At 71.8% G+C, this 54,115-nt stretch carries 71 protein-coding genes and 1 pseudogene (1 of these 72 only partly in view); 25 read left to right on the top strand and 47 right to left on the bottom strand.

Annotated elements, in window-relative coordinates:
* Window positions 1-2,752 carry the 3' portion of a cobaltochelatase subunit CobN gene (gene cobN, locus ACFXAM_RS04320; RefSeq protein WP_380287469.1) on the top strand. 863 nt of this gene lie to the left of the window's left edge, so only the last 2,752 of its 3,615 coding nucleotides appear in the window; the start codon falls outside the window, past its left edge; its stop codon occupies window positions 2,750-2,752.
* Between the two features lie 76 nt (window positions 2,753-2,828).
* Window positions 2,829-4,445, top strand: a complete 1,617-nt coding sequence (gene lnt / locus ACFXAM_RS04315; RefSeq protein WP_380287468.1) for an apolipoprotein N-acyltransferase — start codon at window positions 2,829-2,831, stop codon at window positions 4,443-4,445.
* On the opposite strand, the gene ACFXAM_RS04310 is transcribed toward lnt, so the two are convergent.
* The 4 genes from ACFXAM_RS04310 to gdhA form a co-directional block, all read right to left on the bottom strand.
* Window positions 4,412-5,188 (bottom strand): VOC family protein, encoded by a 777-nt coding sequence (locus ACFXAM_RS04310; protein ID WP_380287467.1) that lies wholly within the window; start codon window positions 5,186-5,188, stop codon window positions 4,412-4,414. The genes lnt and ACFXAM_RS04310 overlap by 34 nt on opposite strands.
* 11 nt (window positions 5,189-5,199) lie before the next feature.
* Window positions 5,200-6,108 carry an NADP-dependent oxidoreductase gene (locus ACFXAM_RS04305; protein WP_380287466.1) on the bottom strand — a complete coding sequence of 303 codons (909 nt, stop codon included), beginning with the start codon at window positions 6,106-6,108 and terminating at the stop codon, window positions 5,200-5,202.
* Window positions 6,109-6,179: 71 nt separating this feature from the next.
* On the bottom strand, window positions 6,180-7,049 hold the full coding sequence (locus ACFXAM_RS04300) for a GyrI-like domain-containing protein (protein WP_380287465.1): 870 nt from the start codon (window positions 7,047-7,049) through the stop codon (window positions 6,180-6,182).
* Between the two features lie 178 nt (window positions 7,050-7,227).
* Complete coding sequence (gdhA, locus tag ACFXAM_RS04295) at window positions 7,228-8,607, bottom strand: NADP-specific glutamate dehydrogenase (protein WP_380287464.1); 1,380 nt, start codon at window positions 8,605-8,607, stop codon at window positions 7,228-7,230.
* Window positions 8,608-8,938: 331 nt separating this feature from the next.
* Here gdhA and ribA point away from each other — a divergent pair.
* Together ribA and ACFXAM_RS04285 are read left to right on the top strand one after the other, a co-directional pair.
* A pseudogene (ribA, locus tag ACFXAM_RS04290) lies at window positions 8,939-9,325 on the top strand (GTP cyclohydrolase II RibA); the annotation flags it as partial.
* A gap of 64 nt (window positions 9,326-9,389) precedes the next feature.
* Entirely contained in the window at window positions 9,390-10,985 is a 1,596-nt protein-coding gene (locus ACFXAM_RS04285; RefSeq protein WP_380287463.1) for a recombinase family protein, read from the top strand.
* Window positions 10,986-11,059: 74 nt separating this feature from the next.
* On the opposite strand, the gene ACFXAM_RS04280 is transcribed toward ACFXAM_RS04285, so the two are convergent.
* The 42 genes from ACFXAM_RS04280 to ACFXAM_RS04075 all read right to left on the bottom strand — a co-directional run bounded on the left by ACFXAM_RS04280 (window position 11,060) and on the right by ACFXAM_RS04075 (window position 42,407).
* The gene (locus tag ACFXAM_RS04280; RefSeq protein ID WP_375956709.1) at window positions 11,060-11,254 is read right to left on the bottom strand and encodes a hypothetical protein; all 195 of its coding nucleotides are present in this window, start codon (window positions 11,252-11,254) and stop codon (window positions 11,060-11,062) included.
* Window positions 11,251-11,862, bottom strand: coding sequence for a hypothetical protein (locus ACFXAM_RS04275; RefSeq protein ID WP_380287462.1), 612 nt, complete (start codon window positions 11,860-11,862; stop codon window positions 11,251-11,253). The genes ACFXAM_RS04280 and ACFXAM_RS04275 overlap by 4 nt, the downstream gene beginning before the upstream one ends.
* Window positions 11,846-12,016 (bottom strand): hypothetical protein, encoded by a 171-nt coding sequence (locus ACFXAM_RS04270; protein ID WP_375956703.1) that lies wholly within the window; start codon window positions 12,014-12,016, stop codon window positions 11,846-11,848. Before ACFXAM_RS04270 ends, ACFXAM_RS04275 begins: the two co-directional genes overlap by 17 nt.
* On the bottom strand, window positions 12,013-12,321 hold the full coding sequence (locus tag ACFXAM_RS04265; protein ID WP_375956701.1) for a hypothetical protein: 309 nt from the start codon (window positions 12,319-12,321) through the stop codon (window positions 12,013-12,015). The genes ACFXAM_RS04270 and ACFXAM_RS04265 overlap by 4 nt, the downstream gene beginning before the upstream one ends.
* 20 nt (window positions 12,322-12,341) lie before the next feature.
* Complete coding sequence (locus tag ACFXAM_RS04260; RefSeq protein WP_375956698.1) at window positions 12,342-12,518, bottom strand: hypothetical protein; 177 nt, start codon at window positions 12,516-12,518, stop codon at window positions 12,342-12,344.
* Window positions 12,519-12,576: 58 nt separating this feature from the next.
* Window positions 12,577-13,632, bottom strand: coding sequence for a hypothetical protein (locus ACFXAM_RS04255; protein ID WP_380287461.1), 1,056 nt, complete (start codon window positions 13,630-13,632; stop codon window positions 12,577-12,579).
* Window positions 13,633-14,405: 773 nt separating this feature from the next.
* Window positions 14,406-14,852 carry an endonuclease domain-containing protein gene (locus ACFXAM_RS04250; RefSeq protein WP_375956693.1) on the bottom strand — a complete coding sequence of 149 codons (447 nt, stop codon included), beginning with the start codon at window positions 14,850-14,852 and terminating at the stop codon, window positions 14,406-14,408.
* Complete coding sequence (locus ACFXAM_RS04245; protein ID WP_375956690.1) at window positions 14,842-16,701, bottom strand: DNA polymerase; 1,860 nt, start codon at window positions 16,699-16,701, stop codon at window positions 14,842-14,844. The genes ACFXAM_RS04250 and ACFXAM_RS04245 overlap by 11 nt, the downstream gene beginning before the upstream one ends.
* Window positions 16,702-16,712: 11 nt before the next feature.
* Window positions 16,713-18,266 (bottom strand): phage/plasmid primase, P4 family, encoded by a 1,554-nt coding sequence (locus ACFXAM_RS04240; protein ID WP_380287460.1) that lies wholly within the window; start codon window positions 18,264-18,266, stop codon window positions 16,713-16,715.
* Window positions 18,248-19,165, bottom strand: coding sequence for a toprim domain-containing protein (locus ACFXAM_RS04235; RefSeq protein ID WP_380287459.1), 918 nt, complete (start codon window positions 19,163-19,165; stop codon window positions 18,248-18,250). Before ACFXAM_RS04235 ends, ACFXAM_RS04240 begins: the two co-directional genes overlap by 19 nt.
* Before the next feature lie 13 nt (window positions 19,166-19,178).
* Entirely contained in the window at window positions 19,179-19,583 is a 405-nt protein-coding gene (locus ACFXAM_RS04230; protein WP_380287458.1) for a hypothetical protein, read from the bottom strand.
* Complete coding sequence (locus ACFXAM_RS04225; RefSeq protein ID WP_380287457.1) at window positions 19,583-19,762, bottom strand: hypothetical protein; 180 nt, start codon at window positions 19,760-19,762, stop codon at window positions 19,583-19,585. The genes ACFXAM_RS04230 and ACFXAM_RS04225 overlap by 1 nt, the downstream gene beginning before the upstream one ends.
* The gene (locus ACFXAM_RS04220) at window positions 19,759-19,935 is read right to left on the bottom strand and encodes a hypothetical protein (RefSeq protein WP_380287456.1); all 177 of its coding nucleotides are present in this window, start codon (window positions 19,933-19,935) and stop codon (window positions 19,759-19,761) included. The genes ACFXAM_RS04225 and ACFXAM_RS04220 overlap by 4 nt, the downstream gene beginning before the upstream one ends.
* Before the next feature lie 3 nt (window positions 19,936-19,938).
* Window positions 19,939-20,235 carry a hypothetical protein gene (locus ACFXAM_RS04215; RefSeq protein WP_375956673.1) on the bottom strand — a complete coding sequence of 99 codons (297 nt, stop codon included), beginning with the start codon at window positions 20,233-20,235 and terminating at the stop codon, window positions 19,939-19,941.
* 82 nt (window positions 20,236-20,317) lie between these two features.
* Entirely contained in the window at window positions 20,318-21,073 is a 756-nt protein-coding gene (locus ACFXAM_RS04210; RefSeq protein ID WP_375956670.1) for a hypothetical protein, read from the bottom strand.
* Window positions 21,074-21,152: 79 nt separating this feature from the next.
* Window positions 21,153-21,950: a hypothetical protein gene (locus ACFXAM_RS04205; RefSeq protein ID WP_375956667.1), complete on the bottom strand. Its 798-nt coding sequence runs from the start codon at window positions 21,948-21,950 to the stop codon at window positions 21,153-21,155.
* 75 nt (window positions 21,951-22,025) lie between these two features.
* Window positions 22,026-22,223: a hypothetical protein gene (locus tag ACFXAM_RS04200; protein WP_380287455.1), complete on the bottom strand. Its 198-nt coding sequence runs from the start codon at window positions 22,221-22,223 to the stop codon at window positions 22,026-22,028.
* Window positions 22,220-22,774 carry a hypothetical protein gene (locus ACFXAM_RS04195; protein WP_380287454.1) on the bottom strand — a complete coding sequence of 185 codons (555 nt, stop codon included), beginning with the start codon at window positions 22,772-22,774 and terminating at the stop codon, window positions 22,220-22,222. Before ACFXAM_RS04195 ends, ACFXAM_RS04200 begins: the two co-directional genes overlap by 4 nt.
* A gap of 128 nt (window positions 22,775-22,902) precedes the next feature.
* Entirely contained in the window at window positions 22,903-23,601 is a 699-nt protein-coding gene (locus ACFXAM_RS04190) for a hypothetical protein (RefSeq protein ID WP_375956658.1), read from the bottom strand.
* A gap of 127 nt (window positions 23,602-23,728) precedes the next feature.
* Window positions 23,729-24,040 (bottom strand): hypothetical protein, encoded by a 312-nt coding sequence (locus tag ACFXAM_RS04185; protein ID WP_380287453.1) that lies wholly within the window; start codon window positions 24,038-24,040, stop codon window positions 23,729-23,731.
* Window positions 24,041-24,042: 2 nt separating this feature from the next.
* Entirely contained in the window at window positions 24,043-24,279 is a 237-nt protein-coding gene (locus tag ACFXAM_RS04180) for a hypothetical protein (protein WP_375956652.1), read from the bottom strand.
* Entirely contained in the window at window positions 24,279-26,120 is a 1,842-nt protein-coding gene (locus ACFXAM_RS04175; protein WP_380287452.1) for a LysM peptidoglycan-binding domain-containing protein, read from the bottom strand. The genes ACFXAM_RS04180 and ACFXAM_RS04175 overlap by 1 nt, the downstream gene beginning before the upstream one ends.
* A gap of 87 nt (window positions 26,121-26,207) precedes the next feature.
* A complete protein-coding gene (locus ACFXAM_RS04170) occupies window positions 26,208-26,729 on the bottom strand; it encodes a hypothetical protein (protein ID WP_380287451.1) in 522 nt (173 codons plus the stop codon).
* Window positions 26,726-27,901, bottom strand: a complete 1,176-nt coding sequence (locus ACFXAM_RS04165; protein WP_375956644.1) for a hypothetical protein — start codon at window positions 27,899-27,901, stop codon at window positions 26,726-26,728. The genes ACFXAM_RS04170 and ACFXAM_RS04165 overlap by 4 nt, the downstream gene beginning before the upstream one ends.
* A complete protein-coding gene (locus ACFXAM_RS04160) occupies window positions 27,901-29,052 on the bottom strand; it encodes a hypothetical protein (RefSeq protein ID WP_375956641.1) in 1,152 nt (383 codons plus the stop codon). The genes ACFXAM_RS04165 and ACFXAM_RS04160 overlap by 1 nt, the downstream gene beginning before the upstream one ends.
* A 14-nt stretch (window positions 29,053-29,066) precedes the next feature.
* The gene (locus ACFXAM_RS04155) at window positions 29,067-30,275 is read right to left on the bottom strand and encodes a phage distal tail protein (protein ID WP_380287450.1); all 1,209 of its coding nucleotides are present in this window, start codon (window positions 30,273-30,275) and stop codon (window positions 29,067-29,069) included.
* A gap of 4 nt (window positions 30,276-30,279) precedes the next feature.
* On the bottom strand, window positions 30,280-32,490 hold the full coding sequence (locus tag ACFXAM_RS04150) for a hypothetical protein (RefSeq protein WP_380287449.1): 2,211 nt from the start codon (window positions 32,488-32,490) through the stop codon (window positions 30,280-30,282).
* An 11-nt stretch (window positions 32,491-32,501) separates the two neighbouring features.
* Complete coding sequence (locus ACFXAM_RS04145) at window positions 32,502-33,041, bottom strand: hypothetical protein (RefSeq protein ID WP_380287448.1); 540 nt, start codon at window positions 33,039-33,041, stop codon at window positions 32,502-32,504.
* Window positions 33,002-33,343: a hypothetical protein gene (locus ACFXAM_RS04140; protein WP_380287447.1), complete on the bottom strand. Its 342-nt coding sequence runs from the start codon at window positions 33,341-33,343 to the stop codon at window positions 33,002-33,004. The genes ACFXAM_RS04145 and ACFXAM_RS04140 overlap by 40 nt, the downstream gene beginning before the upstream one ends.
* 453 nt (window positions 33,344-33,796) lie before the next feature.
* Window positions 33,797-34,393: a hypothetical protein gene (locus ACFXAM_RS04135; protein ID WP_380287446.1), complete on the bottom strand. Its 597-nt coding sequence runs from the start codon at window positions 34,391-34,393 to the stop codon at window positions 33,797-33,799.
* A gap of 24 nt (window positions 34,394-34,417) precedes the next feature.
* Window positions 34,418-34,846: a hypothetical protein gene (locus ACFXAM_RS04130; protein ID WP_380287445.1), complete on the bottom strand. Its 429-nt coding sequence runs from the start codon at window positions 34,844-34,846 to the stop codon at window positions 34,418-34,420.
* A complete protein-coding gene (locus tag ACFXAM_RS04125; RefSeq protein ID WP_380287444.1) occupies window positions 34,843-35,130 on the bottom strand; it encodes a DUF5403 family protein in 288 nt (95 codons plus the stop codon). The genes ACFXAM_RS04130 and ACFXAM_RS04125 overlap by 4 nt, the downstream gene beginning before the upstream one ends.
* Window positions 35,123-35,494: a hypothetical protein gene (locus ACFXAM_RS04120; RefSeq protein WP_380287443.1), complete on the bottom strand. Its 372-nt coding sequence runs from the start codon at window positions 35,492-35,494 to the stop codon at window positions 35,123-35,125. The genes ACFXAM_RS04125 and ACFXAM_RS04120 overlap by 8 nt, the downstream gene beginning before the upstream one ends.
* The gene (locus tag ACFXAM_RS04115; protein WP_380287442.1) at window positions 35,491-35,928 is read right to left on the bottom strand and encodes a hypothetical protein; all 438 of its coding nucleotides are present in this window, start codon (window positions 35,926-35,928) and stop codon (window positions 35,491-35,493) included. Before ACFXAM_RS04115 ends, ACFXAM_RS04120 begins: the two co-directional genes overlap by 4 nt.
* Window positions 35,925-36,899, bottom strand: coding sequence for a P22 phage major capsid protein family protein (locus tag ACFXAM_RS04110; protein ID WP_380287497.1), 975 nt, complete (start codon window positions 36,897-36,899; stop codon window positions 35,925-35,927). The genes ACFXAM_RS04115 and ACFXAM_RS04110 overlap by 4 nt, the downstream gene beginning before the upstream one ends.
* A gap of 128 nt (window positions 36,900-37,027) precedes the next feature.
* Entirely contained in the window at window positions 37,028-37,531 is a 504-nt protein-coding gene (locus tag ACFXAM_RS04105) for a hypothetical protein (protein WP_375956614.1), read from the bottom strand.
* Between the two features lie 8 nt (window positions 37,532-37,539).
* Window positions 37,540-38,406: a hypothetical protein gene (locus ACFXAM_RS04100; RefSeq protein WP_380287441.1), complete on the bottom strand. Its 867-nt coding sequence runs from the start codon at window positions 38,404-38,406 to the stop codon at window positions 37,540-37,542.
* On the bottom strand, window positions 38,366-39,829 hold the full coding sequence (locus ACFXAM_RS04095; protein ID WP_380287440.1) for a phage portal protein: 1,464 nt from the start codon (window positions 39,827-39,829) through the stop codon (window positions 38,366-38,368). Before ACFXAM_RS04095 ends, ACFXAM_RS04100 begins: the two co-directional genes overlap by 41 nt.
* A complete protein-coding gene (locus ACFXAM_RS04090) occupies window positions 39,829-41,490 on the bottom strand; it encodes a terminase (protein ID WP_380287439.1) in 1,662 nt (553 codons plus the stop codon). Before ACFXAM_RS04090 ends, ACFXAM_RS04095 begins: the two co-directional genes overlap by 1 nt.
* A gap of 3 nt (window positions 41,491-41,493) precedes the next feature.
* The gene (locus ACFXAM_RS04085) at window positions 41,494-41,724 is read right to left on the bottom strand and encodes a hypothetical protein (RefSeq protein ID WP_380287438.1); all 231 of its coding nucleotides are present in this window, start codon (window positions 41,722-41,724) and stop codon (window positions 41,494-41,496) included.
* 12 nt (window positions 41,725-41,736) lie between these two features.
* Window positions 41,737-42,087 carry a hypothetical protein gene (locus ACFXAM_RS04080; RefSeq protein WP_375956600.1) on the bottom strand — a complete coding sequence of 117 codons (351 nt, stop codon included), beginning with the start codon at window positions 42,085-42,087 and terminating at the stop codon, window positions 41,737-41,739.
* A complete protein-coding gene (locus tag ACFXAM_RS04075) occupies window positions 42,084-42,407 on the bottom strand; it encodes an HNH endonuclease (RefSeq protein ID WP_375956597.1) in 324 nt (107 codons plus the stop codon). The genes ACFXAM_RS04080 and ACFXAM_RS04075 overlap by 4 nt, the downstream gene beginning before the upstream one ends.
* Before the next feature lie 576 nt (window positions 42,408-42,983).
* On the opposite strand from ACFXAM_RS04075, the gene ACFXAM_RS04070 reads away from it, so the two are divergent.
* The 17 genes from ACFXAM_RS04070 (at window position 42,984) to ACFXAM_RS03990 (ending at window position 51,410) form a co-directional block, all read left to right on the top strand.
* On the top strand, window positions 42,984-43,265 hold the full coding sequence (locus ACFXAM_RS04070; RefSeq protein ID WP_380287437.1) for a hypothetical protein: 282 nt from the start codon (window positions 42,984-42,986) through the stop codon (window positions 43,263-43,265).
* A gap of 32 nt (window positions 43,266-43,297) precedes the next feature.
* Window positions 43,298-43,504: a hypothetical protein gene (locus ACFXAM_RS04065; RefSeq protein ID WP_375956595.1), complete on the top strand. Its 207-nt coding sequence runs from the start codon at window positions 43,298-43,300 to the stop codon at window positions 43,502-43,504.
* Window positions 43,505-43,530: 26 nt separating this feature from the next.
* Entirely contained in the window at window positions 43,531-44,370 is an 840-nt protein-coding gene (locus ACFXAM_RS04060) for a hypothetical protein (protein ID WP_380287436.1), read from the top strand.
* A 60-nt stretch (window positions 44,371-44,430) separates the two neighbouring features.
* On the top strand, window positions 44,431-44,610 hold the full coding sequence (locus ACFXAM_RS04055) for a hypothetical protein (protein WP_380287435.1): 180 nt from the start codon (window positions 44,431-44,433) through the stop codon (window positions 44,608-44,610).
* A gap of 44 nt (window positions 44,611-44,654) precedes the next feature.
* The gene (locus ACFXAM_RS04050; protein ID WP_380287434.1) at window positions 44,655-44,963 is read left to right on the top strand and encodes an antirestriction protein ArdA; all 309 of its coding nucleotides are present in this window, start codon (window positions 44,655-44,657) and stop codon (window positions 44,961-44,963) included.
* Window positions 44,964-45,075: 112 nt separating this feature from the next.
* Complete coding sequence (locus ACFXAM_RS04045; RefSeq protein WP_380287433.1) at window positions 45,076-45,408, top strand: hypothetical protein; 333 nt, start codon at window positions 45,076-45,078, stop codon at window positions 45,406-45,408.
* An 87-nt stretch (window positions 45,409-45,495) separates the two neighbouring features.
* The gene (locus tag ACFXAM_RS04040) at window positions 45,496-45,753 is read left to right on the top strand and encodes a hypothetical protein (RefSeq protein ID WP_380287432.1); all 258 of its coding nucleotides are present in this window, start codon (window positions 45,496-45,498) and stop codon (window positions 45,751-45,753) included.
* A gap of 64 nt (window positions 45,754-45,817) precedes the next feature.
* Entirely contained in the window at window positions 45,818-46,297 is a 480-nt protein-coding gene (locus tag ACFXAM_RS04035) for a hypothetical protein (RefSeq protein ID WP_380287431.1), read from the top strand.
* Window positions 46,294-46,449 carry a hypothetical protein gene (locus ACFXAM_RS04030; protein WP_380287430.1) on the top strand — a complete coding sequence of 52 codons (156 nt, stop codon included), beginning with the start codon at window positions 46,294-46,296 and terminating at the stop codon, window positions 46,447-46,449. Before ACFXAM_RS04035 ends, ACFXAM_RS04030 begins: the two co-directional genes overlap by 4 nt.
* Before the next feature lie 88 nt (window positions 46,450-46,537).
* Complete coding sequence (locus tag ACFXAM_RS04025) at window positions 46,538-46,732, top strand: hypothetical protein (protein WP_380287429.1); 195 nt, start codon at window positions 46,538-46,540, stop codon at window positions 46,730-46,732.
* A gap of 56 nt (window positions 46,733-46,788) precedes the next feature.
* Window positions 46,789-47,478 carry a hypothetical protein gene (locus tag ACFXAM_RS04020; RefSeq protein WP_380287428.1) on the top strand — a complete coding sequence of 230 codons (690 nt, stop codon included), beginning with the start codon at window positions 46,789-46,791 and terminating at the stop codon, window positions 47,476-47,478.
* A 69-nt stretch (window positions 47,479-47,547) separates the two neighbouring features.
* Window positions 47,548-48,048, top strand: a complete 501-nt coding sequence (locus ACFXAM_RS04015) for a hypothetical protein (RefSeq protein WP_376170270.1) — start codon at window positions 47,548-47,550, stop codon at window positions 48,046-48,048.
* 92 nt (window positions 48,049-48,140) lie between these two features.
* Window positions 48,141-48,617, top strand: a complete 477-nt coding sequence (locus tag ACFXAM_RS04010; RefSeq protein ID WP_380287427.1) for a hypothetical protein — start codon at window positions 48,141-48,143, stop codon at window positions 48,615-48,617.
* Between the two features lie 41 nt (window positions 48,618-48,658).
* Window positions 48,659-48,868 carry a hypothetical protein gene (locus ACFXAM_RS04005; protein ID WP_380287426.1) on the top strand — a complete coding sequence of 70 codons (210 nt, stop codon included), beginning with the start codon at window positions 48,659-48,661 and terminating at the stop codon, window positions 48,866-48,868.
* 47 nt (window positions 48,869-48,915) lie between these two features.
* Window positions 48,916-49,275, top strand: coding sequence for a hypothetical protein (locus ACFXAM_RS04000; RefSeq protein WP_380287425.1), 360 nt, complete (start codon window positions 48,916-48,918; stop codon window positions 49,273-49,275).
* Window positions 49,276-49,337: 62 nt separating this feature from the next.
* Window positions 49,338-49,658 (top strand): hypothetical protein, encoded by a 321-nt coding sequence (locus ACFXAM_RS03995; RefSeq protein ID WP_380287424.1) that lies wholly within the window; start codon window positions 49,338-49,340, stop codon window positions 49,656-49,658.
* A 225-nt stretch (window positions 49,659-49,883) separates the two neighbouring features.
* Window positions 49,884-51,410 carry a hypothetical protein gene (locus ACFXAM_RS03990; protein WP_380287423.1) on the top strand — a complete coding sequence of 509 codons (1,527 nt, stop codon included), beginning with the start codon at window positions 49,884-49,886 and terminating at the stop codon, window positions 51,408-51,410.
* Here ACFXAM_RS03990 and ACFXAM_RS03985 read toward each other — a convergent pair.
* The gene (locus tag ACFXAM_RS03985; protein ID WP_380287422.1) at window positions 51,338-52,204 is read right to left on the bottom strand and encodes a helix-turn-helix domain-containing protein; all 867 of its coding nucleotides are present in this window, start codon (window positions 52,202-52,204) and stop codon (window positions 51,338-51,340) included. The genes ACFXAM_RS03990 and ACFXAM_RS03985 overlap by 73 nt on opposite strands.
* A 226-nt stretch (window positions 52,205-52,430) precedes the next feature.
* Here ACFXAM_RS03985 and ACFXAM_RS03980 point away from each other — a divergent pair, with 226 nt between their 5' ends.
* The 4 genes from ACFXAM_RS03980 to ACFXAM_RS03965 all read left to right on the top strand — a co-directional run bounded on the left by ACFXAM_RS03980 (window position 52,431) and on the right by ACFXAM_RS03965 (window position 54,029).
* Complete coding sequence (locus tag ACFXAM_RS03980; protein WP_380287421.1) at window positions 52,431-52,994, top strand: ATP-binding protein; 564 nt, start codon at window positions 52,431-52,433, stop codon at window positions 52,992-52,994.
* Window positions 52,972-53,325 carry a hypothetical protein gene (locus ACFXAM_RS03975; RefSeq protein WP_380287420.1) on the top strand — a complete coding sequence of 118 codons (354 nt, stop codon included), beginning with the start codon at window positions 52,972-52,974 and terminating at the stop codon, window positions 53,323-53,325. Before ACFXAM_RS03980 ends, ACFXAM_RS03975 begins: the two co-directional genes overlap by 23 nt.
* Before the next feature lie 29 nt (window positions 53,326-53,354).
* A complete protein-coding gene (locus ACFXAM_RS03970) occupies window positions 53,355-53,783 on the top strand; it encodes an ATP-binding protein (RefSeq protein ID WP_380287419.1) in 429 nt (142 codons plus the stop codon).
* A gap of 105 nt (window positions 53,784-53,888) precedes the next feature.
* Window positions 53,889-54,029, top strand: a complete 141-nt coding sequence (locus tag ACFXAM_RS03965; protein WP_380287418.1) for a hypothetical protein — start codon at window positions 53,889-53,891, stop codon at window positions 54,027-54,029.
* Window positions 54,030-54,115: the final 86 nt, after the last annotated feature.

The raw sequence follows: 54,115 nt of genomic DNA, 5'->3' as shown, positions 1-54,115 counted from the left end.
CTCCTTCAAGGAGCTGGACGAGGACGGCCTGACCGTCTACGCCGCCGACGAGGAGCGCGCCGCCCGGGTCGCCGGCGTCGCCGTCGCGCACGCCCGGCTGCGGCACGTCCCGGCCGCCGAGCGCCGGCTCGCCCTGGTGCTGTCCGCGTACCCGACCAAGCACGCCCGGGTCGGCAACGCCGTCGGCCTGGACACCCCGGCGAGCGCGGTGCGGCTGCTGACCGCGCTGCGCGCGGAGGGCATGGACCTCGGCAGCGGCCTGCCGGGCCTGGACACCGCCGGCGAGCACCAGCACGAGGGCGACGCGCTGATCCACGCGCTGATCGCGGCCGGCGGCTACGACCAGGACTGGCTGACCGAGGACCAGCTCGCCCGCAACCCGGTGCGCATCCCCGCCGCCGACTACCGCCGCTGGTACGCCACCCTGCCCGAGGGCCTGCGCACCCGGGTCGAGGAGCACTGGGGCCCGGCCCCCGGCGAGCTGTACGTCGACCGCTCGCAGAACCCGGACGGCGACATCGTGCTCGCCGCGATCCGCTCCGGGAACCTGCTGGTGCTCATCCAGCCGCCGCGCGGCTTCGGCGAGAACCCCGTCGCGATCTACCACGACCCGGACCTCCCGCCGTCCCACCACTACCTGGCCGCCTACCGCTGGATCGCCGCCGCCGAGGCCGACGGCGGCTTCGGCGCGCACGCCGTGGTCCACCTCGGCAAGCACGGCAACCTGGAGTGGCTGCCCGGCAAGACCGCCGCGCTGTCCGCCGACTGCGGCCCCGACGCGGTGCTCGGCGACCTGCCGCTGGTCTACCCGTTCCTGGTCAACGACCCCGGCGAGGGCACCCAGGCCAAGCGCCGCGCCCACGCCACCCTGGTCGACCACCTGGTGCCGCCGATGGCCCGCGCCGACTCCTACGGCGACATCGCCCGCCTGGAGCAGCTGCTCGACGAACACTCCAACATCGCCGCGATGGACCCGGCCAAGCTGCCCGCGATCCGCGCCCAGATCTGGACCCTGATCCAGGCCGCCAAGCTGGACCACGACCTCGGCCTGGAGGAGCGCCCCGAGGACGACGGCTTCGACGACTTCCTGCTGCACGTCGACGGCTGGCTCTGCGAGGTCAAGGACGCCCAGATCCGCGACGGCCTGCACGTCCTCGGCCAGGCGCCGGCCGGCACCGACCGGGTCAACATCGTGCTCGCCATCCTGCGCGCCCGGCAGATCTGGGGCGGCGTCAGCGCGCTGCCCGGCCTGCGCGAGGCGCTCGGCCTGGACGAGGCCGCGCTCACCCTCGGCGCCACCGACGCGGCCGAGGCGAAGGCCCGCGAGCTGGTCGAGGCGATGGAGGCGGCCGACTGGGCGCCCGAGGCCGCCGGGAAGGTCGCCGACGGCCTGCCGGACGCGGTGCGCGAGGTGCTGGAGTTCGCCGCCGTCCAGGTGGTGCCGCGGCTGGCCGCCACCACCGACGAGCTGGACGCCGTGCTGCACGCGCTGCGCGGCGGCTTCGTCCCGGCCGGCCCGTCCGGCTCCCCGCTGCGCGGGCTGGTCAACGTGCTGCCGACCGGCCGCAACTTCTACTCCGTCGACCCCAAGGCGGTGCCCAGCAAGCTCGCCTGGGAGACCGGGCAGGCGCTGGCCGCCTCGCTGGTCGAGCGCTACCGGGCCGACAACGACGGCGCCTACCCGCCGTCGGTGGGCCTGTCGCTCTGGGGCACCAGTGCGATGCGCACCGCCGGCGACGACATCGCCGAGGCGTTCGCGCTGCTCGGCGTGCGCCCGGTCTGGGACGACGCCTCGCGCCGGGTCACCGGCCTGGAGGCGGTGTCCCCGGAGGAGCTGGGGCGCCCGCGCATCGACGTCACGCTGCGCATCTCCGGCTTCTTCCGGGACGCCTTCCCGCACGTCGTCGCCCTGCTGGACGACGCGGTGCGCCTGGCCGCCGCCCAGGAGGAGGACGACGCCGACAACTACGTGCGCGCCCACGTGCGGGCCGACCTCGCCGTGCACGGCGACGAGCGCAAGGCCACCGTGCGCGTCTTCGGCTCCCGCCCCGGCACCTACGGCGCGGGTCTGCTCCAGCTGATCGACAGCCGCGACTGGCGCACCGACGCCGACCTCGCCGAGGTGTACACGGTCTGGGGCGGCTACGCCTACGGGCGCGGGCTGGACGGCCGGCCGGCCCGCGAGGAGATGGAGACCGCGTACAAGCGGATCACCGTCGCCGCGAAGAACACCGACACCCGCGAGCACGACATCGCCGACTCGGACGACTACTTCCAGTACCACGGCGGCATGGTGGCCACCGTGCGCGCGCTCGCCGGCAAGGCGCCGACCGCCTACATCGGCGACTCGACCCGCCCGGAGACGGTCCGCACCCGCACCCTGACCGAGGAGGCGGCCCGGGTCTTCCGCGCCCGGGTGGTCAACCCGCGCTGGATCGAGGCGATGCGCCGGCACGGCTACAAGGGCGCCTTCGAGATGGCCGCGACCGTCGACTACCTTTTCGGCTACGACGCCACCACCGGGGTGGTCGCGGACTGGATGTACGAGAAGCTCACCCAGGAGTACGTGCTGGACCCGGTCAACCGGGAGTTCCTGGCCGGCGCCAACCCGTGGGCGCTGCACGGGATCAGCGAGCGGCTTTTGGAGGCGGCGAGCCGGGGGCTGTGGGAGCGGCCGGATCCGGAGCTGATCGAGCAGCTCCAGGCGGCGTTCCTGGAGACCGAGGGCGACCTGGAGGGCGACGAGGGCTGACCCGCCGTCGGCCGTTGGGCCGTCCGGGTGATCGAGGGGCTGGTGACGGGGGCGCGCCAAGCGGACAATACGGGGCATGCCGCGCCCTCCCCTGCTCACCGGCCCCGACGGCCCCTCCGGTCCCCCCGCCCCGGCGGCCGCCGCCGTCCCCTCCCGCCCCGGGCGGGCCGCCGCCCGCTACCGGCCCCGGCTGGCGGCGCTCGCCGCCGGAGCCCTGCCGGTGCTCGCCTTCCCCGCGCCCGGGGTGGCGGCGCTCGCCTGGGTCGCACTCGTCCCCGGCCTGCTGCTGATGCAGCGCGCGCCGGGGGCGCGCGAGGCGGCGGTGCGCGGCTGGTGGTTCGGCGCCGGGTTCATCCTGACCGGGATGTCCTGGCTGCTGTCCTCCGTCGGGCCCGCCCTGCCGCTGATCGCCGTGGTGTTCGGCTCGCTGCAGGCCGGGGTGGGCGTCGCGGTGTGGCGGCTGCTGCGCCCGCCGCTGACGGTCCGCCGGGCGCTGCTCGCGCCGCCGGTGGTCGCGGCGGTCTGGCTGACCACCGAGTACGCGCGCTCCTGGCCCGCGCTGGGCGGGCCGTGGGCGCTGCTCGGCGCCACCCAGTGGCAGCACCCGGCCGTCCTGGCGCTGGCCTCGGCGGGCGGGATCTGGCTGGTCAGCGCCGCCGTGGTGGCGGTCAACACCGCCGTGCTGGTGCTGCTCACCGCCGTCGACCCGCGCCCCCGGGCGGCGGCCGCGCTGCTCGCGGCGGCGGCGCTGGCGGCCGGGCCGCTGCTGTTCGCGCTGCGCCCGGCGCCCCCGGCCACCGCCGCCGGGGAGCCGCGGGAGGTGCGGATCGCGCTGGTCCAGCCCGGCATCGTCGAGGATCCTCAGGCCCGCTTCGAGGCCAGTGCCCGCGCCACCGCCGCCCTGGTCGGGCAGCAGCCGGTGGACCTGGTGGTCTGGGGCGAGTCCAGCACCACCGCCGACCTCGACCGCGATCCGGCGGCGCTCGGCCGGCTGCGCGCGCTGTCCGCCGCGACCGGGGCCGGCCTGCTGGCGGGCGAGGACGCCCGCAAGGCGGACGGGCGGATCTCCAAGGACGCCGTGCTGGTGTCGCCGGACGGCGTGGCCGACCGCTACCGGAAGATCCGGCTGGTGCCGTTCGGCGAGTACATCCCGCTGCGCCCGGTGCTCGGCTGGATCGCCGGGGTCAGCCGGGCGGCGGGCGAGAACCGGGCACCCGGCAGCGGTCAGCACCTGCTGCCGACCGTGGACCGCTCGGGACGGCCGCTGCCGGTGGGCGCGCTGATCTGCTTCGAGTCGGCGTTCCCCGACATGGCCCGCACGGCGGCCCGGGACGGCGCCCGGGTGCTCGTCTACCAGTCCTCGACCTCGACCTTCCAGCGCAGCTGGGCGCCGGAGCAGCACGTCTCGCTGGCCGCGATCCGGGCCGCCGAGACCGGGCGGCCCGCCGTGCAGGCCTCGCTCACCGGGGTGTCGGCCGCCTTCGACGCGCAGGGGCGGGAGCTGGCGCGGCTGGGCACCGACGACACCGGCGCGCTGGTGGTGGACCTGCCGCTGACCGCGCCGGCCACGTCGACCTGGTACCTGCGGGTGGGGGACGTGGTGCCGCTGACCGCCGTCCTGGTGACGGCCGGGGCCGCGGCGGCCGCCGTGCGCCGGCGTCAGCCCGCTCCCCTGGTCCCCGAGCGGAAGTAGAGGCCGAACGCCGCGCCCACCGGATCGCGCAGCACGGCGATCCGCAGCCCGCCGCCCGGCAGGTCGGCGGGCGCCACCAGCACGGTCGCGCCGAGGTTGCCGGCCCGGAACGCCGAGACGTCCACGTCGGCGACCGAGAAGTACGGCAGCCAGTGCGGCGGCACCTGCGGCGGGAAGTCCTCGCCCATGGCCAGCATGCCGCCGAAGTCGCCGTCGCCCAGCCCCCACTGGGTGTACGGCCCGGCGGGGCCGGCCGTCCAGCCGAACACCGCCGGGTAGAACGCGCGGGCGCCGTCCGGGTCCCGGGTGAGCAGTTCCACCCAGCCGAGCGCGCCGGGCGCGTTGAGCACCTCGGCGCCGCGCAGCCGGCCCGCCTGCCAGAGGCCGAAGACCGCGCCGGACGGGTCGGCCGCGATCGCGAACCGGCCGTAGTCCAGCGCGTCCGTCGGCTCCACGACCAGGGCGCCGCCCGCCTCCACCACCCGGCGGGCGGCGGCGTCGGCCTCCTCGACCAGGAAGGACACGCTCCAGGCGGTGGGCCGGCCCTCGCCGTAGAGCGGGGCGACGGAGGCGGCCACCGCCCCGTCCAGCCTCATGAACGTGTAGCCGCCGGCCTCGGGGCGTTCGTCGGGCTCCGGCTGCCAGCCGAACAGTTCGCCGTAGAACCGCTGGGCCGCCGCCGGGTCGGCACTGCCGTGCTCGACCCAGCACGGGCCGCCGGTGGTCACCGTCCGCTGCTTCATCGTGCCCTCCCTCAGCCGATCTCCAGGACGACCTTGCCGCGTGCGTGCCCCGACTCGACGAGGGCGATCGCCTCGGCGGCGCGGGACAGCGGGTAGCGGCTGCCGATGTGCGGGTCCAGCTCGCCCGAGGCCACGAGTCCGGCCAGGGCGGCGAGGGTCCCGGGGCTGGTGGAGCGGGTGATGTAGCGCCCGCCGAGTTCCTCGGCGGTGGTCGGGTCGACGGTGGACACCAGCCGGGAGCGGTCCTCCAGGGTCACCGCGGCGGCGCGGGCGTCGTTCCCGCCGACCAGGTCGAGCAGGCCGTCCACGCCGTCCGGCGCGGCCGCCCGGATCCGGTCGGCGACGCCCTCGCCGTAGCGGATCTGCACCGCTCCCAGCGACTCGACGTACCCGCGGTTGGCGTCGCCCGCCGTGCCGACGACCCGGATGCCGCGGCTGCGGGCGATCTGGGCGGCCGCGCTGCCGACGCCGCCGGCGATGCCGAGGATCAGCAGGGTCTGCCCGGCGCCCACGCCGACGTCGCGCACCGCGTCGTCGGCGGTCGCGGCCGCCACGGGCAGGGTGGCGGCCTGCTCGAAGCCGGCCCCGGCCGGCTTCAGCGCACTCGACGCGGCGGCCAGCAGCGTCTGCTCGGCGAACGCGCCGGCCGCCGCGATGCCGAACACCTCGTCGCCCGGGGTGAACCCGGTGACGCCGGGCCCGACCCGCTCGACCACCCCGGCCGCCTCGGAGCCCATGACGGCGGGCAGCTCGCGCACCTGGCCGATCCAGCCCCGGCGGACCTTCCAGTCGACCGGGTTCACCCCGGCCGCGCGGACGGCGACCGCCAGCTGGCCCGGGCCGGGCTCCAGCACCGGCCGGTCCAGGAACTCCTGAGTCTCCGGCCCGCCGTAGTCGACGAACCCGAACGCCTTGGGCATCCCCGCTCCACTCTCCGCTCGACGGCCCCCGCCCCAGCATGCGGGCGGGGGCCGTCGGGAGGGCGTTCCTGCTACGCCGAACGGACCACGGGTATCCAGAGTTCGGCCTCGGCCTCCTCGCCGCCGGGCAGGACGTTCACCCGCAGCATCTCCGGGCCGGGCCGGAACTCGTACGGGTTGGACGGGAACCACTGGGTGAAGACGTCCCGCCACAGTTCCTGCAGCGCCCGCGGGTACGGCCCGGTGTTGGCGAACACCGCCCAGCTGCCGGCCGGGACCTCGCGCACGTCCAGGCCCTCCGGTGCCTCGGTACCCGCTCCGGTCACCACCGCGTGGTAGTAGTCCAGCGGGACGCCCTCCTCCCGGTGGTCCGAGAAGACCTCGGTGACCGCGACGATCCCCGTCGGCTCCTGCTCCGACAGGGCCGCGATCCGGCCGATCTCCTCCCGCCCGAGGCCCCTGACGAACGCGGCGATCGCCGGGTTGACCCCCTCGCAGACCAGGGGGACCCGTGCCCGCCGGCCCACGATCCGGAACGCCGACCTCTCGACAACGCGGTACTTCATGCTGCTACTCCCTTCGACGACGAGCCGGAAGGACATCCGGGGCTGGGAGACCAGCACCGCACCGGAGCGCCGGGCCTCGCCGGGGCCGACCCCGTGCATCGCCCGGAACGCCCGGGCGAAGGCCTCGCCCGAGCCGTAGCCGTGGCGGACCGCGACGTCGAGCAGCGTCCGCTCCCCGGCCAGCACCTCCGCCCCGGCCAGGGTGAGCCGGCGGCGGCGCAGGTACTCCGACAGCGGCATCCCGGCCAGCGCCGAGAACAGCCGCCGGAAGTGGTACTCCGAGGTGACCGCGATCCGCGCCAGTTCGGCCGGGTCGACCGTCCCGTCGAGGTGCTCCTCGACGTACTCCATGGCCTGGTTCAGCCGGTCCAGCATCGGTCCCCGCCCCCGTCCTTCCTTCTGACGCTCCTCACCGTAGGCGGGCGTCCACCACCCGGACCCGACATCCCGTGCCCGCTCCGGTCGGGTGACCTGCGCGGTGTCCCGACAGAGCGCCGCCTCCCCGGCCGGCACGCACTGCGGCCGGCCGGGGAGGCGGTGTGACGACCCGGTGTCAGATCAGGCCCTGCGCCAGCATCGCGTCCGCCACCAGCTCGAAGCCGGCGATGTTGGCACCCAGCACGTAGTCCCCGGGACGGCCGTACTTCTCCGCGGTGGTGTAGCAGGCGGCGTGGATGTTCCGCATGATCGCGGCCAGCCGCTCCTCGGTCCGCTCGAAGGACCACACGTCGCGCGAGGCGTTCTGCTGCATCTCCAGCGCGCTGGTGGCGACACCGCCGGCGTTGGCCGCCTTGCCCGGACCGAAGGCCACCCCGGCCTCCAGGAAGACCCGGACCGCCTCCGGCGTGGTCGGCATGTTGGCGCCCTCGGCGACCGCCCGCACCCCGCCGCGGACCAGCGCCAGCGCGTCCGCCTCGTCCAGCTCGTTCTGGGTCGCGCAGGGCAGCGCCACGTCCACCGGGACGCTCCAGACGCCGGTGCCCTCCTGGTAGCGGACGTGGCTGCCGCGCTGCTCCGCGTACTCGGTGAGCCGGCCGCGCCGGACCTCCTTGATCTCCTTCAGCAGGTCGAGGTCGATGCCCTTCTCGTCCACCACGAAGCCGGTGGAGTCGGAGGCCGTCACCACGGTCGCGCCGAGCTGCTGGGCCTTCTCGATCGCGTAGAGGGCGACGTTGCCGGAGCCGGAGACGGAGACCCGCAGGCCGTCCAGCTCCTCGCCGCGGGCGCGCAGCATCTCCTGGGTGAAGAGCACGCAGCCGTAGCCGGTGGCCTCGGTGCGGGCCTGCGAGCCGCCCCAGCCGATGCCCTTGCCGGTCAGCACGCCCGACTCGTAGCGGTTGGTGATGCGCTTGTACTGGCCGAACAGGTAGCCGATCTCCCGGCCGCCGACGCCGATGTCCCCGGCCGGGACGTCGGTGTGCTCGCCCAGGTGGCGGTGCAGCTCGGTCATGAAGGACTGACAGAAGCGCATGATCTCGGCGTCCGAACGGCCCTTGGGGTCGAAGTCGGAGCCGCCCTTGCCGCCGCCGATGGCGAGGCCGGTCAGCGCGTTCTTGAAGATCTGCTCGAAGCCCAGGAACTTCACGATCCCGAGGTTCACCGAGGGGTGGAAGCGCAGGCCGCCCTTGTACGGGCCGAGCGCGCTGTTGAACTCCACCCGGAAGCCGCGGTTGACGTGGATCCGGCCCTGGTCGTCCGTCCACGGCACGCGGAAGATCACCTGGCGCTCGGGCTCGACGATGCGCTCGACGATGCGGGCGTCGGCCAGCTCGGGCCGGCGCTCCAGGACGGGGCCGAGGGTCTCCACGACCTCGTGCACGGCCTGGTGGAACTCGGGCTCACCGGGGTTGCGGCGGAGCACCTCGGCGTAGAGCGACTCAATGGCGGGGTTCCCGGCGTCGTGGGACGCAGCGGGCACGGGGGTAGCCGACATCTTCTGAGGACCTTCCATGGTCTGAAGCGACAGACAGGGCGCCTCCCCCGTCGTCCCGGGGGAAAGGCACCGGCGGTCCCCTCGCCATTGAGGGCGTCACGGCGCATTGAACACCAGCGCGGCAACTCCTGGACCGCTCGCGCGCGCACAGTCTCTCACTGCCACCCCCCGTTTGTCCGCCCCTACCCCCCCGGTTTCCGTCCGGCAACCCGTTCGTGAGCTGCGCCGACCCTTCGGGGACGCCCCGCGGGAAGGTTGTTCAAATTGGAACTACCTAGTACCGTCGGCAGTCGAGCCCCACCCGAACCGCCCGTCACGAAAGGCCCCCGCCATGCCGCAGGTGCAGCCGCCGCAGCCGCAGAACGATTCCCCGGGGGCCGACGGCGCCGCCCGGGTGCGGGCGCGGGTGCGGATCCCGCTGGCCTTCCCGGACGGGTACCGGGCGCAGGCCGAGGTCCTCACCTTCCACGGGCTGGCCGACGGGGCGGAGCACCTGGCGCTGGCGCTCGGCACGGTGGACGCCGGCGCGACGCCGCTGGTGCGGCTGCACTCGGAGTGCCTGACCGGGGACGTGTTCGGCTCCGCCCGCTGCGACTGCGGGCCGCAGCTGCGCGAGGCCGTCGAGCGGATCGCCGACGCCGGCGGGTACCTGCTGTACCTGCGGCAGGAGGGGCGCGGCATCGGGCTCTACAACAAGCTGGACGCCTACGCCCTCCAGAGCGCGTAACCAGACTGCTACCTCCCCGGGTGCGGGTGCGCGCCGCTGACCGGAGAGTGAGAGCATGGCGCGCACGGCAGACGATCAGGTCCGGTACCTGGACCTTCTCCTGCGGAAGTCGCAGATCGTCCGAGGGACGGCAGCCCGCGACATCCTGTCCCTGAAGTCCCAGGAGACCCGGGGCCGTGCCTGGGGTAAGCGGAACGGCTACACGATCCGCCGGATCTACCGCGAGAACCTGTCTGCCTACAAGCCGGGCGTAAAACGGCCGGACTTCGAGGCTGCGGTTCACGCCCTGCTCGAAGGCGAATCGCACTGCCTCTGGGCGTACGACTCCTCGCGGTACAGCCGCAAGGGCGCGGGCGACGTTCTGAAGATCCTGGACAGCCCTGGCAAGCGGCTGGTCTTCGATATCAACGGGCTCGACACCGAACGTCCCGAGGACCGTCGCCGGATCATTGAGGACGCCGAGCGCGACCGTGAGTACAGCCGTGTCCTGTCCGAGAAGGTACGAGACACCAAGGCCGAGCAGCGCGACGCGGGCAAGTGGCTCGCCACCGTGCCCTACGGGCTCAAGGTCACGAAGAAGCGGAAGCTCAAGGGCAACAAGTGGTGGCCGGTCATCGAGCGCATCCACAACGAGGCGGCCGAAGGGAAGTCACAGCGGAAGATCGCAGCCGGGCTCACCGCAGACGGGTTCACCGCCCCTCGGGGCGGCCACTGGCGGGCTACCACCGTCGGCAAGATCCTCCGCAACCCCGTCTATTTGGGCTGGCAGGTGGTGACCGTCAAGGGTGCACCCGTGATCTACCGGAACGCCAAGGGGAAGAAGGTGCGGGTCTTCGCCAAGGGCTTCGAGGGCATCTCGCAGGCTGTCTGGGACAAACATCGCCAGACGGCTGCCGGAGTCCAGCGGCCGGCGGGCTTCGGCACCGATCGCGCGGACGAGCAGGCCCCTGCCGAGAACAGCCCCGCAGCGGGCTTCACCTGGTGCGCCGGAGGTGGCTTCGAGGAGGAGACGGGACACCGCGCCATCTCGAACGGAAACGCCTTCCGTTGCTCGGACAACCTTGCCGGGATTCCCTGCCCCGCTCCCTGCACCGCTACTCGGAGCGGCGTCGTGCGCGTCGTTCTGGCGGAGTGGAAGAAGCGACTCGCGGAAGCGAACCCGCTGGACCCGACCATGCTCGCTGTGAGTGAGCGGTGGGTTGCCCTCTCCCACCCGACGGAGAGCGAGGCTGAGTCCGAGGCGAGGGGCCAGCTCAAGGTCGCCGAAGAGGCCGTCGCCAGGCTCGACCGCCTGAATGCGGCGGGGGCATACGGCGGACGTGACGGCGAGAGCACGTTCGTCACGCTCCGGCGTGCTGCGGTGTCCGATGTGGAGACGGCACGGAAGGAGTGGGAGAAGGTGGCTCAGCCTCTCGGGGACATCTCCGTGCTCACCGACCCCGTCCGCTGCGCGGAGCTTTGGGACTCCTCAACTGACACGTTCCGCGGACAACTCCTGCGACTAGCTATCGACAAGGTCTTCATCCGGAAGGCCGACTACACCGGCCAGCGGGTGACGCCGCAGCGCATCGTCATCGAGTGGGCCAAGCCGCGCGGATGGAAGCCTCCGAAGAAGAAGCAGAAGGTGGAGTCCGGAGCCGGCAAGTCCTGAAATGCAGAAAGGGCCCCCGGTCAGCACTGTGCAACCAGTGCCGGCCGGGGGCCGAGGTGTTGGTCAGGGGGTGGTCACCATCCGACGCTCTCTATGTCGGTGGAGAGGTCCAGCGCCACGTGCTCCGGGAGAGGGACGACCGATCGGGTGATCTGACCGGGCGCGTGGTGCTCGGTCTCGATCACGATCACGCGCTCGCCTGCGGGGGTGCGGGCCTCGTAGGCGCGGGCGGCCTGGTGGACGACGGCGTGGACCACGGGGACGCTCACGCCGCACCCTTCAGCAGGTAGTTCGCCATGGCGATCTTGGAGGCGACGCCGGAGTCCGGGCCGAGCAGTTCGGAGGCGCGCAGGAACGCGCGCTCGCGCTCGGCGGTGCCGGGCTGCGGGAGCATCGTGTCGGCGAAGGTCGGCGGCTGCGGTGCGGGGTAGGCCGGCGGGGCGGGCGGGTACTCGGTGACGATCGGCTGCGGGGCGGTGAGCTGGTCGGCCAGGACCGGCTGCGGGAGGGCGGAGGGCGAGGTGGAGCCGCCGGCCGTGAGGTAGGGCTGTCCGGCCTGGCGCGCTTCCTCGGCCTGGCGGGCGGCCTCCATCTCACCGAGGCGTCGCGCGGCCTCGGCCTCCTCCTGGCGTACGCGCTCGATCTCCAGCGCGGTGGCGCGGGACTGGGCGGCGGCCTGGACGAGGGTGTTGCCCAGGGACTCGGCGACCTCGGGGTTCAGGTAGATGGAGGCGGTGGTCTCACCGCAGTGGACGAGCAGGCCGATGTCGCCCTCGCCGTCCACGTGGGTGCGGGCGAAGTCGCGGGGGCCGTCGTACTTGCAGGGGAACCGCTGCTCGTCCAGGTGGACGGTGTGCTGCTCAGGTGCGGTCGTCATCGGTGTTCTCTCCGGTGGGCGGGGTCAGGTAGTTGGCGATGCGCAGGACGGCGCTGACGCGGGCTTCGAGCGGCTGGTCCTGGTAGCCGCGCTGGTTGGTGGCCATCTGGGTGACGGTCTGCTGGGCGAGGGCCAGCGCCTCGGTGCGGGTCACCGCTTCTCCCAGTGCGAGTCGATGCCGAACAGGGGCGGCGAGGGCTGCCGGTCGTACAGTCCGCCGGCCGCCGTCGGCTTCCGCGCGGAGACGCGTTCGGCCTTGGCCTCGCGCTCCAGGACGCTGGCCTGGCGGGCGAGGTAGGCGGACAGCTCGCGGCACTGGTCGGCGTTCAGGCGGGCGGGGCGGCCGGTCTCGGCCCCGACGGACAGGGCGAGGACGCCGTGCATCCGTTCGTTGCGCACGCCGACGACGGAGCCGAGCCGGACAGTCAGGGTGGCCTTGTGCTCGGTGGTCTCGATCATGGGGTTCTCTCTCTCGGTGCTCAGGTGAACAGGCCCAGGAAGGCGCGGACTTCGCGGGCGCTGTGCCCGCTGTCGTAGCGGACGGTGTGGCCGTCGCTGGTGATCTCCAGGCCGTAGGCGTCGCTGTCGCCGGGGTGGGCGAGGACGCGCAGGTGCGCGCCGTCGGGCAGCTCGTAGGTTCCGACCAGGGTCTTCATCGCGCGTTCCTTCCGTGGGTGTTCGGAGGGATTGGGCCGGGGCGGTTAACAACCCGGCTCACGCGGCGGCCCGCAGCTTCTTCACGGCCCTGGACCACGTCGCCTTCACGGTGCCCGGCGTCTTGCCCAGGGCCTCGGCTATGCCGGTCGCGTCGAGCTTCCCGGTGTCGGTGAGCATCGGGGGCTCGCCGTCGAACCCGAAGGCGAGCCGTGCGATGGCGGACTCCGTCGGGGACATGGTGGCCAGCAGCTCCGCGGCCTTCACCTCGGCGGCTGCGGCGAACCGGGCGCTGGTCTCGGCCTCGGTGTCGCGGTCGATGATCGCGCCTGTGGCGTGCTTGCCGCGCTTGGCCCCGGTGACCTTCACGCCCTTGCAGCGCACGGCGTCGCGGGAGATCTCCACGGGGTTGTGGGCCAGAGAGGGCTGGAGGGTGGTGCACCAGCCCTCGGTGGTGGCCGCGCCGACGACCGGCCGGCCGTCGGTGACCTTCAGGTGCAGGCGGGCGGCACGCGGGGTGGACCCGAGGGTGGTGTTCTCCACCAGGTGGTCCGGACTCTGGGAGGGCAGGGCTTCGAGTGCGATCTCGGAGGCGGCGGCGATCGGCAGGGGTCGCACGAACGCGGCGGCCACCAGGTCGGCCCGCTCGGGGGTGAAGCGGCGGCCGGCGTCGGGGTGGTTCACCAGCTCGTCCTTGGCGGCCTCCACGTCGCCGTTGGAGCGCTTGAGGGCGCCCATGAACGCGCCTGCGGCGTCGCGGGGTGCTGCGGGGGCGATCTCGCGGGTGGCCGCCGCGCGGCCGTCCATCTTGGCGCGCTGGAACGCGTAGCTCGTGAACTGCGCGGTGTTGGGGCCGTTCACGTCCCATGAGTGGATCGCCCGCCAGAAGGAGAGGCGCATCTCCTGGGCGATGTCCTGGGCGGCCTGCTGGCTGTCGCCCTCCATCTGCTGGGCCCGCTTGCGGGAGACGGACCGGGCGATGCCCTCCAACTCGCTCAGGATCTCCTCGGTGGCGACGCGGCCCCGGTCGAGCTTGCCCATGCCGGTCAGGGCGGTCAGGGGCTTGGGGGTCTGGGCGAGGGAGATCAGGGCGGGCGTGATGCAGGACGAAGGCATGGTGGTTCCTTGGCATGTACAGAACAGAGAGGTGGGCGTGCGGCATCAGCGCGCGGCGGGCCGCAGGAGGGCATGGCGAAGCCACCGGCCGGCACTCGGGCCGCGCCAGGGCATGAAGAAGCCCCGGCTGGCCAGTGGCCGCGTCGGGGCATGGAAAAGCCCCTGCCGGTTCGGGTCAGCCGAAGGGCAGGGGCGGGTGGCGGCCTGGCGTCAGGTCAGGCCGCGGTGACTCCCGGAGCGCTTCGGCGAGTTGCCGGTCGATCCGAGAGCGTCAGACGTCGCGAAAACAGGGCCATGCAGCGCGCCAGGCGCGTGAGCAGGGCCCGCAAGCCGCGCGTGCGGCGAGACGGGGGGCGGGTGACCTCATGGGCGTGCAGGTCAGCTAACGAGTTCAGCATCTGGCGGATGTGACCGCACCCGATGTCCTCGGGGGCGAGTTCAGCCAGGCTCAGGCCACTTCCGTCGGTCACTCCCATGGCACGGCGAACTGCCGCCGCCACGGCCGGAGTGATGGTTCGTGCGACCTCCCGTCGAGCGCGGCCGATGCGGCGCAGGTGCCGATGGGCACCGCCGGAACGGGACCATCCTCCGCGCCGCATCGTGACTCCTGGTTATTGGCCGCGCATCCTCCGGCGCGGTCTGACGGGGTGGAGCATAAGCATGTGTCCGATGTGTGCTCAAACGGTAGAAGTGGGGTGAATAGAGTCTTTCGTCCTGATCATGGCTATTACCTGGGCATTCATAGGTAAAGGGCAGTTAATGTGACCTCTGCCTCATTTGCCGTGTTCGCGCAGGTAGGAAGCTCCCCGGTCGAGCCGGGCGGAGGAGTCGCCGAAGTGGCCGAGCGCGGCGTTCTCGCCCCTGCACAGCAGTCTTCTGACGGCCCGTCCGTGCGGCTTGTCGTGGTCGTGGTCGACCACCAGACGGTCTCCGACGGCGGCCCGCTGGCCGCAGATCGCGCACCGCCACCGCTGACTGCGGCCCATCCGCTCGTAGTCACTGAGTGTGATCCCGTAGACCCGGCGGAGCCGGGCGTCGCGGCGCTTGCGGATCACCTGCGGGTCGCGGTTGGCCCGATTGTTGGCCGCGCGGACGCAGGCCCGGCAGACGTTCGCCCGCCCGTTGGGGGCGCGCTTGCGCTTCCCGAACTGGGCGAGGGGTTTCTCGTCGTCGCACACCTCGCAGAACTGGGTGTACGCGCTCTCCGGCTCACGCGGCATAGGCCCACTCCTCCGGGAGGCTGTAGCCGTCGGCCCAGCTCGGGCCGTAGACCTCGGCGTCGGTGTCCAAGGGGACGCCCAGCAGCGTCATCTTCATGGCCTCGGCGACGGCGCGGGCGACGTCCGCGGCCTCCTTCTTCGGGGCGGTGCCCACGACCTCGTCGTGCACCCACATGGTGAGGTGGTCTGACAGACCCTGGTCGTCCATCTTGATCAACGCCTGCCCCATCGTGTCGCGGGCCGTGCTCTGGCAGGCGTAGGCGACGGACTTGTACAGCTTGTCCCGGTCCAGGTGGAGCCGCCGGCCGGTGACCGTGGTCATCGTGCACCGCTCCGCCAACGCGATCCGCTGCATCTTCCGCGCCCACCGCTTGATCCCGGGGAACGCCCGGCCGTACCGCTGGAGGGTGTCCCGCATGACGGCGACCTCCTGACCGGTCTGCTTGGCCAGGGTCGCGGCACCGCCCTGGTAGGCGGTCCCGAGCCCGGCAATCTTGGCCAGGGTCCTCTGCGCCTTGGTGTAGTCCGCGCCGAACATCAGCGTGGCGGCGTAGCCGTGGAGGTCGTGGCCGTCGGCGATGGCCCGGGTCATCCTGGACTCGCCGGACAGGGCGGCCAGCACCCGAAGCTCGACGGCCTGCTGGTCGACGCTGAAGTAGACGTTCCCCGGCTCTGCGACCACGCAGCGGCGCACCTCCCACCCGTGTGAGGGGAGCTGGGCCATCGCGGGGTCGGAGTGCGAGGCGCGGCCGGTCTGGGCGCCCAGCGGGTTGATCTTCGGGTGGATGCGGTCGAAGGGGTCGCGGTTGTTCAGCATCGCCTCGGCATAGCTGGTCGACCACTTCCCGGCCCTCTTCGCCCGCAGCACGGCATCGGCGAGAAGGTTGGGCTCGCGCATGCCTAGCCGCTGCCAGTCGGGGTCAAGGTCGGCCAGCGGCAGCAGCACCTCCTTGGCGACCGACAGTGCGCCGCTGTCGGTCTTCTCGGTCAGCCGCTCGCCCATGCCGAGCAGCGCGCCGGCCACCTGGTCGGGACTGTTCACCGAGGAGACCCCGAAGCGCTCGGCCACGGCGGAGAACCGCGCCTTCTCCCGGCCGAGCCTGCCGACCAGGCCCTCGGTGTACTCGGGGTCGATCAGCATGCCCTTGCGCTGGAGCTTCGCGCAGACCAGGGCGAGCCGGTGTTCGTATGGCAGCAGTGCCGAGCGCAGGCCCTCGGCCTTGAACCGGTCCAGCAACTTGGGCAGCAGCCGGGCGACGAGCAGGGCGTCGAGACCGGCGTACAGCTCGTAGACGTCGTGCGAGAGGCTGATCCGTGCCCAGCCGTTCTCCTTGGTGAGCCCGAGCCCGTTGAAGACGCGCGTCAGGTCGTTCTGGGTGTCGGGCGCGCTGGGGTCGACGTACCAGGCCGAGAGCGGTTTGAGCGAGAGGCCGACGCCGCCCTCGTAGTCGTGGCGGCTGTCGAGCAGGTGGGCGGCCACCCGGGAGTCCTGCGCCCGGGGGTAGAGGTCTTCGAGCGGGATGCCCAGCTCGTTGTCGACCTTCAGCGCGTCGAAGGCGAGGTTGTGCGCCACCAGGTTGGGCAGCGCGGCCAGGGCCTCGATCGCCGCCTCGCGGAAGGGGCCGCCGAGTTCGACGGGGATGACGTAGGCGGTGTGGGTGTCGGCGAACTGCGCCAGGCGTATTCGGTCCGTCCACGCCAGGCCGGTGGTCTCGGTGTCGAAGCCGATCAGCGTGCCGGCCGCCGCGTGGGCGGTCCACCAGGTGCGGAACTCCCGCAGGTCGTCCGGTCGTTCGGCGACCTTGATCGTGACTGGCTCTCCGGCCAGCCGGTACGGGTGAACCCGCATGTGCTCTTTTCCTAGTCGTTGGTGGTGTCAAAGACTCCCGGCCCGGCGGGCACCGGCTCGGCCGCGAAGCGCACGCCCAGCAGCACCCGGCCCCGGGTCATGCGGTGCTGGCGGATACCGCGCTCGTCCAGCGCACTGATGAAGCCCCTGCGGGTCCACGCCTTCTCGCCCTGGGCCTCGCACCAGTCGCGGTACGCGGTGTACGCCTCCTGCGAGGGGACGTGGCTCTTGTCGCTGTCGGTCTTCACCAGGACGTCCGTCAGGAACTCCGCCAGCGCGTCCGAGTTCTCCTTGAAGGCGGTGGTCGCCGTCTTGATGCAGTCCGGCTCCTGGAGGCCGCCCGCGTACCACTCGACCGCGCCGGCCACCGCCCACGCGGCGATGCCCTCGGCCTCCTCGCGCAGCTCGGCGAAGATGCCGTGGTCCCGCTCCTCGGGCTTGAAGTACCTGTCGAACTTGATCAGCTTGACCCGCCTCCACAGGCCCTCGTCCTGTGAGCGGAACGCCGGGGTGTGGTTGGAGGCCAGCCACAAGAGGAAGGTCGGTTGGTAGGTGAAGAAGTTTTCCCGCATGAACCGCGCGGTCAGCCGGTCCGAACCGGTGGCCCGCTTCAGGACCGACTCGCTCATGGGCTTGCCGGCCTCGCCCTCCGAGGCCATCACCATCCGGGCCCCGCGCAGCGCGGCCAGGTCGGCGGGGATCGAGCTGCCCCGGTCCTCGAAGGTCTCGAAGCGCGTCGTCTCCGACAGGTCACCGAAGACATGGCTCAAGCTGTCCAAGAACACCGACTTGCCGTTCGCGCCGGTCCCGATCAACACCGCGAACGCCTGCTCTGCGGTCGACCCGGTGATGCCGTACCCGCACAACCTCCGGATGTAGTCGACCATCGCGGGCTCGTTCGGGAACACCTCCTTCAAGAAGCGCCGCCACCGCTTGGCCTTCGCCAGCGGGTTGTAGTTCCAGGGCAGTGACTTGGTCAGCATGTCCGCCGGGTCGTGCGACCGACGGACGCCGGACTTCAGATCCACCGTGCCGTTGGCGAACGACAGCAGGTGCGGCTGGTTGTCGAAGTCGTCCACAGAGCAGTTCACCCCGCGTACCGACGCCAGTTCGCGGATCAGGTCGTCAATGCGCCTGGCCATGGTGAAGCCCTTCGCGGCTTTCGCCAGCGGGAGCGCCTGGACCTGCTTCTCGTACTCGGCCTCCAGTGCGTCCCCGGCCAGCTTCAGCGCCAGGGCCTCGCGGATGATGGCCTTCTCCCGCGCCAGCGTCTCCACCATCGCGGCCCCGAGGTCGTGGGCGGCCTGGCGCACCAGCACCTCTGAGCGCACCCAGTGCGTCCCGGCCCAGACGTGGAAGCCGACGCCTTCGGCGTATCGGATGCCGCCCTTCATGAACTGCACCAGGGCGTGGGCGTTGACGATGTCCGAGGCCCCGTACCGGGACGCCGCCTCGCGGTAGGCGGCCACCGCTTCGGCCGGCGGCAGCGTCAGCGAGGGCCGGTCCGGCACGAAGGGGGTGGTCAGGCGGTCTATGTTGCAGGCCGTCACCGGGTGGATCTCCAAACTGCGTAGTCCTTGAAACCGGCGGGAAGGGTCAACCGCCGGGCGGGCACGCCCCGTTCGTGGAGGGCGGCCAGGATGGTCTGGGCGAAGGCGTGCCCGGAGCGGTCGTTGTCGCCGCACACCCGCACGTCGCGCCCCGCCAGTCCGGCGGCCAGCGCGTCCAACGTGGTCGGGTCGTTGTTGAGCAGCGCGGCCCCGCGCACGCCCACCGCGGAGTAGCCGTCGGCGACGATCGCCAGCGGGTCCGACAGGCCCTCGGCGACCACCCACGGCGCGGCGGGGTCGGGGCCGTGGAACACCCCGTACCGCTGCCACTCGAACCCGTCGGGGTTGGCGAGCGAGATCCACCGCACCGGGCAGCGCCCCGAGAGGTCCCGGCCCTGGGCGCCCCTGGCCACTCCCGCGAAGTCGGCCATCGGCACGACGAGGCGGGGATACCGGACGAACGAGGTCGGAACCCACTCGGGGCATGGCTGCGGGCCGGGCCACCAGCGCAGGCCCAGCCGGTCCTGCTCGGCGGCCGGCAGGCCGAAACGTTTCTGCGCGTAGCCGACAGCCGGGGCGGCGTCGTCACCGGCCGGCAGGGAGTCGAGCCACACCCGCAGCCCGGCCGTCAGGAACGGGGAGGCCGGTTCGGGCCGGGCCTCGGCGACGGCGACCAGGCCCTCCGGGTCGACGTTGAACAGGTGCCTCGGCAGCAGGCCCATCCCGGCGACGATGTCCTCGAAGGCGCATCCGGCGCGGCAGGCCAGGCCCACCATGCCGGACGTCTTGAGGTTGATCCACAGCGACGGCTTCCCGTCGTCGTGGGCCGGGCAACGGGCGACCCACTCACCGGGCTGGTAGTCCCGCAACTCCTCCAGGCGGTCCAGGATCGCCGACATACGCACGGCCCTCACCTCTCCTCTTCTTCTAGAAACCGGCCTCCCGCAGAGCGCGGACGATCGCGGCGTGCGTGCGGATGGACGTGACGGCGTATCCGTCCTCGGTCTTCGCCCGGGGCCGCTTCACGTACGCGACCCCGAAGGGCTGGCCGGCGTTCTTCGCCTCGGCCTCGGCCTGGCGGACGTAGGCGGCGAGGTCGTACGACTTCTCCGCCTTGCACTCCCCGGCGAAGGGGCGGACCCCGAGGTCGCCGATGTCCGCCACGCCCTCCTGGACCTGGCGGCGGACGTTGTCCGGGTCCAGTGGGTCCTTCCAGCGGACCGCCCGGTCGCCGTCATTCCAGTCCGGTCGGTACTGGCCGAGCTGTTCGTTCAGGTAGTCGGCCACCGCGGACTCCCACGCGGTGCCTTTCGCCTTGTTGCGGTTGGCCACTAGGCGGTCACCACCGTTAGGGCCGCGCCCCGGAAGACGGCGACGGCCGCGGCCTCCCAGTAGCGGGAGAAGTCGGTGCGCTGGCGGGCGTCTTGGAGGAAGAGGACCAGGTCCCCGGGGCCTGCGGCGCGAAGGTCTCCGAGCGGCGGGGCGATGCCCGCACCGATGCGGTAGGTCACGTCTCCTCCGGTGGCCGGGGCTCGCGGAAGTCCGCGACGTGGGCGGCGTCCGAGGCCCGCAGCAGGCGGCGAGGGTTCGCACCCTCGGCGGCGAGGGCCCGTGCTCGGGCGTGCAGGAAGTCCCGCCGCTGCTCGGGAGGGACGAGCCAGAGCGGGGTGGAGTAGTCAGCCACCGCTCAGCCCCTCTCCGGCAGATGGGCCCAGGAGGTCCGGCGGGCGATGTGACGGCAGGCCCGTTCCGAAATGTTGAAGGCCCCCGCGAGTGCGGAGAGGCTGGCGCCCAGGTCGGCCGCGCGGCGGATGGCGTAGACCTTGCGCTCGGTCAACTTGGCCTGGCTGTTGCGGGTGCCGGCCGACGGCGGCCGGGGCGGCTCGCGGAACGCCGAGCGCATGATCTCCTGCGCACGGTCGGGCGCAGGCAGGACGTTGACGAGCCGGGCCGGGATCGGCGCGGCGGTGGTCGGGGTGTGCACGGGTTCTCTCTCCAGGGAAACGGGAGCGGGACCGGCCCCGAAGGACCGGTCCCGCTGGTGGTGCTGGTGGGTGGAGCGCCGGTTAGAACGGCGGCTCCTCCTCCTCGACGGCCGAAGCCGGAGTGTCGGTGATCGCCTGCTCGTACGACTTGATCACCTTGGCGGTGAGCTTCTGGTAGTCGACCTCTCGGCCCGCCTTGCTCGTGTAGTTCACCCGCTCGTTGATCAGGCTCACCAGCGCGGGGCCGCCGACCTTGGCGAGGGCGTTCTTCAGCGCGGGCAGCTCGCTGATCAGCGTCCAGCCGGACGACTTGTAGCGGAAGACACCGAGGGCCGGGTCGTGAGCCAGCTTGAAGCTGATGCGGATGTCCGGCTTGGGGCCCCGCTCGTCCTTCGCCCGCGCCTTCAGCTCGGCGACGGTGCGCGGGCAGCGGCACGGCACGCCCACGTCTTCCGGCGGCGACAGGAAGGTCCGGGTGTCGCAGTGGTGGGCGAGCTTGCCGTTCACCCAGTGCTTCATGTCGAACTCGATCGATCCGGGGCCGTCGATCACGACCTCCACCCGGTCGGTGTCGGTGTCCACCGCGATGGCGTCCTCCGCCTCGGTGTCCAGCTCGTGAGGCGTGCCGCCCAGCAGCTCCGCCACCGCGTCCGCGGTGGCCGGCACCGCGCTGGTGACCCGCCACTTGTGCAGGGCCCGGGGGAAGCCGCCGCTCGGGTCCGGCTCGTAGGCCCGGAAGGTCCCGGCGACGTCCGGGCGGGCGTTGGCTTCGGCGCGCTCCGCGCGCTCGGCCAGCTCCGGGTCGGAGTCGAAGATGTTGTCGAGAGCGTCGCTCAAGTTGATCCGTTCTGTAGAGGGGCGGGCCGCCGGTAGGGCGGCCCGAGGTGTTTAGGCCGGGGTGGTTAACAAGCCCAGGTCAGGAGGCGCGGCGGGCGGTGCCGGTCTGGCGGCCGGTCTCGTTGGACCAGGCGACGCGGCCGATGATCCCGGCGTCCGAGGCCCGGTCGTCGGTGAAGCGGCGACGCAGGGTCAGGAACCGCTCGAACACCTCGCGGTCGATCTTCACCGGGCGGAACTCCGCCTTGTGCGGGGTGATGTGCAGCACCGCGCCGGCGTCCACCGTCGGGAACGGGACGATCTTGCGGTCCACCGTGATCAGGTCATCCGCGTGGGAGTAGGCCGCGAGCTGCGCGGCGACCGAGGTGTACACGCTCTTGCTGGTCTTGAGGTCGCCCAGGATGGTCTTGCCGTTGATGCGGACGAGGAAGTCGAAGCTTCCCGCGTACTCGTGCTCCCGCGACCAGGCGACGTCTTCCGCGTGCAGCAGCTCGGGCTGGTAGCGGTCGAGCCACGCCTCTATGTGCGGCACGTACGGCTCGACGTCGTGGTGCGGGTACGGCACCTCCTCACCGCGCAGCCGCAGCTCGAAGAAGTCGTGGACCAAGCTGCCGACATCGGCGCGGACCTTGGTGTACCTCTTCGCCGCGTACTTCAGGAAGTCCACGGCGGCCTGGCGGTCGCGGGCGGCGATGCGCTGGACCACCTCCAGGTCGGTGACGGCGGCCTCGGCCGCCATGCCGGCCGACCAGTCCTGAAGGAAGGGCTTGGCCTCCATCGACAAAATGCTGGTCACCGACGGGGCGAGGTCGCCGCTGACGGGGTGGACGTAGTAGCGGGAACCCTTCTGGTGGATCGTGCGGACGCCTTCGGACATGGGCTCTCGATTCTGTTTCGGGGCATGCAAAAGGCCCGCACCCGGGTTCGGGACGGGCCACCGCGGAGTGCGGGGTCAGGCAGCGGTGAGCAGCGAGGGCAGGGTGTCCGAGTAGCCGGGCACCTCCGCCTCGACGCGGGCGTTCGCGGCCTGCTCGTCGGCCTCCCGCTCGTCCTCGGCCAGCGGGTCCGGGACGGGCGTGTAGACGAAGACGACGTTCTCGATCGCGGTTGCGGTGCGGTCGATCGCGTCGAAGCGGTCGCGCAGGGTCATGCGGGGGCCTCCAGGGCTTCGCGGATTCGGGCGTGGAAGTCGGAGAGCGAGCCGGTGTTCGGGACCACGTGGTCGGCGTGCTCGGGGCCGAGCTGTTCGCTCGGGTGGTCGCCGTCCGGGGCTCCCCGGTCGATGAACCACACCTCGAACCCGGCCGCGCGAAGGGCCTGCACCTCGTTGTCGAAGCGCACGTCCGTCACCACGACCGGCCGGCCAATCGCGGCGGCGGCGCGCAGACAGCGGGTGATCCAGAAGTCCGGGTCGACGTGGCGGCGGACGCCCTCGGTGCCGAGCCGCTGGAGGAACCGGCGGGCGGCGGGGAACCTGTCCTTGACCTCCTCCCAGCCGTAGCGGTCCACCACCTCGGCCAAGTGCACCGGGGCCGGGGCGTTCACGCCCAGCAGCTCGGTGCCCACCACCGGGTCGACGTCGTACGCCATCGCCTTCAGCGGGTCGGCCAGCGCGAGCCGGGCGAACCCGTACTCGGCCAGCACGCAGCCCGCCGTGTCCTTGCCGGATCTCGCCCGGCCGATCAAGGCAACGTTCTTCATCCGGCTCGCTCCTTCGTACCCGGTGGTCTTCTCCGACTCGGTTGAGCCAGCCCGGTTAACACCCGGCCGGAAACGCGAAAAGGCCCCGCCCTCCCCGGGGGTGGGGAAGGCGGGGCCTGGAGAGCGGGTCAGCTCAGGGACTCCTCCAGCGCGAGCAGCGCGGCCCGGGTCTCGCCGATCTCGCGGCGGAGCTGGGCCTTCTCCTGCGCGTCCGCGCCGTCCAGCAGGGCGGGCGCCAACGCGGTGGCGAGCCGGTGGAGGGCGTGGACCACGTCCGGGCCGTCGGCCGGCGCGATGGACGGCTCGTCGTCGGCCAGGAGAGCACCGAGCCGCTGGAGGGACGTGCGGCGGTGGTAGTCCTCAAGCCTCAGCTCGCTCTGAGCCTTCGGAATGATCTTGTAGTAGGCGAAGATGGCGTCGGAGTCCGGCAGCCCTGGGAATCGGTGGTCCCGCTCAGCAGAGTCGGTGTCCATGCTCCGGATGTAGTCGACGCGGATCTTGGACATAGCTGTCCGGACGCCCTGCAAGACGGCCTGTCGGTCCGCTGCCAGCTTCTCCCGCCGCTCCTTGGAGTCCCCGGGGACGGGCTTGAATCCTCCGGCGTCGAGAAGGTCTGACATCCACCGCTTCGCGTTGTGACTGCTGCGACTGAGGTCCGGACGGCCCTCGCTGTTGGTGAACAGCAGGGCGGTCTCGAAGACGACGGCCGCAAGGGCCTCGTACTCCCGCGCTCGCGCAGCACCCAGCAGCGGCAGCGCTCGGTCCATGATCTCCTGCGCGCCGGGGACCTCCTGCCAGGCGGGCGCGGCGGGCTTCTTCGGGGGCATGGGTTCCTCTCGACTCGGACGGGGACCGTTGTGCAACCAACGATGCCCGGCGTCCATTCCACCACGCCCGCCCCCGGGAACGAGGAAAGGGCCCCGCCCCGTCCGGAGACGAGCCGGGGCCCAGGGGTCACCGCTTGCTCTTCATGCCGTCCTCGCCGACCTCCACGGAAGCCAGGTGCGGGCACGCGCAGCACTCGGCGAGCGCTTCGGCACGGGCGGCCTCGGTGCGGGCCGCGTCGGTCGCGTGGGTGACGACGCGCTTACCCGCGGAGTGGCCGGCGGCCATCGTGGCGGCGGTCAGCAGCAGGCCGATGACGGCCTCGTTGGTCTCGATCCCGGCGAGCCTCGGCACGACGGTGCCGAGCACGGTCAGCAGCGCGACGACGGCCGCGCGGGTCTTCACCGGGTTGTCGGTGATCCAGGTCTTCAGGTCTTCCATGATCAGCCCTTCAGGCGTATGACGACGTCGGCCAGGGCGGTGCCGCCCGCGAGGCCGGAGGCGACGACGCCGTAGCGCCAGACCTCCAGTTGGCGGACGCGCTCTTCGTGGTCGCGCAGGGTCTGGTCGACGGCGTCACTGCTCTGGGCCAGCGAGCGGACGTCCTCCCGGACGCCCACCAACTGGTCGTAGATCTCCCTCGGGCCGATGACCACGCCCAGGGGCTCGTTCTCGGGCATCAGTAGCCTCCTTCGTTCCAGGCGATCGACTCGAAGCTGCCGTAGACCGCGTTCGCGTAGCGGACCCCGGCGATGATTGAGTCGATCGGGCTGAGGATGTCGCGGTGGCCGGGCAGCGAGTAGGCGTCGAAGGTCGGCCGGATGGTCTGGAGCAGCCCGTAAGTCCCGCCGTACAAAGCCTCGTTGCTGTCCCAGTGGTTCTCCGCGAGCGGGTTGCCGCCGGACTCGACCATCGCCCGGTGCTCGATCGCGGCGGCGGACGGGACGAGGTCGCCGTTCGCGCGCAGGACGTCCCGGGCCTGTTCGATCCAGCCGGGGAGGTCGTTGGAGTAGCCGGTGCTCGGGGCGGCCGGCGCGTCCTCCTCGACGGCCGGGGCCAGGGTGGTCTGCTCGCTCGAGTTTTCCTGAGTGCCCGTCAGCTCAGGGGCCTTCGGGGCGGCGGCCTTCGGAGACGGGCGGGGGACGGGCGCGGAGCCGTCGGGGATCAGGATGTCCTGGCCGGGGAAGATCAGGTCGGGGTTCGCCACCATGCCCGCGTTGGCGGCGACCAGGGCTTCCAGGGTGACGCGGCGGCTGGCGGCGATGTCCCACAGGGTGTCGCCGGGCACGACGGTGTGGACCGGCGGCGCGGCGGCTCCGGCCGGGGCGGTCGGCAGGCTGACGACCTGCCCGACCTCGATGCGGTTCGGGTCGCTGATCTGCGGGTTCGCGTTGACCACCGCGTCCAGGCCGACGCCGTAGCGGGCGGCGATGGCGGACAGGGTGTCGCCCGCCGCGACCGTGTGGGTGGCCGCGCCCGGGGCCGGGGTGGGCAGCGGGTCCGGGGTCGGGACGGGCTGCGGGGTCTCGGCCGGAGCGGGCTCGACGGGGGCCGGGCTCGCGCTCGGCTCCGGTGCGGCGGTGGCCGGTGCGGCCGTCGGCGACGCGGCGGGGACAGTGATCTGCTGGCCCTCGGTGATCCGGTCCGGGTTGTCGATCTGGGGGTTCAGGGAGAGCAGTCCGGCAACCGTGGTGCCCAGCGCCACGGCGATGCCGCCCAGGGTCATGCCCCGGCGCACGGTGAACGTCCGGGTGGCCGGCGGCCGGGGCGCGGGGGCCTCGCCGAACTCGGCGAGCAGGCGCGCGAGCTGCTTCGGGCCGGGGATGCCGTCGGCGTCGGCGGTGTCGCCGAGCTTGAGCTGCCAGGCGCGGAACGACTCGGTGTCCGCGCTGCCCCACACCGGGCCGGGGCCCTCGGTGTAGCGGGAGCAGCCCGCCCGGACGAGAGCGCGGCCCATCACGGTGATGTGCTCGCCCCGGGCACCGGGGCCGTACGCCTTACCGTCGATGGTGACGGCCTGGCCGGTCGGGGTGCTGGTGCCGCCGCTGGTGGAGTAGGCGGGGCGGCCGACGCCGAGCACGACGGAGCGCGGGCGGACCTTGCGGGCGACGTAGCCGCCGGAGCCCTGGCCCGCGCCGTCGCCCTTCGCGGTGTTGCCCTCGACGGTCTTCACGCTCTGGCCGGGGGCGGAGTCCTCCAGGACGATGCCGACGTGGTCGGCGGTGGGGCCGCCGTCCCAGGTGAAGAAGATGATGTCGCCGCGCTTGAAGGAGGCGTCGCGGCCGAACCACTGGCCCTTGTTCCGGAAGAACTGGACGTGCGAGGGGCAGTAGGCGAAGCGGCCGACGGCCGCGGCCTCCCCACCCTTGTCGGCGCACCAGGAGGCGAACATGTCGCAGAAGGGTTCGTGGTTGAAGCCCGGGGCGTACCACTTCCCGAACACGGTGTCGTAGTACTTGCCGCTCGGGCTCCGGCCGCCCCGGTAGTTCTGGTCGGCCCACGTCAGGGCCTCGGTGATCACTGCTTCGCGGGAGATGGGCGGTCCTTTCAACGAGGAAGCCCCGCCCGGGAGTTCGGGCGGGGCTGCTGCGCGGGTTGCAGCTGTGGGTCAGGCGTAGCCGGGCGGGATCGGCACGGGGGTCCAGGTGCCGGCCTCGGTCGCGCCGGAGGCTTGGTTGAACGGGAGGGCGAGGGCCACGCCGGGGTCGACGGTGCCCCCGCCCTCGACGTCGGTCTTGGTCTGGAGCAGGAGGCGCTGCCACTCGCCGGGCTGGCCTCCGCCTCGGGGCAGCACCCAGTCCAGGCGGACCCAGCCGTTGTTGAGCGCGCCCCCGGTGTACTTCCACTCCGCGGTGACCGCGCGGGCCTTGTCGACGTCGAAGAGGCGGAGCCACACGTTCGCTCCGGTGCGGGCGGCGACGCGGCAGTCCAGGCGGATGACCGGGTGGGCGATACCGGCGGTGGGGATGGTGGCGGCGGCGCGCCAGGTGGTGGCGACGTCCAGGCCCTGGCGGTAGGGGGTCATCGGCAGCACCGCGCCCAGGGCGGACGCGGTGCGCTCCATCGCGGACAGCCGGGTGTCGATGCCCTGGAAGGAGTCGGCGAGGGTGGGGCGCCCGTAGACGGTCACGCGGCCATCACCAGCTCACCCTTCACCCAGTCGTCCACCCGCTCGAAGATCGAGACGGGCACCAGGGAGAGGGTGGTCTCCTCGCCGCTGCTGGTGACCTTGGTGGCGATCTCCTGGATGACGTACTGGGCGTCGATGCCGGGCCAGTTCGCCGTGCGGGCGCGGACGCGGACCTTGTGGCCCACGCGCAGCTCGGCGGCGGAGTACTCGCCGCCCGGGTGCAGGGTCACCTCGGGGACGACGATCGGGAACGCTCCGACGGCGGTCATCCGCTCGGCCTGCGCGGTGAGGGTGTCGACCCGCACCACGGAGTTGTTGGTCTCGACGGCGGCCAGGCGCGGGATGCGGCGGCCGTCCTCGGTTTCGAGCTGGCCGTTGTACCACCAGCTCTTGAGCTGGCTCCAGCCTTCGCCTGCGCCGTTGACACCGGTCTCGGTGCACATCCGGTCGCCGTCGCTGGTGACGGAGGTGACGGTGCAGTTGGTGCCGTGCTCCAGCACGATGCCGGTGTCCTGGCCGCCGGCCGGATACAGGAAGCGGAAGCGGTTGCGGATCACGCGGGCGTCCACGTCCCAGTCGTGGTCTATGCGGAAGTCGAACCCCCGGATGACCGCGCCGAGCTGTTCGACGGCCTCACCGACGCTCTTCCACTCGTACCAGGGGTACGTGCGCTCGCGCGCCACGGACACCAGGTCCGGGTCGAAGGTGAGCGCGCCGGGGCCGTTGCTGCCCCAGTAGCCGGGTTGGCCGGGGGCGACGGGCGAGGGGTTGTCGGCGAACTGCTGGATCAGCTCGCGGGCGATGGTGGTCTGCTCGCGCGGCGTGGTGCCGGTGCTGTACCCGAGGTTGATCATGTTGCGGCGGTAGTACTCCCACAGGCCCGTGCAGTCGAGCGTCATCTCCTCGGCCGCCAGGTCCACCGACCAGGTCAGCAGCGGCCCACCCCACAGGACGCGGCTGCCGCGCTGGACGTGCGCGATGATCCGCCACGGCGAGATCAGCGACCAGTCCAGGCCCGCGAGGGGTTCGGCGGCCAGCGGCACGGTGAAGGAGGCGGAGCCGGGGGCGTTGAGGATCGAGCGGTAGGACAGGCCGGAGACGGGCAGCTCGGCCAGCAGCCGGCCGCCCTTGAACTCGGACAGGATGACGCGGTAGCCGTTGTCGTCGCTCATCAGGCCGCCACGGTGGTGACGGCCTCGGCGTAGGAGGTCCAGGCCGCGACGAGCTTGACGTTGTTGTTCTGGGTGTTGTCCGGGGACACGCTGGTGGAGACGTTGAGTGGGGTGCCGGCCGGGACCTTGATGGTGGCCTGGCCGCGTACGTCGCGGGAGTCACCGGCCCGGGTGTACTGCGGGCGCCCGGCGCGGCGGCGCTCGCCGTGGCCCGTCACGAGGGGGGTGATCCAGCCCTCGCCGAACTCGCCCCGGTATGACGCCTCGAAGGAAACCGTCACCAGGCGCGGGTACGCTGCGGCCGGGCCGGTGAACTGGTGCCAGCCTTCCGCGCCCCATGCCCCCTCGCCCGCCTGGTACGAGGCGTCCAGGCGCACCGCGCCTGGCAGCACCGGGGCGGTGGTGCCGGGGCCGGTGACCTTGTGCAGAGCAGTGGTGACCGAGTCGTAGACCAGGCTGCCGGCCGGAGCCCCGGCCGCGACCGTGGCCACGCCCTGGGCCCCAGCGGTGCGCAGGTGGCGCAGCGGGGTGGTGTCGAGCTGCCCGGCGACGACGAAGCGTTGGTCCTCGATTCCGGTGATGCCGGTCTGCGCGATGTTCACCACGGCCAGGCGCACGCAGTTGGACGGCACCGGCCAGTCCCGCGCGCCGGGGGTGGACTCGGCGAGGACCGCGACGGACCAGCCGCGCGCGCCCTCCTTGGTGACCTGCGTACCGGTGGCCGCCGCAGCGGCGTACGGGGTGCCGTCGGTGGCGTAGGAGACGGACTGCATGTACTGGTCCGCGGTGGTGCGGATGTCCATCAGCAGGGGCCCGGCCGGGGCGGTGTCGGGGTCGGCGAACGCGACGACCAGGTCCTGGCGCGCGGCCTCGCCCGCCTTCGGGGTGGAGCACTGGAGCTGAATGCTGGCGTCCAGGTTGGCGAAGTGGACGGCCCCCTTGTGGGACACGGCGACGTCGTCCGGCAGCCACACGGACCCGGCCGCCACCGATACGCGCGGGGTGGGGTTGTCGACCTTCTCGACCAGGAGGGCGGTGGGCCCGGCGACGCCCACGTGGGCGCCCCGGGTTCCGCCGATCATCGTGCGCAGATCCAATGCGTCGTAGCGGCCCTGCTGGACGAACAGCGGGGCGCGGAGTTCAACTGCCAAGAGAGATGGGGTCCTTACATCCAGGCGGAGCGCCATGAGACGTCCGCCGTGACCCCGTCGGGGCCTTCCAATACGTCGAGTTGCACGGTGCTGCCGCCGGGCGGCAGCGCGAACCAGGTCGAGCCCGGGTCGACCTGGCCGAAGCGGCTCGCGCCGTTGAGGGTGATCCGGCGGCGGGCCATGTCGATCACCAGGGCGTCACCCCGGCCGACCCGCAGTCCCCGGGTGGCGAAGCGCTTGCGGTCGCCGCCGTGGACGAGGGTCAGCGACGGGTCGCGGATCTCGCCGGTGGCGGGGGTGAGCCGGATGACGGGCCAGGTGTCCACCGAGCCGGTGTTCGTGATGTCCGGGGTCGCGCGGCTGGCGGGCCCGTCGCCCATGTCGAAGGGGAAGACGAGCGGGAAGATCGGCCGGCCGCCTCGGGGCACGGCCACCGCGACCTTCGCCCGCGCCTCGTCGGCGCTGTACAGGCGGGGGTCGGTGGCCAGCAGCTCGACGGTGACGCGGCGACGCCCGGCGTGGAAGTCGCGGTCGATGGTCACGGCGCGCTTGCGGACCCGGGCCATGATCCGGGACCGGCCGCCGGCCACCCCGGGGAACGCGAACGCGAACTCCCGCTCGGGACCGCCGGAGGCGAACGCGGCCAGCAGGTCCGGGAGTTCGTGGTCGTCCAGGGCGAGCATCGTCAGGGTGACGGTGCGGGCGCCCATGTAGTCGGTGCCCGGGGTAAGGCCGTCGCGCTGAAGCAGCTCGGCGTCCGAGTTGCGGACGTCCGGCCCGTCGAGCAGGCCGGCCACTTCCTCCAGGACGACGGAGGAGTCCTCACCGAGCAGCAGCCCGCCCCACCGCGCCGTCCAGGGCTGGCCGGTGTAGGGGTTGCGGGCGCTGGGCTGGGGGCCGATGTCCGGCATGGCCGGGGGCGGGAGGTCGGGCAGGGTGCGGAAGGTGACCGGCTCCGACCAGGCGTCCAGGCCCGGCCCGGTTGAGTGGTAGCGGACCCGGTACTCGGTGTCCGGCTCCAGCGGTGGGTCGTCGCCGAGCGGGCCGCCGGAGCCGACCAGCGCGGTGCCCGGCCACTCGGGGTCTTCGGCGTCGTAATGCGCCTTGCCTGTCAGGGTGTTGGTGGTTTCGACGTCCGTCCACGCGCCCGTCGTCTTCGTGTAGAAGACGCGGGCGGTGTGGGCGGTGACGTCGCTGACGAAGGGCGGGGAGAGAGCCCCCAAGCAGTTACCTCCCGGAGGTCTTCAGCTCCCACGCGATGGCCTTGCCGATCTCATGGGGGTCCGCGTTGGTGCGGGCGTTGACGGTGATGGCCGTGCCGTAGCGCTCCCGGCCGGCACCCTTGGAAGCGGTGTCGGGGTGGCGCAGAGCGGCGGCGGCGCGCTGGCCGTAGCCGTAGCTGTCGAGCGAGCGCAGCCCGGAGGCGACCGGGCGAAGGGCCTGCTCCAGCGGGCTCGCGTAGGCCGCGGCCGGCACGGCGGCGAACGCCATCGGCGCGGCCATCAGCGAGCGCGGCGCGGCGGCCTGCGGGGCGGGGGCGGCGGACTTGAACGGGTTGAGGCTGCTGACGATCCCCGAGGCGATGCTGCCGACGTTGATCGACTTCATGCCGTTGATCAGCCCTTGGATCGCCGACTTGCCCTTGTCGTAGAGCAGCGAGCCCAGGTCGCCGATCGCGCCGAGGATCTTGCCGGGCAGCCCGGCTACCAGCGAGACGACGTTGCCGATCCCGGTCGTCACCGCGCTGGCCGTACTCGACCAGGCCGAACTCACAGTGCTGACACAGGAGTTCCACGCCGACGACGTCCAGGTGGTCACGTTCCGCCAGCCTGCGGCCACGGCCGAGCCCGCCGACGAGACCGACGACGACACGGTGGAGGTCACGGACGCCCAGGACGACGAGGTCCAGGCGGTCACCGACCCCCAGGTGGAGGACGTCCAAGAGGAAACGTTTCGCCAGGCGGACGAGACGGCCGAGCCGACCGACGAGGCCGCGTCCGAGACCCACGAACGCACAGACGCCCAGGTCTCGGACGTCCACGACTTCACGGACGACCAGGCGGAGGAGGTGGCGGACGTCAGCCCGTCCCAGGCTGCCTGGACGGCGTGCCAGGCGGCGACGGCTCCGGTGGCCAGCATGTCCCAGCCGGCCATCGTGACGCCGAAGGCGAGCACCAGGGCGCGCAGCCCGAGGTCGACGGTGCGCATCAGCATCGCCGTGGCCTGCGCGTTGTCCTTGAAGACGCCGAAGAACTGGCGCAGGGTGTCCGCGAACCAACTGATGCTGGCGGCGATCTCGGGCGAGAACTGGACCGCCAGGTCGGCCATCCCCTGAAGGACGGCGTCCAGGACGCCGACCAGCGGGAGCAAGATCAGCTTGAGCCGGTCGCCCCCGTTGGACAGGGTGATGAAGAAGTCACCGAACGCGGCCCCGATGGCGACGAGCGCCACCGGCAGTTGCTCGGTGAACGCCTTCATCCCCGGCGAGGTCATCGCCGACGTCAGCTTCGGGAACAGGACGTCCGTGAAGTCGGTGATCGACTTCACCATGGGGCGTACGAACTGTGCCCCGGCGTCGAAGAACGCCTTGATCGCGGGCTCGGCCTGCTTGAACCAGGCCGTGACGTCCTTGACCGCGCCGCCGAACTCGTTGCGGATGGCGGCAGTTGCAGGCTTCAGCGCCTCGCTGGCGGCCTGCATCGCCTCCTCGGCCTTCTTGCCGAGGGCCTTCATGTCGCCCGCCGCAGCGATGGCCGCGAGGCCGATCGGCAGGACCGGCAGCGCCGCCAGGGCGATGACGGCGACCAGCCCGGAGGCGACCACCGTCACCCAGGAGGCGATGGCGGTGACCGCCAGCAGCAGCGGCAGGGCTGCGGCACCGGCCTGGGCGAAGCCGCCGGCCATGCCCAGAGCCCCCTGGGCGGCCGAGCTGATGCCCGAGCCGATGCCCTGGAGGGCGGAGGCCGTCTGCTCGATGCTGGTGGTGAACAGTCGGCCGAAGTTGCGGGCGACGTCCGCGGCCCCCGAACCGATTGACGCTAGACCGGACTTGACCCGCTCGAAGCCACCCCGGGCGAGGTGGACGTTGATCCCCAGCCGCCAGCGGCGGCCGGTGAACGCACGGACCCGGGCCTCGGCCGGGCCGGTGTCCGCATCGACGTCGGCCCGGATGCGGACCGTCCGCTCGCGGGTGAGCGCGGCGATCCGGGCAGCGGCCTCCGCCGTGTCGGCGAAGACGTTGACCCGGGTGGTGCGGTCCTGAGTCAGCTCCCGCAGCCGGGCGGAGACCCCGGTGGTGTCAAGGTCGAGTTTGACGGAGAGCTTGGTGTACTTCTCCAGCATCTCCAGGTACTGCCGCAGGCGCTGGCGGAAGTCGCTGGTGTCGGGCAGGACGCGTACGTGGACGCGCCCGGCTTCCTTGCCGCCGGGACCGGCCATCGGCTCACCTCCTACGTGAGTCGGACCGGCGCGGGCCGCTCAGGCGCGGCGGAGCGCGCGAGAACGGCCGCCGGAAGGCGGAACGTTTCTGCAAGGGGGGCTGACGTCTCGGTGACGGCCGGGCCCCCGCCCTCCCCGACATCACGCTGAAGCGCGGCGGCGAAGGGGTTGGTGCCGGTCGGCCGGCGGGACGTCTTGGCGTACGGGCGCGGGTACGGCTTCGGCCGCTCCACGCTGCGCGGGTTCTTCGACGCCTTGGCGACCTGGACGTGGGTGAGTGCCTGGACGGCGTCCACCAGATCCGCCAGGACGTACGCCTTGGCGTCCCAGCCCAGGGCCTCACGGCCACCGCGGATCGCGGCCAGCGTCGCGGAGTCGTCGGGGAGCGTCCCGATCAGGGCGAGGACGTAGCGAGCGGAGTGCCGGCCCCGGAACCAGTCCAGGACGTCCACCCCGCAGTAGCGGCGCAGGTCTGCGGTGATCTGCGCGCCGTGCTGGTCCAGCAGGCTGATCAGGCTGCGGCTTCCCCCGGCGCGGCCTGCTCCATCCACGCCTCGACCACGGTCATGGTCTGCTCCAGCGGCAGCGCGTCCAGGGACTCGCGCATCGCCTTCTTGTCGGAGGCGACCGCGACCAGCAGTGCGGACATGGAGGCGATCCGGTTCTCGTTGCTGATCTTCTTCGACTGCACCAGGTCCAGCAGGGACAGCGCGGTCTTCAGGTCACCGCCGGGAAGGGCCTCGATCCGGCGCAGCCGGACCTTCGTGCCGTTCTTGGCGACGAACTTCAGGCCCTTGCCGGTGTGCTTGCGCTCGGCTTCGGCCTGAAGGTGGGTGTAGGTCAGGGTGGTCAAGGGGGCGCCTCCAGGCGGTTTGACAGATCTAACGAATAGTCATCAAGATGATTGTGTGTAGGGGTGATGCCCCCAGTGTGAGCCCGGTGGCTCCAATGCGGCACCGTCAAACCAGTCTTTGACGGTGCCGTCAACTATGCGCCGAGATTTCTGCACCGGCAGGTCTCGATTCCGTCTACCGCTTGCGGTAGGTCGGGTCGAGCCTGCCCAAGAACAGGTTGACTCCCGATCTGCCCGCAGATGCAAGGGAGTTGTGGTGCAGGTTCCCGATTGGCTGGCACCTGTTGTCGTCGGTGCCGGCGCAGTGGTCGCCGTCGTCCGCGTGGTGCTTCGACGGTGGATCCCGTCACTGAGCGAAGCCGTGATCGTTTCGATCCGCGCGGTCCGCAAGGTCCAAGCGGAGCTGCGGAAGGGGAGGGTGTCCAATCAGAAGACCCCTCCCCCCGGGGGGGATCAGGCGGCGGGCTGAAGGCCCAAGGCCAGGTCGAAGACCGGGGTCACAGAGCCGAGCGGAGTGGACTGGTTGAGGGCCACGACGGTGGCCTTCACCGGCATCTCGCCGAGTGCGGCCGGGTCCATGGTCACCGAGTCCGCGCCGATGATGCTGGTCTTCGGGTAGTGCCAGGCGACGCACTTCGTGCCGTCCACCGCCGCGATCATCAGCGCGCGGTTCTGCGCGGTGGGGGAGGTCGGGATGGAGAACAGACCCTTGCTGTCCAGGCCCTTGTCGGTGCCGTAGTACAGCTTGTACGACTCCGCGGTGAAGTCGGACAGGTTGATCGTCACCGTGTACGTCTTGCTCGGGTCGGTCGTGCGCAGGCTCTTGTTCTGCCAGGACCCCAGCACCTCGGGCTCGTCGCCGTCAACGCTCATCTCGATCCCGTTGTCCAGCGAGGTGTTCCCGATGGACTTCCAGTTCAGCCCGGCCGGGCCCCACTTGGTCGCGTCCTTCGGGTCGAACCCGGCCTTCAGGTCCGGCAGCGCGGTGCCCGGCGGGGCGACGTAGATGTATCCGGTTCCCGGTACCAGGACCGAGGGGTCGTCAGCCAAGCTGCTTTCCGTTCCGGCCCTCGACTAGCGGGGCCTCGTAGTGATCATGTAGTTGCCCGAGAACCGGAAGAATTCGGTCTGGGCCTCGGTCATCGGGTCGGTGGTGGCGAACGGGCCGGTGGCCTCGCGGAACCGGGACAGGTAGCCCTCGGCGTTGCCGAACTGCTCGAAGCAGAGGCGGACCAGGCCGGCGCGGGCGCGGCGGGCGAGGAGGGAGGCGTCGGCGCGGCTGGTGGCGTAGGTCTGGACGACGAACATGCCCTCGTCCACGAACCTCTTGTCCTTCATCACGCCGCCGACCCGGCGGGTGATGACCAGGCCGCCGGTCTTGCGCAGCGAGAGCTGCCAGTCGGTGGGCAGGTAGACCGCGCAGCGGTGCTCCGGCAGGACGGTGCGCAGGGCCTCCAGCACGATGCGCTCGGAGTCGGGCATCAGGTAGGGCTCGCGGGTCACCACAGGGCGGCCTCCATCGCGTGGATGCCGTCCACGTACCGGTTCGCGCGGTGGTTGAAGCCGCCCCAATTCTTGTGGGCAGCGAGCGGGTCCTCGTTGACGATGGCGTAGCCCTTGACGTGCCGCTTCACCTTGAGCCCGGCGATGAACTCTCCGGTGTCGATGTGGAGCGCGGCCTTCGCGGCGACGCGGGCCTTGCGCTCCTCGGCCTCCAGCTTGAGGGCGCCCATCACGCCGGGCAGGGCGGCCACGACGGCGTCCAAGTCGGGGCGGAGTTCAGCCACTCTGGCCACCCCCTTCCACGATCACGGTCACGAAGCGCATCCGGTCGGACGCGCCGTGGTGGGAGCGGGGGGCGTCGACCACGGCCCAGTGCGTGCCGGGGTCGCCGTCATCTTCGAAGGCGAGGGAGGACCACTTGTCGATCACGACGTCCGGCGGGAAGACGACCTTGCGGCGGACCGGGGGTGACCAGCCGACCTGAGCGCCGACCGGGGCCCGCCAGCCTGCGGCGTCGCCGACGGGGGCGACCCACGCGGAGTAGGTGTTGCTCGGCCCGGGTGCCGGCCGCCGGTCGCCGTAGCCGTCATCGACGTACCGCACGGTGTGGACGGTGACCCGGGTCCGGCCGCGTTCCAGCAGGCTCACACCGGCCCCCAGGAGTCCAACGGATCGGGGAACGGGTAGGCGACCCGCAGGCCGCGTGAGGCGACCTCGCGGCGGGCCTGCACCGAGCGCAGTCCGGATCGGCCGGCCACCCGCTCGATCAGGGCGACCTCGCCCCGGGTGAGGGCCAGGCCGACCGGGGAGCCGTCCGCCATGCGGTAGGACACCTCTCCGGCCTGCTCCTGCACGTAGGACTCCGGATTACGGAAGCGCCGGTCCGCGACGGCCAGGGCCAGGGTGCGGATCACCGGGGGGTGCCGCTCGGGCGACCAGGCCCGGTGGCCCTGGGCGGCGATCACCCAGAACGCGTCCTCGATCGCGGCGGAGGCCCGCTCCCAGTCCGGCGTACCGGGCTCGGGAGCGGGCCGTCCGAGCCGGGCGAACAGCGCGTCGACCGTCAGCCCGGCGGTGCTCACGCGGCCAGGGCGAGCTTCGGCTCGCCGGTGAAGGTGACGCGGATACCGCGCACCTTGACGATGTTGGCGGGCTTCGACCAGTCGGTCTCGCCCTTCTTCAGGTCGGTGACCAGGGTCGCGCCCCAGTACGAGGAGAGGAAGCTCCGCTCCATCGCCGCGCCGCTGTTGTAGTCCTTGATCCAGCGCAGGGAGAAGCCCTCGGCGTTGCCCCGGCCGCCCTTCGCGGACTCCGGGACCGACGGCGCGCCGGAGACGAGCTGGATCGCGGAGCGGTGGAAGGCGTAGACGCCCAGGGGGTTCAGGGTGTCGCTGGTGGACTCCACCAGGCGGAAGCCGTGGACCCGACCGAGGGTGCTCTCCTTCAGGGCCGCGCCGCCGTCGGCGTGCTCGGCGGCGTTGAGGATGGAGGAGGAGTTCAGCAGGTAGAACGCGGCCTCGGAACCCAGCACCGCGACGCGGCCCTCGGCGGGGACGTTCTCCTTGTTGAGCTGGACGCGCAGGCGGGCGAGGGCCTTGCGGATCATCTGGCCGGCCGCCTCGTCGGACGTGGCCTTGGTCAGGTCGACCGGGATCTTCGCGGTGGCGGCGACGTCCGGGAACTGGTTCATCGCGGTGGCGACCTTGCGCTCCAGGCGCTCGGTGATGGTGTCGACCTGCGGCACCATGACCTGCTCGCCGAAGCTCAGGAGGTCGAGCGAGAGTTCCGCGTCGCTCAGGTCCACCGCGGAGTACGCGTGGGTGTCCATGCGGACTTCGAGAAGGCCCTCGTTCAGGGTCTCGGACTTGATCCAGGTGGCGGTGTCGTTGAAGGCGCGCTTGGTGTCGATCGCCTCCTCGGCACCCTTCAGGCGGGCGGGGCGGCGGATCGAGATGACCTGGCCGGTCGCGTTGACGAACTGCTCGGCCGGGCGGCGGTCGAACATCGACGCCAGGACCACGGAGTCCTTCAGGTTGGCCAGGGCCTCGCCAATGAGCTTGTCGGGGTTCTGGAAGGCGTTGGCACGTGCGGGGTTGGTGCTGATGGCGCTGATCCTCGGGGTGACGGAGGACCACCCCGGGGCAGGGCGGTCTCAGGGGCGGTGGGAAGGAGTGGGGCGGCTCAGATGCCGTAACGGCGCTGGCGCAGCTTCTCGGCGAGGCCCTTGTACGGGTCGGGCTCGGCGTGCGGGGTCAGCCCGCCCGCGCCCAGCAGGGGCTTCGGTGCGGCGACGGCGGCCAGGGCCTCGGCGTGCTTGCGCACCGCGGCCTCGTCGCCGCCCTGGACCAGCGCGGCGAGAACCGGCGGCAGGGCGTACTCGGCGGCGATCCGGTCCCGAAGCCCCTGCTCCTGGAGCTGGGCCACCTGGGCCCGCAGTTCGTCAGCCTCGACACCGGCCTCGGTGGATCGCTGGCGGGTGGCGTCCAGGTCGGCCTGCATCTTCTCGTACAGGGCCTTGTAGTCCGGCTCGGCCGGCACCGGGGCGGGGATGGGCTCGCCGGTCGCCTCGCTCGAGTTTTCCTGACTGCCAGTCAGCTCCACCGGCTCCTCGGGCGCGGGCGGGGTGGCGGGGTTCACCACGCCGCCGGGGATCGCCTCGGCCGGGGTCGGGGTCTGCTCGGTCAAGCTCTCTCCTAGGTCTTCGTCTTCGTGGTCGTGCTGTAGTAGGTGCGCCAGTCGGCCAGCGAGCCCCCGCCGAACCGCTTCCACATCCGGGCGAACGCGTCGTTCTCGGAGGGGAGTTGGTAGCGGCGGGAGAAGATGGGGACCGCCTGGCAGTGGCAGTGCGGGTGAGCGCCGAACGCGGCCGTCGACCGGGACTTGTAGACCGCGCCTCGGCCGGCCATCAGCGCGCAGAAGTAGCAGGGGCTCGCGTCGGTGGCGCGGTAGTAGCCGATCGCCCCCGGGTCGTCCTGGAGCGCGGTGTGGATCGCGTCCCGGCCGCCGTCCTGGACGAGCATCCCGCCCGCCCCGGAGCCGCCGGTCTTCAGCGACTCCAGGAACTCCTTCTCCCAGGCGATCAGCTCGGCATCGTCCAGCGCGGCCGAGCCCTCCCGGGCCGGGCGCTCGCGCTCATGGCGCTCCACCCGGTCGGCGACCTGGTGGCGGAACGTTTCCTCAGCCCTGCGGGCCTCGCGCTCCAGGGCTTCGGCGGGGAAGGGGTTGCGGGTGTCCACGGGCAGAGGCGTAGTCGGTCCGGAGCCGGTCCGCTTGCCCGTGGCACGGTTGAAGTCGGCCCACAGGGAGCCGAGCGAGGCACCCGGGCGGTAGCCGGGGCCGCCGATCACACGGCCGGTCTCCAGCGCGCGCACCAGCCGGTAGAAGGCGACCGACAGCGCGTAGGAGGCCGCCGCGGATTCGCGGATCGCCGCGACGTAGGCGGCCTCCAGCTCGGTCAGCGAAGCGGCGACCTCGCGGGCCTCCACGGCGGCCAGGGCCTCGGCCCAGCGGGCGGAGAACTCACCGGCCAGGGCCTCCTGCGCGAGCTGGTACGCGGCCACCGCCCGAAGGATCTCGGCGGTTCTCGGAGTCCATGCCACGGTTGGCCGCCTCCTTCTGCTGCTTCAGGGCCTCGGCTTCGGCTGCCTCGGCCTTGCGGGCGGCTTCCTCGGCGGCCTTCACCGCCTCGTCTATGTCGGCCTGGCTGAAGCCGGGGACCTTGCGCAGCGCGACCGACAACGGGACGCCCTGCTGCATGAGCTTGACCATCGCGTCGGCGGCCTGGGCGAGCGATCGGGTTGCCTTCTCGGCCCACTCGACCTGGCTCTCGTCCTGCTCAAGCTCGCCCCGGCCGGCCGCGACGGCGCACAGCCGGAACACCGACTCCCACGACTCGCCCAGCGAGTCCTGGAGCGTACTCAAGAACCGCTTGAACGAGGTCTCGGCGGCGGCCAGGGCGTCCGCCGAGAGGTTCACCAGGTTCGACCCGGCGAGGTAGTGCGGGGGGACGTCGGCGAGCCCCATGATCTCTTCGACGGTCTGACGGCGGGAGGCCAGCAGATCGCCGGTCGGCATCGCCGGAAGCTGCCCGAACCGGGCGTCCGAGTTGGGCGCCATCAGCAGGGTGGACGGGTCCAGCGAGGGGACGTCGTACACCGGCTCGCCCGTCTCCGGGTCGCGGATCGGGTCGCCGGTCTCGGGGTCCAGCCGCTCGGCCGGCGCGAGGCCGGTGGCGAAGCGGATCGCGTGCGCGCCCCAGTGCTCGTTGAGCAGCAGCGAAAGCGTCTGCTGGTTGAGGCGGTCCTGCGAAGTGATCAGCGGCTCGACCAGGCCCCGGGTGCGGCCCCGCAGGTCCACGGCCGGGGAGAACCGCACGACCGGGCACACGCCCATGCCGTGCGGCTCGGAGGTGAGCACCGCGGCCTCCGCCTCGGCGTCCAGGTCGACGGTGTACTTCGCCACGTCGTCCCACAGGAAGCCGACGGTGCGGTCCTCGTCCGGCTGCTGCTCGGGCACGTGCAGCGCGTACACGGGGAACTCGTCCCACGCCGGGTCGGCGTAGACGGCCACCGTGCTGATCGCGTCGTAGGCCCGGATCTGTGGTTCCTTGCGGCCCTTGCGCGGGTCCGGGGTGACGACGACGTACGCGGCCCCGGAGGTCAGCGCCGCGCGGTGGACGGCGTTCTGCCGCTCGTCCAACCTGTTCTTCTGCCAGAACACCCACTCGTAGGCGTTCTCACCCGAGCCCGGCCGACGGAAGCCGGCCACCCGCAGGGCGTTCAGCGGGGCCTCCACCGCGAGGACGGAGACGTTCACGATGCTGCGCTTGACCAGGTCCTTGAACTCGCTATTGGCCTTGCTCGGCATCCACGGCGCGCGGTGGGCGCCCTGGGCGTAGCGGTCGACCAGGTTGAGCCGGTCGAAGTCGCGGTCGATCAGGTCCTTCGCGTGCCGGGCACGCTTGACGACGACGGGGAGGGACATCAGAACCCTCCTCGGGTCTGTAGCTGGCCGGGGGCCTTCTGGGGCTTGAGCTTGCCGCTCTCGGTGAGGCGGCGGTGGGCGATCCAGGCGAGGACCATGCACGCGTAGAGGTCGATCTTCAGCTTCGACTCGCGCGACTCCTTGCCGAACGAAATGCCGTACTGGTTGGGCCTCTTGCGCGCGTTGAGGGCGTGGCGGGTCAGCGAGTAGTCGCGCACGTGCGGCAGGGCCACCGTCTCGATCGCCCCGACCATCGCCATGTGCTCGGTGGTGATCTCGCGCTGGTTGGCGCGCATGTCGAAGCCGACCGACGACTTCCCGCTGGCCTTGATCAGCAGGTGCTTGCCGTACTTCTCCGACCAGTCGGCGACGTAGGACTCCCACCCGGCGACGTCGGCGAAGAAGCCGACGACGGTGTACCGCTTGAAGACGTGGGCCACCATGTCGTTGACCTCGGTGCCGTCGACCTCCCAGCCCTTGCCGGCCGGGCCGTCCGGCTTCTCCCACAGCGCGAGCTTCTGGACCGTCTTGTCCCGAACTCGCATGGCCAGAAGGCCGGTTGAGTCGTCGGTCTTGCCGCCGTCGAAGGCGAGCACGATGCGCTCGCCGGGGCGGATACCGTCCGCGGCCTCGACCGTGGCCAGGTCCCAGGTGTCGCGGTCGACCAGGGCGTCATCGTGGCTGGAGAGCTGGTTGAGGTACTTCCGGCGGGACTCGTCCTCGGTGGTGCTGGCCGACCAGATGTCTTTCATCACCCGGCCGGGGTTGATCCACACCGAGTCGCCCCGGGCGCAGAGGATCGCGGCGCGCAGCTGGTCCTCGTCGGCGAGGTCGATCCCGGGAGGGGCTTCCACTGAGTCGTAGTAGATACCGGCGTCGCGGTTGATCCCGTCGCGCTGCTTCTGGAAGGCGTACCACGTCGACTCGGCGACGCTTTCCTCCCCGATGACCGGGGCGTTGGTGATCTCCATCGTTCGCCCGCCAACTTTGGTGCTGTTGGGGCGAATTGTGGCTGCCAGGCGGGGGCCTCCCGTGGCAGCCACCCAGTGCCACGTCTCGTTGAGCAGGGAAAACGATGGGCGCCCGCCCTCCGCAGCGCGGAAGCTCGACGCCTTCGCCTCCAGACGGCACTGCCGGCCGTCGGTGTCGGCCTGGATCGCGTAGCAGACCTCCTGGCCCAGCTTGATCGCGTACCGGTCGATGGCGGCCTGGCTGAAGATCGTGGAGAACGCCGACATCGTGTTGACGTTCTGACCGGCGGCCGTGGCGAAGATCTGCACCCACGCCTCTTGCGGCGGTCCGCCGATCGGCGACCCGTCGGCGCGGAAGCCGACCAGGCGGCACGGGCCGACGAACTCCAGCGCGCAGACCGAGGCCATGGCGGGGTCCTTGCCCCAGCCCTTGAGGCGGCGCAGGGTGCCGGACTCCCAGCGAAAGGCCCTGCCCCAGGTCTCGGGGTCGTTCGGGTCCTCGGGCACGGCGTCGTCGCGCAGCTCGTACCAGCGGGCCAAGATCCTGCACTGCTCCGGGGTGTACTTCCAGTCCGGCCGGAAGGCGTGCGCCGACCAGCGCAGCAGCTCGCCTGCGAGGGTGCGGTGCGGGTGCGGGACGGTGTCCGGGATCGTGCGGACGGGCTCGTAGGTGATGGTCAGGACGGCCACCTCCTACGGCTGGGCTGCCTCCTGGCGGGCGCGCAGCTCCAGGGCGCGGGCCATCGCGGCGGAGACGTGCTCACCGGCCTCGAAGGGCGTGGTCATGTCGTGGGCCCACAGCTCCCGGGCCGTTTCGTGCGGCACGGCAGCGTCCAGGCAGGTCTGGTAGTAGGTGATCGTCCGCGCGATGCGCAGGGACTCGTCCGAGGGGCCTGCGGCCCGTGCTGCCTTGCGGCGTGCCACGGCGGGCTCCTCTCAGACTCGGTTTCCCCAGCGGGCGCCCACGGCGTCGCGGGCGTTGTGGCCGCGCTTCGGGCCGTCGCCCTCACCGCGGATCTTGGCGAGGTGGCCGGCGGCCTGCGTGCGGCTGAGCTGGGCCTGCGCGATGCCGGGGTGCAGGACCATCATTCCGGCGCGGTTGCCGCCGGGGATCATCTGGCCTTCACGGCGCACCACGGCGTCGAGCTGGGCGGCACGGGCGAGCATCGGCGCGGCGACGTCGATCAGCGCGAGGTCGGTCGGCTCAAGGTCGAGTTCGGTCTCGTACAGCTCGACCAGCGCGGTGCGGATCTTCGCCGCGTCCTTCTCGGTCGGGTCGACGTTCAACGGACCTCCCCGGGGTGGCGTCGGCGGTTTCGGGCGGGCTGCCAGCGGTCCGCGGCGGCCCGGCGGCGGGCTCGGCCGGCGTCGGCCGCATCCTTGCGCAGGACGTGCCAGTCGCACAGCGCGCGCAGGTTGGCGGAGTCGTCGGGGCCGCCCTCGGAGGCGGGGACGATGTGGTCGCAGTGGCGCGCGGGCTCGCCGCACAGCTCGCCGGTGTCGTACCGGACGTGCTGGCAGCGCCAGGCGTCGCGGTTCATCACCGCGCGGCGAAGGCGGGCCCAGTGCGGGGGGAGCGGGGTCGTCCGGCGCGAACTCGCGGTCACGGCAACCTCCTTGAGCGCAGGGCCCCGCCAGGTGCTCGACCTCGACCAGGGAGAGAGGGCCGGTCGAGGGAGCGTTGCCCTGGCGGGGCTACGAGAGGAGGCAGGCCGGCGTGCCGCAGCATCGGGAGCGCGCACGCGCGCGGTAGCTGCCTCCACCTGTATTAAGGCCGTCCGGTTAACACGCCGGCCGCCCGGGCGGTGACGCTCCGCAGTCAGTACGTGGCTCTGGGTTCATATCCCCTGGTCACACTGCGTTAGTGATCCGGAAGAAGGGATCGGCCGGCGTTCGTATCGGATCTCGGCTGCTATGACGCTCCGGGCAATAAAGGAACGCGCGCGGGAGGCACCCCCCGGGGTGCCCCGTCACGACCGCCGAACCGCCGCCACGGCCACGCCAAATCCCTTGTTCTGCAAGGGACTTGGCGTCGCTTCGCGTGCGCGCGCGTCTTCCGCCTTGGCGAGAACGAGCATGCCTCATCTATGTGATGCAGGTCACGCATTCTCCGTTCGACTTTCGCTGGTGGTGTGGTGCAGTGTTGGTCCTGCAAGCGACGGACCGACCGAAACGAGATCACGATGCGTAACCACCGAATCCCCGCCGCCCTGGGGCTGGTCATGCTGCTGGCCGGTGCCCCGTGGCAGACCGGCAACTGGGGCGGGGGGCTCGCTGCGGCCCTCCTGACGGCCCTTGTCGCCCACGGGGTCCGGCAGGTGCCCGGACTGGTCAAGCGGGCCGTACAGGGCCCGTCCGAGCCCGCTGCGGCCCCTGTCGCCCCCGCGCCGGTCAACGCCTACGACCGCGACCGCGCCGAGATCACCGGCCGCCGCCGCAACCGCCGCAACCGCGCCGGTCGTTGACCCGCCCGACTCACCCCCGGAGAACCCCCGCGATGAACCGCCGCCGCATCCTCGCCGTACTCGCCCTGACCGCCGCCGCACTCGGCGGGTGGGCCACCGGCCACACCTTCAACGAGCCGCCCGCGCCCGACACCGCCGCGCAGGTGACCGCCTTCAACGACGGGTGGGCGACCGGCATGCAGGACGCCTGCGACCAGGGCAGCGCGTACGCCTGCAACTGGCTCTCCACCACCCGCTGACCACCCGCACCACGCAAGGAACGATCATGAGCGCGACCCTGACTGACGAACTCCTCACCGCCACCGGCCAGCACTGCCACCGCTGGGAGTTCGTGACCCGTATGGAGTCCGAAGCGGACGGCCACGGGTGGGCCCGGATAGGCATGGTCATGGACGGCACGGGGGCCCTGTTGGAGGACGGGGAGGGGTGGCACCAGCACGAATCGGAAGCGGTCCGCGCACAGTCCAACTGGCAGGCCGCGTGCCGGATCATGGCGGACGCCGCCGGGGAGTGCGGGGGGCTGTGGGACACCCTGGGCGAGGGGATCGCCTACGACGCCGATTCGTTCCTGGCCAGCGACGCCGCCCGCCGGATCGCGGACAGCCTGGCCGGATACCCCCTGCTGGACGAGGACGACCACAGCACGCGGGAACACGCCGCCATGGTCGAAGAGATCGAAGGGTCACCCGTCACCCTGCCGGACGGGGTCGACGGTGAGGACATCCTGCGGGAACTCGACTGCCCGACCCCCGGTGACATCACCATGGCCATGATCGAAGACGCCTTGGAAACCCTTGGGTACGTCGCGTGCTCCGACTGTGACAAGTGGCTCACCCCCATGACCACCCGGTGCGGTGAACTCCTCTGCCGTGACTGCGCGTTGGAGGAGTCGCGCCCGGCCACGGCCACCACCGTGCCGATCCCCGGTGCCGAACCCTGGCGGGCCTACACCGTGTACGGCCACGGCGAGCCACTGACGGCCGTTCTCCAGCCCTACCTGGACGGCTACGCCGCCGAGCAGGGGGCCGCGTACCGCGAGGACGTGCGCGCCATCGTCCGGGGCTCCCGCGCCGGATACCGCGCCGTGTACGGCCGGGCCGCGTAGGCACCAGGCCCCACCCCCTCCACCTTCTCAACTACCGCACCACAGAACGGACGTACCGCCATGACCCGCACCGACATGATCCGCCTGTCCGGCTACTGGCCCAACCTGGCCAAGCTCGGCATGGACCACCCGGACGACGTGCACGCGATGTTCGACGCGTTCCGCGACATGCGCGCCGAGGGCGTGACCGGTCTGGACCTCCTGATCAGCGAACTGTTCGACGCCCCCGACAGCGTCTGACCGCCACCGCCCCCGACCACCGCACCGACCCGAGAGAGACCACCGTGAGCCGCACCGCCGAGTACCTGACCGAGCTTGCCGAGGACGCCGGACTGTTCGCCGAGCTTGAAGCCCTGACCGCCTACGCCGCGTACACCGGCAATGCCGAGTACGCCGTCGACACCTTCGAAGACGCCTACTGCGGTCAGTGGGAGTCGCTGGAGGACTTCGCCCACGACCAGCTCATGGAGACGGACGCCGAGTACCGCGCCGTACGGGAGGAGTGCCGGGGGTGGCGGCCCGCTCTGGACATGATCGCGTGGGAGTGCGACTACACCCACACGGCGGGCAACTACGTCTTCCGGTCGCTCTGAGCTGTGCGCCCCTGGTGAGGGCCCAGCGCCCACCGCCGGGCCCCCGCCAAGGGTGCACAGACACCAGGCCCCACCCCCCTTCACCCCCCACCGCCACCACGGAGGCACAGCCATGCCCGAAAACACCCCCGAGCCCACCGCCGCCGAGACCGCCGAGCAGTTCGCCGCGATCGTCGCGGACCTGCCCGACCACGAAGTGACCGCCAGCGCCGACGAGTTCGGCTGTGAGGACTGCGGCGGGGTGCTGGAGTCCGCAGCCCCCTTGTGGTTCGAGATCTACCGCCGCCCCGACGGCACCCCCGGGGTCTACGTCTACGGGGTCGGCATCGAAGGGTCCACCGTCAGCTGCAAGGAGTGCGGGCGGGCGGCCGGGGACCACGTGGCCCGGCTGGTCACCGACGCCATGGTGCCGTGGGACGCGGCGCTCAAGGGCTTGGAGGTCTGAGCCGCTTCGGTGGCGGCCGGACACCCTCCGGCCCCTGCCGTGGCCGCTCTGGCACCAGGCCCCACCCCCTCCCGAAGGAACAGCGCCATGACCACCACCCCGCCCCCCGCCCCGCTCCTTCGCTGCCCGTGCGGCGGAACCCTCGTCATCACCGTCCCCGTGTTCCTGCGGGTCGTCCACGCCGCCGCCAGCCTGCCCCCGGCGCTCTCCGTCATCGGCCTGGACATCGAACACGACGACGTCACCTGTAGCACCTGTGAGCGCCCCGCCCCCGGCCAGTTCGGCCAGCAGCTCGGCGAACTGATCTGCGCGGCGGACAACACGCTCACCGCCCACGCCTGCTGACACCAGCCCCCGCCCGGGGCACAGGCCCCACCCCCTCCCGCACCACCGAAGGAACAGCGCCACCGTGAACGCCACCGTTGCCCGTCTCGAAGCCCTCGCCGCTCGCGTCTACCGCCACGAACAGGACTGGGAGGACGCGTTCACCGACATCCCGACGTACGACAACCGCGACTTCCCCGACCAGCCCGCCGACGACAAGTACATGGGCGACGTGGACGAGATGGACGACGGGCGGGCCCACGCCAGCCGGGCACTGCTGCTCACCCTGACCGCCGAGCTGGAAGCGTTCGTCGCCGAGCTGGAGTACGCCCCGGGCGAGGTCCCGTTGATCAGTGCCGAGGACTTCGCGCTGCTGTCCCTCTGGTTCGACGGTGACCGGATCATGGCCGACATCAGCGACCCGGACGGCACCGCCAGCGCCCGACTCGCCGAGGCCGGGTACCTCACCTCCGGAACCGTCCCCGGCGCGTGGCGGCTCAGCCGGGCCGGGCACACCGCCCGCATCGCGTACACCAGGGCCCACCCCGTCGGCGTCACGGCGTGACCGACCCGGACGACTTCGAGATGGACCCCGCCGAGCTGGACGAGCTGCGCGCCAGCGTCGCGGCAGTCACCGCCGCGAACGCCGCACTGCGCGAAGAGCTCGCGGGCCTCCGGGCCGACCTGGTCGGCCTGCTCCGGGTCCTGAGCCGCTGACACCAGGCCCCGCCCCGAGGCCGGCATCCGGCACACCCCGATGCCGGCCGGGCCCAGGCCCCACCCCCACCACCCGCAGGAGACCGCTGTGCCCCGCTACGCCGTCCACATTGACGAGACCGTGTCCTACCGCTTCGTGGTGGAGGCCGACGACTACGACGCCGCCGAGGCCGCCGCCGTCGATCTCTTCGAGAGCGACGCCCGCGAAGACGGATACAGCCACTCCAACGAGATGCAGGTCTACGACCCCGAGCCGTTGGACGCGCTCCCCGCCGCCGCGTGACCGCGCGCCGCTGACACCAGGCCCCACCCCCGCCACCCCGAAGGAACAGCGCCACCGTGACCGCCCTCCGTGACAACCTCGCCCCCCTGCGCGCCGAGCTGCTGGCGCTCGCCGAAGAAACCGCCCAGGCCCTCGGTCCCGACGAGTGGACCGTCGACCCACGCCGGATACCCGACTGGCACCCGTGCGCCGAACTCGTCCGCGCCGAGGACGGGGCCCGCATCCTGATCCAGCAGGAACGGCTGCGCTCCGGCCGGTGGACCCTGCACGGCGTCCTGCCCGACAGCAGCACCTACTACTACCGGTACGACATCGAGACCGGGGACATCACCGTCACCCGGGCCAAGACCGGGGCCCAGGTCGCCCGCGACGTGCAGGGGCGGCTGCTGCCCGTCCTGGACGCGGCAGTCGCCGAGATGAGCGCCCGCCAGCACCGGCACCTGACCGACGTGCATGAGGTCGACACCATCGCCCGCCAGTTGAAGCGGGTACCCCTGACCACCGGCCGGCCGCCGGGCGAGGCGAACCGGCGCAACGGCGAGGACAACGTCCGCACCCTGCGCTGGAACCAGGGCCCCGGGACGTCCTTCCGGTCACCGCACGCCGAGGTCAAGGTCATCCGCGCCCGCTTCAGCGGGATCGAGATCACGTGCTCGCACCTCACCGCCGACATGGCAGAGGCCGTGCTGCGCGCCCTCACCGCCTCACTGCCCGCCACTGTGCCCGCCGCCGAGCTGGCCGCCTAGGCACCAGGCCCCACCCCCTCTGGCACCAGGCCCCACCCCCTCCCGCACCACCGAAGGAACAGCGCCACCGTGAACAGCACCACCCTGACGACCACGCTCCGCCTGCCCCGCGAGGACGGCCCCGCCGAGACCGTCACCGTCACCACCCCGGCCGGACGCGGCGCACAGGCCAAGCACTCGAAGGCCGTGCAGACCGCGCTGGACCTGCCGACGCTCAGCAGCCCCGGCCGCGCGGTGAAGATCGGCCCCGGGCCCCGCCCCCGGATCAAGCCCAGCCGCACCCGCACGGCTGGCGCGGGGTGGCAGCGCTGGACCGAGCCGGACGGGCGAGTCCGGTACGGCGTCGCCAGCGACACCGACCCCAGCGTCCTCGGCCTGCTCCGCCCGGCCGTCAACGCGACCCGTGCGCGGTTCCGGGTGGTCGTCCCGGCCGACGGCGGAGAGCCGTTCGCCATCGCCACCGCCCCCGGCTTCGGCTGGTACCGCGACACCAACACCGAGATGGTTCCCGCGCTGCTCCAGGACTGCCTGCCCGGCCTGCTCGTCAACAGCACCGAACTGGCGGCCTGACCCGTCCCGGTGCGGTCCGGACGCCCTCCGGACCGTGCCGAGCCCGGTCAGACACCAGGCCCCACCCCCGAGCAGTCCAGGAGAGCGCCAGCATGCCCCGGTACATCGTCCCCGTCGACCTGATCACCGTGCACGTCGTCCCCGTGCTCGCCGCCACCCCCGAAGCCGCCCAGCGCGAGGCAGAGCGCATCGTCACCGCCGACTGGGAGACCTGGTACGACCACACCGAACCCGTCTGCGTCGGCGACGCCCTCACCCCCGAGCAGTGGGACGCCGAGCAGAAGGAAGCCCCCCGGCTCGGCCTCGTCCCGATGGGAACCCCCGGCCGCCGGCCAGTGAAGGCCACCCCCGCGGCCAAGCCCCGGGCGCCCCGCACCGACCACCACGCCGACGGCTCGAAGTGCCCGCCGAGCCACAAGCACACCAGCTCGGGCAAGCCGCTCACCGACGGGTGCACCGGCCGGGCCTACTCCACCGCCACCTGCACCTGCGGCTGGACCACCCGCAACACCGCCAAGGGCTACACCGACGAGACCCGCCGCCGCCACCTCGCCACCGAGCACGGCTGACCGCTCGCCGGCACCAGGCCCCACCCCCTCCGGAGAACCCCGTGCACGTCATCCCCGAGCCGTTGAAGGTCATGGACCTGCCCCGCTCTCACACCTTCGGCTACGCCGCCCCCGGCACCCCGCCGCACGTCGCCCTGGTGGACGACGCCGACCGCCGGGCGCTGTGCGCCCCGGACACCCCGCTCACCTCGGACTGGGCGCTCAACGGTGACCCGCTCTGCCCGGCCTGCGCGCCGCTCGTCCAGCCGTGACCCCAGACCCCGCCCCCGCGCCCGCCACGACCGCCCCGGAGACACCAGTGCCCACCGCCACCACCACCGCCTACACCCTCACCTACCCCCGCACCGCCGACCGGCCGGAGATGAGCGTGCGGTTCACCGCCGCCTCCGACGCGAAGGGCACGTGGACCGTGGAGCGCCAGCCCCTCGGTGCGGCCGGCCGGATGCTCACCGGGGACCAGCCCCGCCGCTACTTCGGGGACGAGGCACGGGTCCGGGCCGAAGCCGCCTTCCGCGGCCTCGTCGTGCGCGAGTGCCTGCACGTCGGCCGGCTGCTCGACCTGGAGTTGGAGGCCACGGACGTCCGCTTCCGCAACGGCCTCCCCACGCTCGACGGCATGGACGCCGGGGAGTGGCTGGACGCCATGGGCACCGACTGACCGCCCGACGGCACCAGGCCCCACCCCCTCCCGCTCACCCGCACCACCCCCGAGGAACCCCGATGCCCAGCACCACCACCGTCCGCCTGCCCGCCGCCCTCGTCGCCGCCCTGGCCGACCGGGACGCCCTCCAGGGCAGGGGCGAGGAGGCCGTGGCCGCCGCCCTCTTCGAGAACGCCACCTACGTCAAGCGCGGGAAGGGCCACACCGTCCACGCCACCATGACCGCCGAGCAGATCGGTGTCCTCGCGGACTACCTGCACAGCCTGATCGGCCTGGTGGACTCCGGGATCGCCCCCGCCGCCGAGTTCGGTGTCAGCCGCTCCCGGCTCGACGCCATCGTGCGCGACCTCGGGCAGGCCCAGGACGCGCGTCGGCCGTGACCGGCCGCCGGCACCAGGCCCCACCCCCTCCCCGGGGTGGGGCCCGTGTCGCAATGCCGGGTGTCGGACCCTGTTTTGGTTCGAGCCCCACCTTTAGAGGCTATGTCTATGTTCTTTTTAGAATGTCACTAAAAAAGACATAATGACATAGACCCCTACGCTGTGTACCCCACCCCATCGCCCAGAGTGACCACCCGGGCGACCCACACAACGCAGGAGACACCAGTGACCACCCCCGCCCGCGCCCCCTGGATACCCGGCGGCGGAACCGCCCTGGACTGGGGCCTGCGCGACACCTGCCCCGTCGGCGTCGGCCCCGGCGGCTACCGGGGCGAAGGCGGGAAGGTGTGGTGCCTGTCCTGCGGCGACCGCTACGCCGGGCGCCCCGCCCAGGTCGGCGACGACCACCTCCACCGCGACGACGCCCACCACGCCGCCCGCCTCCACGCCGACGACCACGAAGCCGAGATCCGCCGGTACATCACCGCCGAGCGCACCCGCGAGGTCCGCGAGAAGTCCGGGTGGACGACGCGGGTGTACGCCCTCGTCTCGGCGGCGACCCGGGAGGACCCCGACGGCGGGGTGTGGTGGGACGGCACCGGCTACCGCCTGGTGCCGGCCGGGGCCCGGCTCGATGCGAAGGGCCGCCGGGTTCGCCGCCGCGTGGTCGAGCTGGTCATCAAGGCCGGGTTCCTTCAGCAGGACGAGCGCGGCGACGTGACGGCCACCCCCGACGGCCGCGCGATGGTCCGCGCCTGGCAGCACCACCGCGCCGACCTCGCCGAGCCCTGGCCCGCCCGCCACGAACCCCAGGCCCTCCCCCCGCTGCCCGGCGGCCAGGAGGACCAGCGACGCCAGGAAGCCGCCCGCCAGCTCTGGGCCCAGCTCCAGCGCCAGCACGCCGAGACCCGCGCCGAACTCGTCCGGCTCCGCGAGCAGGCCGAGCAGCGGTACCAGGACGAGCTGGCCGCCGAGCGCCAGCGCCGCGCCGACGCGTGGGCCGAGCGCGAGCGCGCCGAGCGGGCCCGCACCGGAGCGGACATCGACCTGACGTGGTCCGCGGAGGGTGCCGGCCGCTGGACCGTCACCGGCTCGGGCCACGACCGCCGCCTCGTCGTCACCCTCAACGACCGCGACTTCGCCCACGACTCTTACGAGATCCGGGAGAACGGCCACCACATCTCCCGCCACCGCTACCGCCACCAGGTCAACGCCGCCGTGCAGCAGCTCCTCGCCGACGGAGTCGAGATCGGCGAGCGGACACCAGGCCCCACCCCCGCGGCCTCCGCCGAGCCGGACCCCGCCGAGCCCGCCGGTCGTTGGCACCAGGCCCCACCCCCCGCCCTGGGCGACTGGCCAGCACGGCCCGAAACGCGATGCACCCCCGCCTCCAAGGGATGGCGGGGGTGCCCAGGGCAGGCGCGGAGGCCGCTACAGTCCCAGGCCCTTACGGATGGCGTCGATACCATCAGCCATGGCGTAGAACTCGTCCAGGGTGTATCGGACTCCCAGGAGGTCAGGGTTCTGGCTGTCCCCCTGGTAAACCCCGATCACGTCGCCGGCACTGTTCCGGATGGCCGCAAAGGTGGCGCACGCGCCGTTGCCCTCGCTCAGCGGCGACTTGATCCGCTCTTCCACCGGCGGAGTGACGTCGTACAGCTCTTGCTTCTCCATCAAGATCACAGTTCCTTGCTAACCGTTTCGATCAGTTCCAGCGATTCTTCCGGAGTCAACGCCTTCGCAGCCAGGTAGTCAAACCTCCGACGCCGGGCCCGTACCTCCTTCGGGTCTTCCAAGATCGCCACGCTTGTCCCGGTATCCATGCTGGCCACGCCCGGGTCACCCGGAGTCGGGTAGTCCAAGACGTTCAAGTTGACCTGAGTAGCCGCAGCCGCTCCAGCTGAGAAGGGGACGATCCGCAGCGTGATGTTCGGCCGCTGCATGATCTCCACCAGGTGATCGAGTTGAGCCTTCATCACCACCGGCCCGCCGACCTGTGCGCGGATGGCGGCCTCCGAGCACAGCGCGTCCAGGACGGCCGGATTGTCGGACCGGAAGAAGATGTCCTGCCGCCGAAGGCGCACGGTGTGCTGGGTAGCGGTCTTCTCGACGCCATTCTCCAACTGATGGAACTCGTCCACAGCCTCCATGTACGGACGCACCTGGCCGGGCCAGGGGATCAACGCACCAGTGGAGATGCGGACCTTGTTGGCGGGGTCTTCGAGTTCGATCAGCCGGACGAGGCTGCGTGGAAGGTGAGCAAGGTACTCATCCCACCATGCTGCCTGAGACGCCCTGGCAGCCCTGATCTCCGCAAGGACATCGAGGCGGATGGCTCCGTCCACCCCGTACAGGTCGAACATCACCATCAACTGGCGGTCGGTGGGTAGCTGGCCGCCGTTCTCCATCAGGGAGACAAGATCCTGGCTCTTGCCGAGAGCCAGACCGACCGTTGCCTGCGTCACGCGCGGGCGGACTTCCGTACGAAGCGCCTTGAGCCGCCGGCCGACGCTCACCATCGCGCGGGACGCTTGCGGTTTCGCCACGCTCCGATCCTCCCTGTCCTGCGGAAACGCTGCCGAACCGAGAGTAGCGCCCAAAGTGGGCGACAAGCCTCGTACGAGTGAACTTTGACGGGTACTCACGAAGGGCTTGCGTACGAGCCGCTCGTACGAGGAAACTCAATTCCGCACCAACCGCTACGAGCCATCTGCGGAGTGTAGTGCGTCCGCGATGGCGCACGGCTCCCTCCGGCCGATCTGTGGAGGAGCTGTGCGAGAACTGATCACTCACGTTCATGTGAGTCCGTATGCCCTCTTGATCCGCTCGGCGAAGTTCGAACCTGACCCCACGGTGGTTCGCCTGGTCCGCGCGTTCATCAGGAAGTGCTGTCTTGAAGTCGGCATCGACCCCCACACGCCGATGGTCCTCGCCTGCGAACTGGCCACGAACGCGATCCGGCATGCCGGGACGCCGTTCAAGGTCACCTTCGTGGCCCTGGAAGGTCGGCCGATGTGGATCGAGGTGGAGGACGGTTCCGTTGAACTGCCCAAGCCCCGCGCCGCTGGCCCGAACGACCTCGGCGGCCGTGGCTTCGAGTTGATCGAGGCGCTGGCGGCGAGCTGGCACACCGACCTCAACCTCAGCGCGGGAAACAAGATCGTTTGCGTCACGCTCAAGGAGGACGCCGAAGAGGGGGAGAAGGAAGATGACTCCGACGACGGGAACGCCGCCGATACATCCCGTGTTGGCGGAAAGCACCGAACTTCGGCAGGGCAGCCGGATCTACATCGAGGCCCTTACCCCCGAGCAGTTGCAGCACCTCGGCCGGCCTGAGCTTCCCATTCGGCTGACCATCAGCGGCATCGTCGCCGACCCCACCGGGGAGCGCCCCCCACCAGTCCTGGAGCTGCGGTTCGACCGCGAGATGTTGGCGGGCATTGAGCAGCAGATTCAGGGGCTCCAGCTCCCGGCCGAGCCCGACCCGGCCGACGCCGTACACCCTCCGGAACCCCTCGTCCGCAGGACCCCCGGGGAGTGGCTTCACGAGAAGCTGAAGCCCGAGGAGATCGCCGAACGGCACGGAACCTGGACCGGGCTTGGAGCCTCGGCCGAGAAGATGGAGCTGTTCCGGGATGCCCTTCGAAGGGCGGAGGCGATGACGTGACGACTATCGCCGAGTCTCCCGTACGAGCCGTGTCGGACACCGAGCTGACCGGGACGATCACCGCGGCCTTTTCCTACAAGGACGAATCCGCCAGCCTCGCCCGAGAACTGATCAAAAACACTCTCCTCCGCTGGGACCTGGTCGGCCTGGTCGAGAACGCTGTTCTGGTCACCAGCGAGTTGATGACCAATGCGATACAGACGGGGTGCCGGCGCAGCATCACCTTGACCGTGGAGCGGATCGGAGAGTCTGCGGTTCGGATCTCGGTCGAGGACGGGTCGCGCTACCCGCCCGTCTTCATCAAGTCCGGCCTGCCGGCCGACCCGGACCGGGTTCCGGCGGGCGGTCGCGGCCTGGTGATCGTAGACGGGCTGTGCAAGCGCTGGGGGCTCGATCTCCGTCCCCGGGGCAAGTGTGTGTACGCGGAGATCCATGGTCCTAGCCGCCCTCGGCGTTGACCTCCAAAGCTCCCGACCTGGTTCGGATGGGGAAGTCCGCCAGGCCGGGCCCCACCGGGAATCCCCCGGTGATCGTCGCACCACCTAGCAGGAAGGAACCGAGAGATGAACGTGAACGAGCCCGTCATCGAGGCCACCGAGGACGACGACGACGTGACCGTGATCGGCGACGCGGCGGCCCTCACCATGGGCGGCCAGGCGGACGGCGGCGAGGGCAAGCGGCACGTGTACTCGTACACCGGCTGATCATCCCGCTGTAACTGCGGTGCGGCCCGTCGGGGCCCCACCGCGCCACATTACGCCCCAGATGACCACGGGGGGGACCAAGGCCA

It is taken from the genome of Kitasatospora sp. NPDC059462 (assembly GCF_042749955.1).
Taxonomy (GTDB): domain Bacteria; phylum Actinomycetota; class Actinomycetes; order Streptomycetales; family Streptomycetaceae; genus Kitasatospora.
This window is presented reverse-complemented; position numbering and strand designations above follow the sequence as displayed.

What these genes read in the sequence shown, in the direction of transcription:
- lnt (WP_380287468.1), top strand. Translation starts at nt 2,829, where the DNA reads ATGCCGCGCCCTCCCCTGCTCACCGGCCCCGACGGCCCCTCCGGTCCC.
- ACFXAM_RS04310 (WP_380287467.1), bottom strand. Translation starts at nt 5,188, where the DNA reads ATGAAGCAGCGGACGGTGACCACCGGCGGCCCGTGCTGGGTCGAGCAC.
- ACFXAM_RS04305 (WP_380287466.1), bottom strand. Translation starts at nt 6,108, where the DNA reads ATGCCCAAGGCGTTCGGGTTCGTCGACTACGGCGGGCCGGAGACTCAG.
- ACFXAM_RS04300 (WP_380287465.1), bottom strand. Translation starts at nt 7,049, where the DNA reads ATGCTGGACCGGCTGAACCAGGCCATGGAGTACGTCGAGGAGCACCTC.
- gdhA (WP_380287464.1), bottom strand. Translation starts at nt 8,607, where the DNA reads ATGTCGGCTACCCCCGTGCCCGCTGCGTCCCACGACGCCGGGAACCCC.
- ACFXAM_RS04285 (WP_380287463.1), top strand. Translation starts at nt 9,390, where the DNA reads ATGGCGCGCACGGCAGACGATCAGGTCCGGTACCTGGACCTTCTCCTG.
- ACFXAM_RS04275 (WP_380287462.1), bottom strand. Translation starts at nt 11,862, where the DNA reads ATGACGACCGCACCTGAGCAGCACACCGTCCACCTGGACGAGCAGCGG.
- ACFXAM_RS04265 (WP_375956701.1), bottom strand. Translation starts at nt 12,321, where the DNA reads ATGATCGAGACCACCGAGCACAAGGCCACCCTGACTGTCCGGCTCGGC.
- ACFXAM_RS04260 (WP_375956698.1), bottom strand. Translation starts at nt 12,518, where the DNA reads ATGAAGACCCTGGTCGGAACCTACGAGCTGCCCGACGGCGCGCACCTG.
- ACFXAM_RS04255 (WP_380287461.1), bottom strand. Translation starts at nt 13,632, where the DNA reads ATGCCTTCGTCCTGCATCACGCCCGCCCTGATCTCCCTCGCCCAGACC.
- ACFXAM_RS04250 (WP_375956693.1), bottom strand. Translation starts at nt 14,852, where the DNA reads ATGCCGCGTGAGCCGGAGAGCGCGTACACCCAGTTCTGCGAGGTGTGC.
- ACFXAM_RS04245 (WP_375956690.1), bottom strand. Translation starts at nt 16,701, where the DNA reads ATGCGGGTTCACCCGTACCGGCTGGCCGGAGAGCCAGTCACGATCAAG.
- ACFXAM_RS04205 (WP_375956667.1), bottom strand. Translation starts at nt 21,950, where the DNA reads ATGTCCGAAGGCGTCCGCACGATCCACCAGAAGGGTTCCCGCTACTAC.
- ACFXAM_RS04200 (WP_380287455.1), bottom strand. Translation starts at nt 22,223, where the DNA reads ATGACCCTGCGCGACCGCTTCGACGCGATCGACCGCACCGCAACCGCG.
- ACFXAM_RS04195 (WP_380287454.1), bottom strand. Translation starts at nt 22,774, where the DNA reads ATGAAGAACGTTGCCTTGATCGGCCGGGCGAGATCCGGCAAGGACACG.
- ACFXAM_RS04190 (WP_375956658.1), bottom strand. Translation starts at nt 23,601, where the DNA reads ATGCCCCCGAAGAAGCCCGCCGCGCCCGCCTGGCAGGAGGTCCCCGGC.
- ACFXAM_RS04185 (WP_380287453.1), bottom strand. Translation starts at nt 24,040, where the DNA reads ATGGAAGACCTGAAGACCTGGATCACCGACAACCCGGTGAAGACCCGC.
- ACFXAM_RS04180 (WP_375956652.1), bottom strand. Translation starts at nt 24,279, where the DNA reads ATGCCCGAGAACGAGCCCCTGGGCGTGGTCATCGGCCCGAGGGAGATC.
- ACFXAM_RS04165 (WP_375956644.1), bottom strand. Translation starts at nt 27,901, where the DNA reads ATGAGCGACGACAACGGCTACCGCGTCATCCTGTCCGAGTTCAAGGGC.
- ACFXAM_RS04150 (WP_380287449.1), bottom strand. Translation starts at nt 32,490, where the DNA reads ATGGCCGGTCCCGGCGGCAAGGAAGCCGGGCGCGTCCACGTACGCGTC.
- ACFXAM_RS04095 (WP_380287440.1), bottom strand. Translation starts at nt 39,829, where the DNA reads ATGTCCCTCCCCGTCGTCGTCAAGCGTGCCCGGCACGCGAAGGACCTG.
- ACFXAM_RS04070 (WP_380287437.1), top strand. Translation starts at nt 42,984, where the DNA reads ATGCGTAACCACCGAATCCCCGCCGCCCTGGGGCTGGTCATGCTGCTG.
- ACFXAM_RS04065 (WP_375956595.1), top strand. Translation starts at nt 43,298, where the DNA reads ATGAACCGCCGCCGCATCCTCGCCGTACTCGCCCTGACCGCCGCCGCA.
- ACFXAM_RS04060 (WP_380287436.1), top strand. Translation starts at nt 43,531, where the DNA reads ATGAGCGCGACCCTGACTGACGAACTCCTCACCGCCACCGGCCAGCAC.
- ACFXAM_RS04055 (WP_380287435.1), top strand. Translation starts at nt 44,431, where the DNA reads ATGACCCGCACCGACATGATCCGCCTGTCCGGCTACTGGCCCAACCTG.
- ACFXAM_RS04045 (WP_380287433.1), top strand. Translation starts at nt 45,076, where the DNA reads ATGCCCGAAAACACCCCCGAGCCCACCGCCGCCGAGACCGCCGAGCAG.
- ACFXAM_RS04040 (WP_380287432.1), top strand. Translation starts at nt 45,496, where the DNA reads ATGACCACCACCCCGCCCCCCGCCCCGCTCCTTCGCTGCCCGTGCGGC.
- ACFXAM_RS04010 (WP_380287427.1), top strand. Translation starts at nt 48,141, where the DNA reads ATGCCCCGGTACATCGTCCCCGTCGACCTGATCACCGTGCACGTCGTC.
- ACFXAM_RS03995 (WP_380287424.1), top strand. Translation starts at nt 49,338, where the DNA reads ATGCCCAGCACCACCACCGTCCGCCTGCCCGCCGCCCTCGTCGCCGCC.
- ACFXAM_RS03965 (WP_380287418.1), top strand. Translation starts at nt 53,889, where the DNA reads ATGAACGTGAACGAGCCCGTCATCGAGGCCACCGAGGACGACGACGAC.